The 57,328-nt window shown below is 48.1% G+C and carries 55 protein-coding genes; 25 read left to right on the forward strand and 30 right to left on the reverse strand.

All coding sequences use genetic code 11. The features are described 5' to 3' along the window. Positions 1-78 precede the first annotated feature (78 nt). A complete protein-coding gene (locus AC1RR2_RS13650) occupies positions 79-939 on the reverse strand; it encodes a GIN domain-containing protein (protein ID WP_493222812.1) in 861 nt (286 codons plus the stop codon). A gap of 378 nt (positions 940-1,317) precedes the next feature. Here AC1RR2_RS13650 and AC1RR2_RS13655 point away from each other — a divergent pair, with 378 nt between their 5' ends. From AC1RR2_RS13655 to AC1RR2_RS13695, 9 genes are all read left to right on the forward strand, one after another. Continuing rightward, positions 1,318-2,619, forward strand: coding sequence for a dicarboxylate/amino acid:cation symporter (locus AC1RR2_RS13655; protein WP_493222813.1), 1,302 nt, complete (start codon positions 1,318-1,320; stop codon positions 2,617-2,619). A gap of 129 nt (positions 2,620-2,748) precedes the next feature. After that, on the forward strand, positions 2,749-3,207 hold the full coding sequence (locus AC1RR2_RS13660) for a helix-turn-helix domain-containing protein (RefSeq protein ID WP_493222814.1): 459 nt from the start codon (positions 2,749-2,751) through the stop codon (positions 3,205-3,207). A 2-nt stretch (positions 3,208-3,209) separates the two neighbouring features. Beyond that, positions 3,210-3,527, forward strand: coding sequence for a HipA N-terminal domain-containing protein (locus AC1RR2_RS13665; RefSeq protein WP_493222815.1), 318 nt, complete (start codon positions 3,210-3,212; stop codon positions 3,525-3,527). Between the two features lie 308 nt (positions 3,528-3,835). After that, positions 3,836-4,720 (forward strand): type II toxin-antitoxin system HipA family toxin, encoded by an 885-nt coding sequence (locus AC1RR2_RS13670; protein WP_493222816.1) that lies wholly within the window; start codon positions 3,836-3,838, stop codon positions 4,718-4,720. A 417-nt stretch (positions 4,721-5,137) separates the two neighbouring features. After that, the gene (locus AC1RR2_RS13675; RefSeq protein WP_493222934.1) at positions 5,138-5,341 is read left to right on the forward strand and encodes a WCX domain-containing protein; all 204 of its coding nucleotides are present in this window, start codon (positions 5,138-5,140) and stop codon (positions 5,339-5,341) included. A 560-nt stretch (positions 5,342-5,901) separates the two neighbouring features. Beyond that, positions 5,902-6,591: a helix-turn-helix transcriptional regulator gene (locus tag AC1RR2_RS13680; RefSeq protein WP_493222817.1), complete on the forward strand. Its 690-nt coding sequence runs from the start codon at positions 5,902-5,904 to the stop codon at positions 6,589-6,591. Positions 6,592-6,954: 363 nt separating this feature from the next. Beyond that, on the forward strand, positions 6,955-7,374 hold the full coding sequence (locus AC1RR2_RS13685; RefSeq protein WP_493222818.1) for a VOC family protein: 420 nt from the start codon (positions 6,955-6,957) through the stop codon (positions 7,372-7,374). Further along, positions 7,371-7,859: an EVE domain-containing protein gene (locus AC1RR2_RS13690; RefSeq protein WP_493222819.1), complete on the forward strand. Its 489-nt coding sequence runs from the start codon at positions 7,371-7,373 to the stop codon at positions 7,857-7,859. Before AC1RR2_RS13685 ends, AC1RR2_RS13690 begins: the two co-directional genes overlap by 4 nt. A gap of 87 nt (positions 7,860-7,946) precedes the next feature. Beyond that, positions 7,947-10,292, forward strand: a complete 2,346-nt coding sequence (locus AC1RR2_RS13695) for a M28 family peptidase (protein WP_493222820.1) — start codon at positions 7,947-7,949, stop codon at positions 10,290-10,292. Between the two features lie 38 nt (positions 10,293-10,330). Here the strand turns inward: AC1RR2_RS13695 and AC1RR2_RS13700 are convergent, their stop codons facing one another. Next, entirely contained in the window at positions 10,331-10,801 is a 471-nt protein-coding gene (locus tag AC1RR2_RS13700; RefSeq protein ID WP_493222821.1) for a low molecular weight protein-tyrosine-phosphatase, read from the reverse strand. A gap of 128 nt (positions 10,802-10,929) precedes the next feature. On the opposite strand from AC1RR2_RS13700, the gene AC1RR2_RS13705 reads away from it, so the two are divergent. Further along, on the forward strand, positions 10,930-12,432 hold the full coding sequence (locus AC1RR2_RS13705) for a tetratricopeptide repeat protein (RefSeq protein WP_493222822.1): 1,503 nt from the start codon (positions 10,930-10,932) through the stop codon (positions 12,430-12,432). On the opposite strand, the gene AC1RR2_RS13710 is transcribed toward AC1RR2_RS13705, so the two are convergent. The 5 genes from AC1RR2_RS13710 to AC1RR2_RS13730 form a co-directional block, all read right to left on the reverse strand. Next, positions 12,429-12,692, reverse strand: coding sequence for a hypothetical protein (locus AC1RR2_RS13710; RefSeq protein ID WP_493222823.1), 264 nt, complete (start codon positions 12,690-12,692; stop codon positions 12,429-12,431). The genes AC1RR2_RS13705 and AC1RR2_RS13710 overlap by 4 nt on opposite strands. Positions 12,693-12,698: 6 nt before the next feature. Beyond that, positions 12,699-12,920 carry a DUF2798 domain-containing protein gene (locus tag AC1RR2_RS13715; protein ID WP_493222824.1) on the reverse strand — a complete coding sequence of 74 codons (222 nt, stop codon included), beginning with the start codon at positions 12,918-12,920 and terminating at the stop codon, positions 12,699-12,701. Positions 12,921-12,933: 13 nt separating this feature from the next. Further along, complete coding sequence (locus AC1RR2_RS13720) at positions 12,934-13,326, reverse strand: MAPEG family protein (protein ID WP_493222825.1); 393 nt, start codon at positions 13,324-13,326, stop codon at positions 12,934-12,936. A gap of 439 nt (positions 13,327-13,765) precedes the next feature. Further along, a complete protein-coding gene (locus AC1RR2_RS13725) occupies positions 13,766-14,077 on the reverse strand; it encodes a hypothetical protein (RefSeq protein ID WP_493222826.1) in 312 nt (103 codons plus the stop codon). A 161-nt stretch (positions 14,078-14,238) separates the two neighbouring features. After that, positions 14,239-14,928: an HAD family hydrolase gene (locus AC1RR2_RS13730; RefSeq protein WP_493222827.1), complete on the reverse strand. Its 690-nt coding sequence runs from the start codon at positions 14,926-14,928 to the stop codon at positions 14,239-14,241. Positions 14,929-15,113: 185 nt separating this feature from the next. On the opposite strand from AC1RR2_RS13730, the gene AC1RR2_RS13735 reads away from it, so the two are divergent. From AC1RR2_RS13735 to AC1RR2_RS13750, 4 genes are all read left to right on the forward strand, one after another. After that, positions 15,114-15,689, forward strand: coding sequence for a GNAT family N-acetyltransferase (locus AC1RR2_RS13735; protein ID WP_493222828.1), 576 nt, complete (start codon positions 15,114-15,116; stop codon positions 15,687-15,689). Between the two features lie 199 nt (positions 15,690-15,888). After that, positions 15,889-17,490, forward strand: coding sequence for a DUF1800 domain-containing protein (locus AC1RR2_RS13740; RefSeq protein ID WP_493222829.1), 1,602 nt, complete (start codon positions 15,889-15,891; stop codon positions 17,488-17,490). Between the two features lie 64 nt (positions 17,491-17,554). After that, positions 17,555-18,775: a DUF1501 domain-containing protein gene (locus AC1RR2_RS13745; RefSeq protein WP_493222830.1), complete on the forward strand. Its 1,221-nt coding sequence runs from the start codon at positions 17,555-17,557 to the stop codon at positions 18,773-18,775. 346 nt (positions 18,776-19,121) lie between these two features. Further along, positions 19,122-19,373 carry a DUF1161 domain-containing protein gene (locus tag AC1RR2_RS13750; RefSeq protein WP_493222831.1) on the forward strand — a complete coding sequence of 84 codons (252 nt, stop codon included), beginning with the start codon at positions 19,122-19,124 and terminating at the stop codon, positions 19,371-19,373. Between the two features lie 139 nt (positions 19,374-19,512). Here AC1RR2_RS13750 and AC1RR2_RS13755 read toward each other — a convergent pair whose 3' ends face one another. From AC1RR2_RS13755 to ftrA, 3 genes are all read right to left on the reverse strand, one after another. Beyond that, positions 19,513-21,258 carry an N-acyl-D-amino-acid deacylase family protein gene (locus AC1RR2_RS13755; RefSeq protein WP_493222832.1) on the reverse strand — a complete coding sequence of 582 codons (1,746 nt, stop codon included), beginning with the start codon at positions 21,256-21,258 and terminating at the stop codon, positions 19,513-19,515. 56 nt (positions 21,259-21,314) lie between these two features. Beyond that, positions 21,315-22,004 carry a glutathione S-transferase family protein gene (locus AC1RR2_RS13760; protein WP_493222833.1) on the reverse strand — a complete coding sequence of 230 codons (690 nt, stop codon included), beginning with the start codon at positions 22,002-22,004 and terminating at the stop codon, positions 21,315-21,317. An 82-nt stretch (positions 22,005-22,086) separates the two neighbouring features. After that, complete coding sequence (gene ftrA / locus AC1RR2_RS13765; RefSeq protein ID WP_493222834.1) at positions 22,087-23,040, reverse strand: transcriptional regulator FtrA; 954 nt, start codon at positions 23,038-23,040, stop codon at positions 22,087-22,089. Positions 23,041-23,207: 167 nt separating this feature from the next. Between ftrA and AC1RR2_RS13770 the strand changes: the two genes are divergently transcribed. Continuing rightward, positions 23,208-23,609, forward strand: coding sequence for a rhodanese-like domain-containing protein (locus tag AC1RR2_RS13770; RefSeq protein WP_493222835.1), 402 nt, complete (start codon positions 23,208-23,210; stop codon positions 23,607-23,609). A gap of 252 nt (positions 23,610-23,861) precedes the next feature. Here AC1RR2_RS13770 and AC1RR2_RS13775 read toward each other — a convergent pair whose 3' ends face one another. The 3 genes from AC1RR2_RS13775 to AC1RR2_RS13785 are packed head-to-tail and all read right to left on the reverse strand — an operon-like array spanning position 23,862 to position 26,665. Continuing rightward, positions 23,862-24,230 carry a hypothetical protein gene (locus tag AC1RR2_RS13775; RefSeq protein WP_493222836.1) on the reverse strand — a complete coding sequence of 123 codons (369 nt, stop codon included), beginning with the start codon at positions 24,228-24,230 and terminating at the stop codon, positions 23,862-23,864. A gap of 21 nt (positions 24,231-24,251) precedes the next feature. Then, positions 24,252-25,898, reverse strand: coding sequence for a putative ABC transporter permease subunit (locus AC1RR2_RS13780; RefSeq protein ID WP_493222837.1), 1,647 nt, complete (start codon positions 25,896-25,898; stop codon positions 24,252-24,254). Next, positions 25,895-26,665 carry an ABC transporter ATP-binding protein gene (locus AC1RR2_RS13785; protein WP_493222838.1) on the reverse strand — a complete coding sequence of 257 codons (771 nt, stop codon included), beginning with the start codon at positions 26,663-26,665 and terminating at the stop codon, positions 25,895-25,897. Before AC1RR2_RS13785 ends, AC1RR2_RS13780 begins: the two co-directional genes overlap by 4 nt. Positions 26,666-26,885: 220 nt before the next feature. On the opposite strand from AC1RR2_RS13785, the gene AC1RR2_RS13790 reads away from it, so the two are divergent. Continuing rightward, a complete protein-coding gene (locus tag AC1RR2_RS13790; RefSeq protein ID WP_493222839.1) occupies positions 26,886-29,282 on the forward strand; it encodes a beta-L-arabinofuranosidase domain-containing protein in 2,397 nt (798 codons plus the stop codon). A gap of 31 nt (positions 29,283-29,313) precedes the next feature. Here the strand turns inward: AC1RR2_RS13790 and AC1RR2_RS13795 are convergent, their stop codons facing one another. Both AC1RR2_RS13795 and AC1RR2_RS13800 read right to left on the reverse strand, forming a co-directional pair. Next, positions 29,314-30,183: a hypothetical protein gene (locus AC1RR2_RS13795; protein ID WP_493222840.1), complete on the reverse strand. Its 870-nt coding sequence runs from the start codon at positions 30,181-30,183 to the stop codon at positions 29,314-29,316. Positions 30,184-30,245: 62 nt separating this feature from the next. Further along, the gene (locus AC1RR2_RS13800) at positions 30,246-30,530 is read right to left on the reverse strand and encodes a hypothetical protein (protein WP_493222841.1); all 285 of its coding nucleotides are present in this window, start codon (positions 30,528-30,530) and stop codon (positions 30,246-30,248) included. Between the two features lie 191 nt (positions 30,531-30,721). Here AC1RR2_RS13800 and AC1RR2_RS13805 point away from each other — a divergent pair, with 191 nt between their 5' ends. Beyond that, positions 30,722-31,180 carry a winged helix-turn-helix transcriptional regulator gene (locus AC1RR2_RS13805; RefSeq protein ID WP_493222842.1) on the forward strand — a complete coding sequence of 153 codons (459 nt, stop codon included), beginning with the start codon at positions 30,722-30,724 and terminating at the stop codon, positions 31,178-31,180. A 72-nt stretch (positions 31,181-31,252) separates the two neighbouring features. Here AC1RR2_RS13805 and AC1RR2_RS13810 read toward each other — a convergent pair whose 3' ends face one another. The 4 genes from AC1RR2_RS13810 to ggt all read right to left on the reverse strand — a co-directional run bounded on the left by AC1RR2_RS13810 (position 31,253) and on the right by ggt (position 36,161). Continuing rightward, positions 31,253-31,924, reverse strand: coding sequence for a DNA alkylation repair protein (locus AC1RR2_RS13810; RefSeq protein ID WP_493222843.1), 672 nt, complete (start codon positions 31,922-31,924; stop codon positions 31,253-31,255). Positions 31,925-31,947: 23 nt separating this feature from the next. Continuing rightward, positions 31,948-32,835, reverse strand: coding sequence for a UCP032817 domain-containing protein (locus AC1RR2_RS13815; protein WP_493222844.1), 888 nt, complete (start codon positions 32,833-32,835; stop codon positions 31,948-31,950). Between the two features lie 133 nt (positions 32,836-32,968). Beyond that, a complete protein-coding gene (locus AC1RR2_RS13820; RefSeq protein ID WP_493222845.1) occupies positions 32,969-34,264 on the reverse strand; it encodes an NRAMP family divalent metal transporter in 1,296 nt (431 codons plus the stop codon). Between the two features lie 70 nt (positions 34,265-34,334). Then, positions 34,335-36,161, reverse strand: a complete 1,827-nt coding sequence (gene ggt / locus AC1RR2_RS13825; protein WP_493222846.1) for a gamma-glutamyltransferase — start codon at positions 36,159-36,161, stop codon at positions 34,335-34,337. Between the two features lie 272 nt (positions 36,162-36,433). Here ggt and AC1RR2_RS13830 point away from each other — a divergent pair, with 272 nt between their 5' ends. Together AC1RR2_RS13830 and AC1RR2_RS13835 are read left to right on the forward strand one after the other, a co-directional pair. Further along, positions 36,434-36,892, forward strand: coding sequence for a GNAT family N-acetyltransferase (locus AC1RR2_RS13830; protein WP_493222847.1), 459 nt, complete (start codon positions 36,434-36,436; stop codon positions 36,890-36,892). 48 nt (positions 36,893-36,940) lie between these two features. Further along, positions 36,941-37,360 carry a hypothetical protein gene (locus tag AC1RR2_RS13835; protein WP_493222848.1) on the forward strand — a complete coding sequence of 140 codons (420 nt, stop codon included), beginning with the start codon at positions 36,941-36,943 and terminating at the stop codon, positions 37,358-37,360. An 81-nt stretch (positions 37,361-37,441) separates the two neighbouring features. Here AC1RR2_RS13835 and scpC read toward each other — a convergent pair whose 3' ends face one another. Next, the gene (scpC, locus tag AC1RR2_RS13840) at positions 37,442-38,971 is read right to left on the reverse strand and encodes a succinyl-CoA:acetate CoA-transferase ScpC (protein ID WP_493222935.1); all 1,530 of its coding nucleotides are present in this window, start codon (positions 38,969-38,971) and stop codon (positions 37,442-37,444) included. Between the two features lie 241 nt (positions 38,972-39,212). On the opposite strand from scpC, the gene AC1RR2_RS13845 reads away from it, so the two are divergent. After that, positions 39,213-39,992 carry a M48 family metalloprotease gene (locus AC1RR2_RS13845; RefSeq protein WP_493222849.1) on the forward strand — a complete coding sequence of 260 codons (780 nt, stop codon included), beginning with the start codon at positions 39,213-39,215 and terminating at the stop codon, positions 39,990-39,992. A 219-nt stretch (positions 39,993-40,211) separates the two neighbouring features. Continuing rightward, the gene (locus AC1RR2_RS13850) at positions 40,212-41,399 is read left to right on the forward strand and encodes a GGDEF domain-containing protein (protein ID WP_493222850.1); all 1,188 of its coding nucleotides are present in this window, start codon (positions 40,212-40,214) and stop codon (positions 41,397-41,399) included. Here AC1RR2_RS13850 and AC1RR2_RS13855 read toward each other — a convergent pair. From AC1RR2_RS13855 to AC1RR2_RS13880, 6 genes are all read right to left on the reverse strand, one after another. After that, positions 41,380-41,553, reverse strand: coding sequence for a hypothetical protein (locus AC1RR2_RS13855; RefSeq protein WP_493222851.1), 174 nt, complete (start codon positions 41,551-41,553; stop codon positions 41,380-41,382). The two genes, AC1RR2_RS13850 and AC1RR2_RS13855, sit on opposite strands and share 20 nt — an antisense overlap. 128 nt (positions 41,554-41,681) lie before the next feature. Beyond that, positions 41,682-43,085 carry an aspartate kinase gene (locus AC1RR2_RS13860; RefSeq protein ID WP_493222852.1) on the reverse strand — a complete coding sequence of 468 codons (1,404 nt, stop codon included), beginning with the start codon at positions 43,083-43,085 and terminating at the stop codon, positions 41,682-41,684. 23 nt (positions 43,086-43,108) lie between these two features. After that, positions 43,109-43,537, reverse strand: coding sequence for a hypothetical protein (locus tag AC1RR2_RS13865; protein WP_493222853.1), 429 nt, complete (start codon positions 43,535-43,537; stop codon positions 43,109-43,111). Positions 43,538-43,919: 382 nt separating this feature from the next. Next, entirely contained in the window at positions 43,920-46,805 is a 2,886-nt protein-coding gene (locus tag AC1RR2_RS13870; RefSeq protein ID WP_493222854.1) for a M16 family metallopeptidase, read from the reverse strand. Between the two features lie 928 nt (positions 46,806-47,733). Further along, positions 47,734-47,979 carry a DUF3297 family protein gene (locus tag AC1RR2_RS13875; RefSeq protein ID WP_493222855.1) on the reverse strand — a complete coding sequence of 82 codons (246 nt, stop codon included), beginning with the start codon at positions 47,977-47,979 and terminating at the stop codon, positions 47,734-47,736. Positions 47,980-48,037: 58 nt separating this feature from the next. After that, positions 48,038-48,868, reverse strand: coding sequence for a tRNA-uridine aminocarboxypropyltransferase (locus tag AC1RR2_RS13880; RefSeq protein ID WP_493222856.1), 831 nt, complete (start codon positions 48,866-48,868; stop codon positions 48,038-48,040). A gap of 615 nt (positions 48,869-49,483) precedes the next feature. Here AC1RR2_RS13880 and AC1RR2_RS13885 point away from each other — a divergent pair. From AC1RR2_RS13885 to AC1RR2_RS13895, 3 genes are all read left to right on the forward strand, one after another. Then, positions 49,484-50,503 carry a glucokinase gene (locus AC1RR2_RS13885; protein ID WP_493222857.1) on the forward strand — a complete coding sequence of 340 codons (1,020 nt, stop codon included), beginning with the start codon at positions 49,484-49,486 and terminating at the stop codon, positions 50,501-50,503. Between the two features lie 83 nt (positions 50,504-50,586). Next, positions 50,587-51,594, forward strand: a complete 1,008-nt coding sequence (locus AC1RR2_RS13890) for a glycosylasparaginase (protein ID WP_493222858.1) — start codon at positions 50,587-50,589, stop codon at positions 51,592-51,594. A 27-nt stretch (positions 51,595-51,621) separates the two neighbouring features. Then, the gene (locus AC1RR2_RS13895; RefSeq protein ID WP_493222859.1) at positions 51,622-52,359 is read left to right on the forward strand and encodes a copper homeostasis protein CutC; all 738 of its coding nucleotides are present in this window, start codon (positions 51,622-51,624) and stop codon (positions 52,357-52,359) included. A gap of 296 nt (positions 52,360-52,655) precedes the next feature. On the opposite strand, the gene AC1RR2_RS13900 is transcribed toward AC1RR2_RS13895, so the two are convergent. The 3 genes from AC1RR2_RS13900 to AC1RR2_RS13910 form a co-directional block, all read right to left on the reverse strand. Beyond that, on the reverse strand, positions 52,656-53,279 hold the full coding sequence (locus AC1RR2_RS13900) for a glutathione S-transferase (RefSeq protein WP_493222860.1): 624 nt from the start codon (positions 53,277-53,279) through the stop codon (positions 52,656-52,658). 302 nt (positions 53,280-53,581) lie between these two features. Next, entirely contained in the window at positions 53,582-54,031 is a 450-nt protein-coding gene (locus tag AC1RR2_RS13905) for an ExbD/TolR family protein (RefSeq protein WP_493222861.1), read from the reverse strand. A gap of 255 nt (positions 54,032-54,286) precedes the next feature. Next, a complete protein-coding gene (locus tag AC1RR2_RS13910) occupies positions 54,287-55,198 on the reverse strand; it encodes a LysR family transcriptional regulator (RefSeq protein ID WP_493222936.1) in 912 nt (303 codons plus the stop codon). A gap of 178 nt (positions 55,199-55,376) precedes the next feature. On the opposite strand from AC1RR2_RS13910, the gene AC1RR2_RS13915 reads away from it, so the two are divergent. After that, positions 55,377-56,753: an MFS transporter gene (locus tag AC1RR2_RS13915; protein ID WP_493222862.1), complete on the forward strand. Its 1,377-nt coding sequence runs from the start codon at positions 55,377-55,379 to the stop codon at positions 56,751-56,753. Positions 56,754-56,892: 139 nt separating this feature from the next. Here AC1RR2_RS13915 and AC1RR2_RS13920 read toward each other — a convergent pair whose 3' ends face one another. Beyond that, complete coding sequence (locus AC1RR2_RS13920) at positions 56,893-57,273, reverse strand: DUF2188 domain-containing protein (RefSeq protein ID WP_493222863.1); 381 nt, start codon at positions 57,271-57,273, stop codon at positions 56,893-56,895. Between the last annotated feature and the right edge of the window lie 55 nt (positions 57,274-57,328).

Genomic DNA, 57,328 nt, shown 5'->3' on the forward strand with positions numbered 1-57,328 from the left:
CCAAACAAAATCGAGCTGGAACCCGCGCCGTTATGGTGTTTCTTAAGCTTTTATTGCAATTTAACCGGACACTAGTGCTTAGTTAACGAAGTTAACCCGCTTACCATTCACATTGCGTTGTGCAGGATTGCCATAAATAGTGACATGACCTGAGCCTGTGCTTTGCGCAATCACATTTTGTGACACGGCAGCAGTGACATCACCCGAGCCATAAGCACTCAAATCGGCGGTCAAACTTTTTACAGCCGACAATTCTGCAGAGCCAGAACCATGGGTTTGCGCAACCAGATTGCGTACATTGCCGCTAGCATTGACGGAACCAGAACCATGCACGCTTACATTTAATTCATTGCCACCGACTTGCCCAAGATTGAGCGAACCCGAACCTTGCACGCGTACTTTGGTGTCCTGGCTTTGCAAATTCGTCGCATTAATTCTGCCTGACCCGCCTGAGCTGATATCGAGTTGTGTGACGCGACCTTCTAATACCACGGTGCGTGAACCATTATTTTTCAAATTGAAGCTGCCGCCATTTAAACCATTGACCATCAAACGACCAGAACCATTGGAATTGATATCTTGTAATACCGGTACGGTGTACACCACGCGAATCGGATTGGCGCTGGAAAATCGATCATCCATCCAGATTTTTTGACTATCACCTGCTACCTGCGCCTGTACCAGACCCACCAGGTTGCTGTCGCCGATAATTTCTAAGGAGGCGGTGCCACCGACTCGTACTTCCACTTGTATCGGACCACTGATGTTCAAAGAAGTTAAGCCAGAGACCGGGCGCTTATCGGTAATCACTTCGCCATTGCCTTTTACGGCATTGCTGCTCCATGCGGATTCAAAACGGGCATCGTTGCCATCGGGCGCGATGATGATGGCACAACCAGAAAAAGCCAGAATAGAGCAGAGGGCAAAAATAGTACGCATGGTAGATCCTTTAAAAATTGGTTACAGAGAATTTGAAGCGGAGGAGCGCACTGTAACTAAGCCGCCTTGGCCCAGCGAGTCATAAGCGACGAATTGCAGGCTGAGTGGTCTGAGCTGCTAAAAAGTAGCACCGAGCGTCGATGCACTTGGTGTTGATTTTTTAATCAACACCTGCGGTTATCCACAATAGACGCTAGCAAACGGCTTCTTGATAATGCGTGCAAGGATAGTTTTTGAGTGTGTTGCTGATGGCGGTTTTAATTAGGCTAATGAGTCTAGATCAGTGATTCGGGCTCAGTGATTCAGGCTCAATGACTCAAGCTCAGGTCCTGCTATTCGTCAAGCCGGGCGAAGGCATACATAGATAAGGAGTGAGACATGAAACGCGTCACTGGACATTTATATTTTTGGGTATTGCTTGCCATTTTTTGTGGCGGGTTGTTTGGTTTTCTCGATGCTGCGAATGCCGTTAAATTAAAGCCGCTCGGCGATGGTTTTATCGCTCTGGTCAAGATGTTGATCAGCCCGGTGATTTTTTGCACCGTGGTACTGGGTATTGCCGGTGCGGGTGATATGAAAAAAGTGGGTCGGGTGGGTGGTAAAGCCCTGATCTATTTTGAAGTGGTTTCCACGCTGGCATTGGCTATCGGTCTCATCGTTGTGAATATTCTCAAACCCGGTGCTGGTTTCAATGTTGATCCCGCCACTCTCGATGGTAAAGCAGTCGCCACCTATGCCAAGGCGGCACATGATCAAAGCACGGTAGATTTCTTACTCCATATTATTCCTAAAACATTCACCGATGCCTTTACTGGCTCGGGCGATTTATTGCAAGTCTTGCTGGTAGCAATCTTGTTCGGCTACGCCATGATGCGCATGGGTAAAACTGGACAAGCGGTACACATGTTCATCGAAGAAGCATCGCATATTTTCTTCGGCATGATGAATGTGATTATGAAATTAGCGCCTATAGGTGCGGGTGCTGCAATGGCTTTTACCATTGGCAAATACGGTCTCGCTTCTTTAAAACCTTTGGCCGCTTTGATGGGCAGCTTTTATCTGACCTGCGCCTTATTCATCGTGATCATTTTGGGCACCATTGCAAAGTTAGTGGGTTTCAATATCTTCCGCTTTATCGCCTACATTAAAGAGGAATTGCTCACGGTGCTTGGTACCTCCTCTTCTGAATCAGCTTTAGTACCCCTAATGAGCAAGTTAGAAAAAATGGGTTGCTCTAAATCGGTGGTTGGTTTGGTCGTTCCATCTGGTTACTCCTTCAATCTGGACGGCACCAATATCTACATGACGATGGCTGCTATCTTCGTAGCCCAAGCTTTAAACATTGAACTCACTTTAACCCAAGAATTAACCATGTTAGGGGTAGCGATGTTGACGTCCAAAGGCGCATCAGGCGTCACCGGCGCGGGCTTCATCACCTTAGCCGCAACCCTGGCAGTGATCCCAACTATTCCAGTAGCTGGATTGGCATTGATCCTAGGCATAGACCGTTTCATGTCAGAAGCCCGCGCTTTAACCAATTTCATCGGTAATGGCGTAGCGACGGTCGTGGTTTCACATTGGGAAGGTGAATTGAAGCACGATGTCATGAATAAAGAACTGGGCAAATCGCCTAAAGCACCGGTAACAGTGGATGTGACAGCGATAAAATTGCCAGTTTGATTGGTGCGAACTTTTTTGGCGCGTAAATTGGGCAATATCGACCATATTGCCTAATTTATGTGGCAAATTTAGGTTTAATTACTTGAGATAGGATGAATATGACTCATATAATTGACAAAATTAATTATTTTGGCCAATATATGGGGCATCATGGTCAAAAAATCGCTCACACTCTATCCAAATCAAGCCGTACAGATGAAGGCTTTTGGCGAACGCATTCGTCTTGCCCGACTACGGCGTAAGCTCACGACGACCTTGTTTGCTGAGCGCATGGGGGTCTCAAGAGAAACTTTGCGTCGGGTTGAGAACGGCGATCCAACCGTCGCATTTGGTTCTTATTTGAGTGCGCTACAAACTTTAGGTTTAGCCCAAGATATCGATCAATTAGCCAGCGAAGATGTGCTGGGGCGCAAACTACAGGACGCAAATCTAGTGACAAAATCCAAACAAAGTCTCACTAGTTCGAAGCTCAAACGAAATCACAATACCAGTACGATAGCAAAAACGGTTCAGGCAAATACAGCGTCCTTAATCAATCAAGTGTTGGCGAAATATAAGAATAAACCGCCTTCAAACGATCAGGGATAAACATGGCACGTGCATCGACTCTTGTCCGAATCTGGCTAGATGATATTGGCTACATGCAGTCATTGCTGATAGGCGAATTGCGCATCACCGATCATACCGATGCACCAGCCTCTTTTAGTTATGACAGCACGTGGCTGCACCACAAAAACGCTTATGCCATCGATCCATACCTGCCACTAGTCAGCGGGCATCAGTATCCGGTTCGCGGCTCATTGGCGGGTATTTTTCGTGATTCTGCACCAGATCGATGGGGGCGCGTCTTTGGGCCTGTTGACCTATATTTTAGGCAAGCGAATGCGCGCAAATGGGCACAGGGCTAGGCGCAAGCTGCGCGGTAGTGCGAGCACTATAAGCAGATTGCAACAACGCCATGTGCCCATTTGAGCCATTCCCGGAGGGTTTCGATCAAAACGCACGATGGACAGCGTTGCATCTCTTGCTGGGGCGGCCAGCCGCAGCGGCGAGATGCGCCTTGCCATCCTGCGTTTTGATTGAAACGCTTACCTAAAATATAGGTCAACAGGCCCTAATAGAACGTCGAGAATCTTTAAATGCCATTAAAGAAAAAAGAATCAGCAAGACCTTATTTGATATCGATTTTTTACTCGCCGTACAAGATGTCTCTCGCATGGGTGGCTTAAGGTATCAGGATGATCAAGGCAACTTTATTTCAGACACAGAATTTGCTGTTCCACCCGTCAGTCAACTGCGTGAATTACAAGCGCTGGCAACACGGATACAAGAGCTTGGCATCGAATCTTTACCAGAATACGAGCAATGGTTGGCGATGCTGATGGCACCTGGCTCGTCGCTAGGCGGTGCTCGACCAAAAGCCAATTTTCAAGATGTAGATAGTAGTTTGTGGATTGCCAAATTTCCTGCGCAGGAAGATCGCTATGACATAGGAAAATGGGAATATCTGGCACACCGCCTGGCAAATAAAGCTGGCATTCAGGTCCCCAATGCCAGAGTCGAACAACTCGGTTCTCAGTATCATGCCTTCTGCGTGCAGCGTTTTGATAGAGTCAATCATCGTCGTCGTATGTACGCCTCTGCCATGACCATGACGGGCAAACAAGATGGTGAATCTGGCAGTTATTTAGATATCGCCCAAGTCATCACAGAGCATGGAGCACGCGGTTTTATCGAAGTCGATTTAGCTCAGTTATTTAAGCGATTATTGTTTAATGTCGCGATTGGAAACCGAGACGATCATTTGCGCAATCACGGCTTCTTAAGAGAAGACTCAGGCTGGCGACTCGCGCCCGCCTTTGATATGAATCCCAATCCAACGAAACGTGAGCATGCCTTACATCTAGGTATCGCGACAACACCCGACAATGCACTCGAAGCAGTTGTCTCGACTTATGAGTTCTATCGTTTAAGCGAACAGCAAGCAGCAAGCATTCTTGATGAAGTGCTCGATGCGGTGTCTACTTGGCGAGAGGAGGCGAGGGAATTGCATATTACTGAACTTGAGATTCGGCGTATGCAGTCGGTGTTTAAGATTTAAATACATAAATGAAAGGCATTCGACAAATCCACAAAATGCCAATCAAAAAGCACGCTTGATTCATCAAGATTCATTTCGCCAAACATTTTTTCGCAAATACGTAGAAGTGATTTTTTACACTGAGATTTGCTACTAGTAGCAAAAAAAGGCATGCATATTGACTGTCCGCATCTCTTATTTAATAGCAATAACCACGCTCAGATCTGGCATTTAACAGGCAGACACTTTTCTAATTGCATTCGAAATTTGATAGCAGTAGATCAAATCATTTTTAGCGGTCGCCAGACAATGGTTCCTTGAATCAGCGCTTTTTAGTGGATAGCAGTTGGTTGTTGAACTTACGTGTGCAGCATTGAGAATCGCAACTTGCAACAAAGATGTCATCAGTAGTCTTAAGTTTTTAAACGCCGAAAGCTGATTCCACTGCAAGCAATTGAAGAAGAAAAAGCCGATGGAAGTTTATTAGTTTCGTCCACTGTTGCACATTTAAACCAGATTTTTCCTATTATTCGATATTGGATTCCCCATATTCAGATTGTGTCGCCAGCAGGATTGCAGTCGCAAATGCTTGATGAATTGGCGTCATATCAAAGTCGGTTTGATCGCTCAGCCACAAGGTAGCTGATGCTATTTTTCTCCAGTACTAGAGAGTTGAATGGAACAACGCTAACACGCAACATCATCAACCAATCGAATTTCCACATGTTTGCCAATCGCCATTGCCGCTTTCACTAAACAATCAAATTGAATTATTAGATTATCGGGATCAAGCAATCGATCGACTTGCGTGCGGCCATCGTTACTTTGGTGATGCGCTTGGCGATCATGGCTTCTTTCAGTTGCCCGGAGATCGCCCTTGTGAGTGTTTTCGCTGTGACCTCATCGTAGAGCCCATCTGTTTTAAGAACATCATCAAAATTGGATCCGGTTCGCGGGTTAGATTTTTTTATGGTGTTGTTCCCTGTCTATATTGTGCTTTTCAGTTACCTTAATGTAGCTTGCAATGTACATTCGAGCAATCACATATTGCGATTAAAACCACCTAAATCTGGTGCATATCTAGAGCTACAAAACAACAAGCTCATCGAGTAAAAGAAATCATGTTTTGCGCTCCCTGCCATTTTTTGTCAGTAAATGCGCTACACTAAGTGCTGTCTTTTCAGTTATAAATCTACCAATCCATGTCACGCTCACAACGCTTACTTGATTTGATACAGATATTACGTAGTCATCGCTTTCCGGTGACGGGGCAACTTCTGGCTGAGGAGTTGGGCATCAGTCTGCGTAGTCTGTATAGAGATATCGCGACTTTGCAGGAGCAGGGGGCGAGTATTGTGGGTGAGCCTGGTTTGGGTTATGTGTTGAAACCGGGGTTTATGTTGCCGCCTTTGATGTTTTCTGAGGAAGAGATCGAGGCTTTGGTACTGGGGTCGCGTTGGGTCGCAGAGAGGGGTGATACGCATCTGGCGCAAGCAGCGCATAATGCATTGCAAAAAATTGCGGCGGTGTTGCCTGAGGATTTGCGTCTGTCCTTGGATACCAACACACTGTTGGTGGGGCCTGATGCGAAAGCGCCAGACATCGATACTGCCTTGCCTTTGTTGCGTAGCGCTATTCGTAACGAAAGAAAAATCTTACTCAATTATCGCGATGGTCAAGACAAGCTTAGCCAGCGCATGATTTGGCCGTTTGCGTTGGGTTTTTTTGAACATATTCGGGTCTTGATTGCCTGGTGCGAATTGCGTCAGGAAATCCGTCACTTTCGTACCGACCGTATTGTTTCATTTGAGGTTTATGACATACGTTACCCACGGCGGCGCCAGGCTTTGCTCAAAGAATGGCGTGCACAGGAGGGGATCGTAGCACCTTAATTTTCTAGCTTAGTTTGCTAACTGAGTTTGCTAACTTAGTTCGTCCAGATTGATTGCATGAAGCAAAAAAATTGAAAGAACATGAAAACACTAACAAAGCCTTACCGCAGAGGCGCAGAGAACGCTGAGAAAAACTTATTTTTCGCCTTTCCCCGAGCTCTCTGTGCCTTTGCGATAAACGATGTTGATTTTTACTCCATTCACATTGGTTTCATGCGATTGCTCAATTCGTTTATCAGCACAATTCACTGCTGACAAAAACTGACAGTAGCTGCTAATAAGATGGCACTTATGGGATTGCGATGCAAATCGCACAAACTGATCCTATATTTGAATTCTTTTATTTCTTAACTGGAGCACAGCATGTCAGCAAACTCAGCCACACCATTAACATCCTCCATTTCGCATCCCAATTTCGCCTTACTCTACGTCGACGACGCTTTGATCAGTGCGCGTTTTTATGCCGATATTTTAGAGATAGAGCCTGTAGAAGCTCAAGCCACTTTCGCACTGTTTGCTTTGCGTTCGGGTTTGATGCTGGGCTTGTGGGCGAAGAGTGGTGTATTACCAGCAGTGACTGCGACATCGGGCGCTAGTGAATTGGCTATTGCCCTGAAAAACGCACAAGAATTTGAACACCTCTATCAAGATTGGCAGGCACGTGGTGTGGTCATTGCGCAAGTCCCAACCGCTATGGATTTCGGTCTGACCTTTGTTGCGCTTGACCCAGATGGACATCGCTTGCGCGTCTTCGTACCGACCGAGGCACTCGCTGCAGCATGAAAAATTGGATCGCGGTTGCCTCCGCCGAGCACGTTGCGATAGGACGGGAGCGAGGTTTTATGCAAGTCTGTCATGGTAAAGCTGCGCCCTTGCGGCGTCTGCGAGCCGGTGATCAGGTCGTCTATTATTCGCCGACCCATCGTTTTGGCGGCAAAGATAAACTACAGCGCTTTACCGCCTGCGGTATCGTCCTTGAGAGAGCGCCCTATCAAGTCGAAATGTCTCCCGGCTTTCATCCTTTCCGTTGTGATGTGAATTGGCATCAAGCTCAGTACGCCAGCATCTTGCCTTTGTTATCTCGTTTGGAATTTTCTCGTGATAATAAAAACTGGGGCTATCAATTTCGCTTTGGTTTGTTTGAGATTAGTGCGGCGGACATGGCTTTGATTCAGGGCGCTATGATGCTTGAAGTGCCTGCTGAATTATCCCTAACGCAGCAACAAGGAGATCAACAAGCTCAGCAACAGCAACTGTGGTTTTCTTGATGCGCTCAGCGCTACTTCTTAGCACTTAGTTTCTCAAGCTTCTTATTTTGGGTCAGAATGCATGCAAACACTTTTTCGGGAGTCAGCATGCATTTTATTTTCAAAGCAGGTAGCCAACTGTCACGCACGGCATTATTACTGCTATTGAGTACCGTGTTGTTGATCGCGTATGCGTTATCGAGCGTGCAACCGCGCTTAGCTTTCAGTCCTGATGCCAGTACGAAAATTGCCGCTTCCTATTCTCTTACGGCTGCACAGACTCAATTAAAACAAATCACGCAAGAGCGTCATCCGGCAGGTAGTCCGGGGCATGCGCGCGTGCGTGATTATTTGATGGAGGAATTAAAGGCTATCGGACTAGAGCCGCAAATTCAGACTACTTTTGCGGTATTCGAAAAAGGTACGGCCAGTGGACAGGTGCAAAATATTGTAGTGCGTCTGCCTGGCAAATCTGCACAAGCGACCGCGACTGCAACTGCAGAGCAAGATAAAAAAGCCTTGCTACTGATGGCGCACTATGACGCGACGCCATATAGCTATGGTGCGGGTGATGATGGCGTTTCTGTGATTAATATACTGCAGGCTTTGCGTGTCTTGAAACAGCAGCCAGCTTTACAAAATGATGTGATCGCCGTTTTTAGCGATGCTGAAGAAGTGGGTTTGCTGGGGGCCAGTGGTTTTGCGGCGGATCATCCATGGATGAAAGACGTAGGCATGCTGCTCAATTTTGATAATCGTGGCAATGATGGTCCAGTCTTAATGTTCGAGCCTAGTGTTGGCAATGGCAAATTGATCGCGGGTTTAGCTCAGGCGGTAGGTCAACCGATCAGTAATTCTATGATGTATGAGGTGTATAAGGCGCTGCCGAACGACACGGACTTTACCGTATTCAGAAAAAAAGGCATACCCGGTCTGAACTTCGCTTTGATCCAAAACCTGTCTAGCTACCACACACGCTATGATCGTTCTGATTTGATCAATCCGGCTTCGCAACAACAGCAAGGCGAAATGGTTTTGCAACTAGTACGTCATTTTGGCAATCAAGATTTGAATCAACTTAAAGCAGACGATAGTGTCTATTTTAGTTTTTCTTTGGTCGGTTTGATTCATTATCCTGCCGCTTATGCTCTGCCACTTGCGGCGTTGATCAGTGCTTTGGTGATGTTCAGTTTTTGGATCGCGGCCAAACGTGAACCTGTGCGTATGTTACGTACCGCCGCTGCGGTCTTGCTGTTTTTACTCGTGATCGTTGCCCTCGGTTTCCTGTCGCAACGAGCATGGAATCTTTTGCTACAAGTCTTTCCTTCGTATTTGACTTTGATCGATCCCGATACCAGTCATTTCTATTTATCGGGTATTTTGTTATTGAGCACACTGATCTTTGTCGCGCTGTATCAATTCTTTTCACGTTGGTTGAGCGTCACTGAAATGCGTTTTGGCGCAGCCTTGGTATGGTTGATCTTGTTAGTTTTCACTAGCTTACGTTTTCCTGGTGCGAGCTTCTTGTTCGCATGGCCATTATTTTTTGTGGCCTTGTCTTGGCTGGTTTTGGATGTCAAAGCCATCGCTTACAACAGCGCCGCTTATGCGTGGACTTTGTTCGCAGGCTTTGCTTTTGCTTTGATTTTATTTGCCCCGCTCGTCTTGTTATTTAATATCGCACTCGGCTTTCATTCTCTGGGTGTGCCAGTCATCTTGTTCGCACTCTTGTTGGGCATCGCGCTACCTTTGTTGATGTGGCTATTTCAATATTTGCGCATGCCGGTGTTTTTATTAACAAGTGCTGGATTGATGGCGTATGCTGCCTACGCAACCGCCGCTTTTCATCAAAGCTATCCCGTCGCACCGCAATTAATTTATGCCGCAGTACCGCAGACATCGCAATACTATTGGCTGACACCACAGAAGCATTTAAATCGCGAGCTGTTAAGTCAATTTAGTGCGAAAGCGGAACAAAAATTAGCACCCGAAGTGTTCGGTCGCAGTTCGCCTAGATTGGAGTGGAAGTATTGGACCGATGTAGCACCAGCGACTGCATTGGCTGCACCGAAGATGACGATATTGTCGGATCAGATTGTCGGTGAATTACGTGAACTTGTAGTTCACATTCAAAGTCCCGAGCACGCTATTTCAACCCGCATGGGGGTTGAAGGCGTAACGGTATTGAAGGCGAGTTTGCAAGACAAGTTGATGGTAGAAAAGGCCACTGAAAAATGGAATTTCAGTATCAATGCAATGCCAGAAACTGGCGTAAATCTACGTTTCTCTATCGATAAAAATACCAAAATCACCGATGCTAAATTGCGAGCCACGGATGTATTTTACGAGCCGCCTGCCAGTGTCACTGGATTGAACTTGCCACCCGCTAAATCAGTTGATTTCCTCGCTATGGCGGTCAGTGTTTTAGATATTCCTGTGCTGCCAGCTAAGTAGTTGGGTGTTCGCCGCGCTTGTTAAAGCGCGGCGAACCACTATGCTTTCTGCACGAGCTTCAATAAGCCCTGTGAGGCATCCTCGATATAATCCAAAACAGTATCAAAACCGCTGGCACCGCCATAGTAAGGATCGGGTACCACCTCGGATGGACTGTGAGTGGCGTAAGACATCATCAATGACAGTTTATGTTGATGCTGTGCCGGACAGCGATCTTTGAGTGTGCGCAGATTGTCTTTGTCCATCGCGACGATAAAATCAAAATCATTAAAATCTTGCGGCGTCACTTGCCGCGCACGTTGAGGCGATAAATCATAGCCACGTTTGCGTGCATAGTCTTGCGAGCGTGCATCTGGTGGTTCGCCCACATGGTAGGCATGGGTGCCAGCTGAATCAATGTCTACATTTGTGGACAGACCGGCGGCTTCAGCTTGCGCGCGGAACACGCCTTCGGCGGTGGGAGAGCGACAGATATTGCCCATGCAGACGAAGAGGATGCGGGTTTTCATAGTGTGTTTGTTTGCGTTGGTCTGTGCGTAGTTAAAGGCGTGATGAGAAATTCTACTGCAATTTGGACCTACTTGGTTTAGCTGGACGGCTGTGTTTAAATGTTGCATTCCTTATTGCGCTTGCACTTATGTCAGACCAAATTCAAACCCTACTTCAACAAGCCTTAGCGCACCATCAGCAGGCTCGCCTGCAACAAGCGGAGGATGCCTATGCGCGTGTGTTGCAAATCGATCCACGTCAATTTGATGCCTTGCATTTAATAGGTTTGATCGCAAAGCAGCGCGGTGATCTGGAGTCAGCTTTAAATTTCTTTGGTAAGGCGATGCAAGTCGATCCGCGACAAGCCAAATTGCATTGCAATCTGGGCGCCACTTTGCAAGAGAAGGGTGAAGCGCTTCAAGCCTTGGCGTGTTATGAGATAGCGTTGCAGCTACAGCCTGACTACGCGATGGCATGGAATAATCGCGGTAATACTTTGCGTAGCTTACAGCGCTATCAAGAGGCTTTGGACAGCTTTGAGCAAGCGATGTGCTTACAAAGTAATTATCCCGAAGCCTATGTTAATCGCGGCATCTGTTTGCAAGAAGTGGGTGAGCATGCACAGGCCATTTTGGATTTTGAGGATGCGATACGATTACGTCCTAAGTACGGGCCAGCCTGGTTTGCTTTAGGCTTTAGCCATCAGCAATTGCAGGATTACGAACAAGCCCTGGCTAGCTATCATAATGCTGTAAGCATCATGCCCGGACATAGCCCGGCTTATTACAATCGCGCAATGGTGTTGATCAAAATAGAAAGTTATGCTGAAGCGCTGGATGATTTGCAGCAGGTAATTGAGATCCAGCCGAAATCGCCTTCTGCCTATCTACAACAAGGCCACGCTTTGCGTCATTTGCAACGGTTCTCAGAAGCGGTACAGGCGTATCAGATTGCGCTTGAACAAGGTGGCGATGCGCCGCAAATACACTATCACCTGGCGAGCTTGGGTGTCGGTACGATGCCCGCGATGGCACCATCAGCTTATGTCGCGGATTTGTTTGACCAGTATGCTGAGCGTTTCGATCAGCATTTGCAGCATCACTTAGATTATCAAGTGCCTCAGTTGCTGCATCAAGCATTGCAGAGCTTAACGCCTCAAACGGAGTTAGAGTTTGAGCGTGCTTTAGATTTGGGCTGCGGTACGGGTTTATGTGCGACTTTTTTGAAGTCCATCTCAGGCGCGGTAGACGGTGTTGATTTATCGGCCAAGATGCTGGAGAAAGCACGACAACGTGGCTTGTATGACCGCTTGCATAGTCAGGAGATCGTAGCATTTTTGACGCAATCGGTATCGTCCTATGACTTGATGATCGCTGCCGATGTGCTGGTTTATTTTGGTGATTTGCAAGCCGTATTTGAGGCTGCGCACGCCAAGTTAAATGGCGCGGGTATTTTCGCATTCTCGGTTGAGGCTTCACAAGAAGCGGAGTGGCAATTGCAGCGTTCGCAGCGCTATGCGCATTCAGAAAATTATCTGCGTGGCTTGGCCCAACAAGTCGGATTTGAATTACTGGCACTCAATGCGCATCATGGTCGACGTGAACAAGCGCAGTCTGTTTCAAGTTTGATTGTCGTGCTCAGGAAAAGTTAAGCTTTCCGCCAAAAATACGCGAGCCCACATAAAAGAAGCCCAAAAATAATGAGTAGACTAGTGCTGTTACCAATCAGATAGGGATAAAACATTAATCCAAATCCAGCCCATTGGAGTTTACTTTGCTTGTGTTTATTCGAGATATACACGCACACCATGCCGACGATGCCGAAGAGTATTGAGATAGCGATATAGGCGGGACTGGGCAGCATGCTGATCAGTTGAGCGAGCAAAACTTCAAGTTGTTCTTGTTCGCTCATCGTGATCTACTTTAGCAATTTGCTGACTAGCTTACGGGTCAATGGTGCGAATAAGAGCACCAAAGGAAATGCACAAGCCCAGGCGATTAAAAAGGCGTGCATCCAACGTGCCAGATAGCCATTCGCGATGCCTGTGTTGACCGCTGTCAAAATGCCGGACATTACCAAGGCCATTTGCAAGGACATCAGGAAACCGAAGGCCAGTTGCTGTTGTTTTTCTTTAGTCATTGTTGTGAATTGTTTAGATCAATGTAAAGAGTGCGATGCTGACGCCAACGCCGCCAAACCAGATCAATGAACGCAAAGTCGATTTGTCCATTAAGTAAGCTGCTACGTATAGGCAGCGTATGATAATGAAAGCGATAGCTAGTCCGTCAATCCGGCCTTGTTCAACCTGCGCCTGCTGAGCCAGAACTACACCTGCAATAAATAAGGGCAATGCCTCAAAGCCATTTTTTTGTGCGGCGACAGCACGTTGTTGCCAACCTGTTAGTTTGGATTCCCAATTGCGCGGGTGGTGATTGTCATAGCCGCCATTTTTGCGTGACACTTTTCCCATGCTAGCTTTGGCCAAGCCAACCGTCACGACTGGAAGTAAACAGGCCGCCAGTACACACCAGTTTGCAATACTCATTGTCAGGTTCTCATTGTGATTGCCCTTACTGCCTCAGTCCACGCAGCAGGGAAAATAGTTAGTAGAAAGTACAGCTGCTATTTGTAGCCAATACCAGATTAAGCCATCGGCATTCATTGTAACAATAAGCGACGTAAGCTTCACGGCTCCTGACATTGTGCCACTAAGTTAGGGTCTAAGCTGTAATACCGTTCAGTTAAGACGAATAGGAGAACTTCTCAGTGAAAAAATACGAGATTTTATTCGAATCGACTTTGTAGTTTTGGATAAAAATGAAAACCTCTCAAGGCCGAGACGCAGAGGCAGGCAGAGAAACCCAGTAAAATCTTGGCTTTTCTCTGCGCTCCTCGGCGACTCTGCGTCTCGGCGTTGCGGGGTTTTGAAGCATAATTAAAACTTCGTTCGCTTGACCAAAATATATGTCAACAGGCCCTAGGCTCTAAGCTGGCTTTTTACGACAGCCAGGAAGTTCGCCGCGCCAGGCTTTGACGGCAAAATACAGGCTAGCGACTATCCATATCCCACTCAAAATGGTGTCAAGAATCCGGTCCAGTTCCGTGCATTTACGTGAATACAGACAATCGATACTGACCACGATACTAGAACTGATGGCAATAATTACAAATAGACCGAGCGCGTAGAGCAGCATACAAAGCACCCGACGTCCTGCAGAAGGATAAATAAACACGGCACCCTCATCGTTGTTACTGAGCCATTGTGTTAGGGGTTTGAAGACTTGCAGAGGTGACATAAGAATGTGAGGATAGGCGCGATGAGTTGAAGTGATATTTAGGCATAATTATGCGCTACTTTGTGCACCAATGCGTCACAAAAAATGCAAAAACCAGCACCACCGTTTAGCGAAAAATCAATAAACTCTTAAGGCTAAAGTAAAGCTAGATGCCACTCTAACTATTTGTGCGGCACATCCAAAGCATGTCGAACCCGCGCACATAAGTCTAAAGGTGTCTGCGAAATCAAAGCGAGGGGAATTTCAAATTTCTTGCTCAGCCTTTGATAGTCTTCAAAGCCGTAAGACGCGATGAAGGGATGCATACCTGCGGCTAAAGCCGACGCATAGTCTTTGTGCTCATCGCCACAAGCAAAAGACAAGGCCGGATTGATGGAGAATTGCGCACTGGCGGCTTTAAAAAAGTCTGCTTTGCTGGCACGAATCGGTACATGAGCAAAATAGTCCAGATCGCCTATGTCTATGTCATGGCGGGCAAACAGTTTTGCCATCGTGATTTGTGGTTCGTTGCTGATGTTGCGTGTGACTAATCCGACTTTAATGTTGTTGTCTGCGATTAATTGTTTGATTAGCGCCGCAAATCCTTCATAAAACTGCGCTTCCTCGCGATAAATTTCTGTCAAGGTAGCGATCACTTGTTGGCGGCTTTTTTTGCCTAATTGCTTTTTAATATTGATAGGAAACTCTTTTAAGCCGCCTAGGTATTTAAAGAATTTGTGACGCTTTTGAAAACTTTCCAGGTCGCCGATCGCCATGTCATGGCGCGCAAAAGTTTCTTCAATTGCGCTAAATGCGTCAATGATGGTGCCATCGGCATCAAAAATAATCAGTCGATTTTTGTTCGGATACATGTCTGAGCCTTGGGCTGCGCTACTATGTGAAGGCTAGCTCTAAAAATTCAAAATTCTGGTTAGAGCTGCCCTGAATAAAGTACCAAGCATCTTAGCGTCGGTAATTGACCGTTTTATGACAAACGCGTGAATTCGGCTGTTGTCTTGGTCTGTGTTTCTTTTACGCTTCATTTCTTTGCTACTTTATGTCAAATCCCGATTCTGGTTTCCCACAACTAAGGACTGAGCGTTGCGTATTACGCCAGATTCAACAAACCGACAGACCTGCTTTGTTTGCCGGTTTGTCCCATCCGGATGTGATCGCGTATTACGGTATTTCTTACGCCAGCGAAGAGGCGACTCAGGAGCAATTGGACTGGTATCGCGCGCAAGAACTCAATCACAGCGGCCTCTGGTGGGCAATTTGTTTTCCTGGAGAACAGGCTACAAAGTTGATAGGCGCTTGCGGCATTTATGAGATGGATGACTACAACCGGAATGCGGATATCGGTTACTGGTTGTTGCCCGAGTATTGGGGCACAGGGATTATGCAGGAATGCTTGCAGCGCATACTCGCCTATGGATTCCATGAAAAACAATTGCATCGTATCGAAGCCGAAGTCGAGCACGGCAATCTGGCCAGTGTCCGGCTGTTGCAAAAATTAAATTTCCGCTGGGAGGGGAGGCGTCAGCAAGTAGCGTGGCGAGATGATCATTTTGTCGATTTGAACTACTACGCTTTATTAGCTCCTAACTTTCAACTTCCGGCGCATCTGAAATAAATGGGACTGTGCAAGACAGACGCAGATGCTTCAGCTTTATAAAGCGAAGCCGTGATCCGCTGGCGGCTGTTACAAGTTCTTACCAGACTGGCGTGGAAGTTACTAAATCCTGTGTGCATTTTCACAGCGGAAGCCTTAAGCTGTGCTTTCCCTTGGCGGATTCAATTTCGATTTGCACCTTTCATAGAGAGATAGCACCATGACTAAATCCGCGTCTATGTTTTTGCCCGTATTGAGCCTTGTCTTGCTAAGCAGTGTGCTTGGCTGTGCTAGTCGGCATGATACGCTTCAAACTGAATTGGTATCGGGACGCAGCGTACAGTTGGGTAAGCAGCTACAGCAGGCGCAGGTCGATCCCAGTCTCCTCCTAAATCGCCTGACTTGGGGCGAAAATGCCAGCAGCATGGCGGCCATGCAAAGCCTAGGTATGGACAAGTATTTGTATCAGCAATTACTGGCAAAAAATGCGCAGTTGCCAGAGCCTGTACAAAAACAAATTGACGCGATGACCATTTCGCAAAAACCGTTTGGCACTTTGATGCAGGAGTTAGATCAGCAGAGGCGCGCAGCTGCTGAGATGAAAGGCACCGATGACAGCCTGCGTAAAGCCTATCAACAAGAATTGACGCGCTTAGCACGTGAGGCTGCATCGCGCTCGGTGTTGCGTGCGACCTATTCTTCTAATCAATTATTAGAGCAAATGAATTGGTTTTGGATGAATCATTTCAATGTCTCGAATCGCAAAGAAAATCTGCGGGCCATGCTGGGCGATTTTGAAGAAAGCGCGATTCGTCCTCAGGCTTTGGGTAATTTCCGTGCACTGTTGCGTGCTACGGTGTTTCATCCAGCGATGTTGCGCTATTTGGATAACGAACATAATGCTGTGAATAAGATCAATGAGAACTATGCACGCGAACTGATGGAGCTGCATACCATGGGCGTCGGCAGTGGTTATACCCAAGCCGATGTACAGGAATTAGCGCGGGTTTTGACTGGTGTAGGGATCAATTTACGGCCAGCGCAGACGCCAGCTAAATTGGAACAACAGCCGAATTTTGTGCGCATAGGCTTGACAGAATTTAATCCACGCCGGCATGATTTTGGCGACAAAACTATTTTGGGTGTGACGATTAAAGGACGTGGAATTGCCGAAGTTGAACAAGTGATAGATTTACTCAGCAGACAGCCGGCGACGGCGAAGTTCATCAGTCGTAAGTTAGCAATGTATTTTGTTTCAGATGAGCCTTCGCAGGCCTTGATCGATAGCATGGCGGCGACTTTCTTGCGCAGTGACGGCGATATTCCATCTGTATTGCAAACCATGTTTTATGCGCCAGAATTTATAGCATCTTTAGGCAAAAAATTTAAAGATCCCGTGCACTATGTGATTGCTTCGGTACGTCTGGCTTATGACGGTAGCCCTATCGCAAATACCGGACCCATACTCAATTGGATCAATACGCTAGGTCAGCAAGCCAACGGTCATCAAACGCCAGACGGTTATCCCTTGCATGAAATGGCCTGGTCAAGTGCGGCACAAATGGCAGCGCGTTTCGATATCGCCCGCGCGATTGCTCGTGGCACACCGAACTTATTTAAGCCAGAAGCTGACGATGGCAAGAACGAAGCATGGAATGCGCAAGCGCGCGAATTAGCGCGTCCTGCCTTGGCGCAAAATGCTTACGTAAAAAACTTGAGTCAACGTTTTAGCTTCAGTTCTCAAGAGGCCTTGACGCAATCGACATCGCCCCAAGAGTGGAACGCGTTCTTTTTATCGACACCAGAAATGATGCGCCGATAATGTAAGCGCTGAACGATGACTGAATATCGAGAGCGATCAGGAAACAAAATGAAAGGAAGGCAGCATGAACCGTCGTGACTTATTGAAATCCTTCGCCGCTTTAACGGCAACTTCTGTTGGCTTGCCTTTTAGTACGCAATTAATGGCAGCGCCAGCGACGCAGAACCGTTTTTTATTGGTGTTTTTGCGCGGTGCTTATGATGCGACTAATTTGTTGGTGCCGACTGCGAGCCAGTTTTATTACGATTCCCGTCCAAACATCGCTATTGCTAAGCCTGGCACTAATCCGAATGCGGCTTTAGAACTCACTAGCGATTGGGGTTTGCATCCGGCCTTGCGCGAAACGATTTATCCCATGTTTAAAGCAGGTGAAGCCAGTTTTATTCCCTTTGCCGGTATCGACGATTTGTCGCGCAGTCATTTCGAAACCCAAGACAGTATAGAAATGGGACAAGCTCTGGGTGCTAGTCGCAATTTTCAGTCGGGTTTTTTGAATCGTTTGGCGATGCAATTAAATGCCGGTAGCTCCATGTCTTTCACCGAGCAACTACCGATTATTTTGCGTGGCGAGACTAAAGTCTCTAATGCGGCTCTATTAAAAGCCGGAAAAAATAGCTTGGACGACAGACAAAGCAAAATTATCGCGCAAATGTATGGCAATACAAATTTGGAAAAGCAAGTGAGCGATGGTTTTGAAGTGCGCGGCGAAGTCGTGCAGAACATGAAGGCCGAAGAACAATCCATGCAAAAAATGATGAACAACGACGGCAGTCGCGACGCCATTTCATCAAAAGGTTTTGAGCTAGAAGCCAAACGCATCGCCAAGATGATGCGCGACAAATATGCCTTAGGTTTTATTGATGTAGGTGGCTGGGACACGCATGTCAATCAAGGCGGTGCCAGCGGTGTATTGGCGAATAAGTTGGAAGAACTAGGACGAGGCCTGGCCGCGTACAAAACAGAAATGGGCAGCATGTGGAAAAACACCACGGTAGTCGTGATCAGTGAATTTGGCCGCACCTTCCGCGAAAACGGAAAAAAAGGCACCGATCACGGCCACGGCAGCGTGTATTGGGTCTTGGGCGGTGGCATGAAGGGCGGACGTATATTGGGCGAACAACAAGCGTTGGAGGCCGCCACGCTGTTTCAGAATCGCGACTATCCCGTATTAAACGAATATCGCGCAGTACTCGGCGGCTTGTTTGCTGGAATTTACGGTTTAAATCCACGACAAATGGATCAGGTATTCGCTGGCGTGCAGCCGCGTGATTTGGGATTGGTGTAACACAATTAGGACTTACGCAAAATTGCGCTGGCTAGGCGTGGAGCCGAAGACAGTGCAATTGCACGACGAGGCGAACACAACAACGCTAGCGTCTGTTTTGCGTAAGTCCTAACAAAAACAGGCATGTACAGTTCGTCTATAAATTAGATTAGCTTAAGTTGGATAGCTAGGTTTTTGCGCGAATGTTCGCAGGAAAATTCAGACAGATTTACAACATAAATCTGGTTTTTTGGGAATATTTCTTCTCGGAATTGTTTCCTGGTGCTAAGGTTTTGACACAGTGTCTGGGTGAGTGAGGACCTTGCGACGTCACCAGATTTCGAATGTAAAAACGGGAGCATGCTTAATGAAAAAAATTATTTTGATGACCAGTCTGTTGTTCATGGCTAGTACTGCATCTGCCGGTGTTTTATCTTGCGACGATTTAAAAGCCAAGATAGAAAAGAAAGTAGCGGGTAAGGGCGTAAAAGAATACAACATGGTGGTCGTCAGCAAAGACACGAAAATAGCCGGACGGGTATTAGGTAGCTGCGAAAAAGGGACGATGAAAATCGTGCATGAAAAAAGCAAACCTAAGGCCGTAGAAAAAACTTCTTAATTTAGGCCTAGCCACAACGGAGCTAGGTGCGCAAAATTGTAGGGCGGGTGCAACCCGCGCTGCTCAGGTGCTCGATGAACTGGCGGCGCGGGTTGCACCCGCCCTACGACATCCTTATGAGGCTGTTTAAAGAATAGCCTTAATCCAAACATGCGGCATACTCTTTACTTCCTGCGCTAGCCGCGCTTCCCTTAATAATTCTGCCAGTCGCAGCACCCGTCGCGACACCGTTTTGCAAGGCAAATTTTCCATTTATTAGTACATGCTGTACGCCGGTAGCGAGTTGATGTGGCTTCGCAAACGTCGCATGGTCTTGGATTTTTTCGGGATCAAAGACCACCACATCAGCATAATTCCCCACCTGCAAACTACCGCGATCTTTGATGGATAAGTTCGATGCGGGCAGGGCGCTGAGTTTACGTACGGCTTCTTGTATGGTGATGACTTTGTCTTTGCGTACATATTGCGCGAATACGCGGGCGAAATTGCCATAAGTGCGCGGGTGTGCGGATGATAGTAAGAATAGGCCATTAGGTGCGGCACCAGCAGCGTCGGAACCAAAACTGACCCAGGGTAATGCCACTTGTCTGCGTAGATTTTTTTCATCCATTAAGAAATACGCGACTTCTATTCTTGAACCATCTTCTATCACCAGATCAATCGCGGCATCCTCGGGACTGACGCCGCGCTCTTTCGCAACTTGGGCCAGACTTTTGCCGGTCAGTGGTTTCAATTTATCTGTTTTAAATCCTAGCAAGATCGTGCCGTCTGCACTCGCACCACCGTACAAATTTTCCCAATCTTTGGGATGCGGATTACGCATTTCCGCGATGACCTTGGCGCGAGTTGCCGGGTCTTGCAAGCGTTTAATCCACGCTGCTAAACCACCCGCTTGCACCCAGCTAGGCATGGCGGCATCCAAGCCAGTCGCGCCAGCGGTATAGGTGTACATGTTGGCGCTGATGCGCAGACCTTGTGCCCGTGCGGCTTCAATTTTTTGGATGATGGAATCTATCTTATGCCAATTGTCTTTGCCGGCAAATTTCAGATGGTAAATTTCGACTGGCGCTTTGCTGGCTTTGGCGATGCTAATCATTTCATCCACCGCCGCGTCGATACGATCACCTTCGCTACGCATGTGGGCAGTGAAGATACCGCCACAAGCGGCCGATTCTTTGGCTAAGGCCATCAGTTCTTCTGTCGTTGCAAAGGTATTGGGCACATAAATTAACGCGGTCGTCAGACCTAGTGCGCCTTCGCGCATAGCTTGGCGAACCAGCTTACGCATGCTCTGTAGCTGAGTTGGATTTGCTGCCAGGTTTTCACTGCCCAACACATAATTTCGCACGGTACCGGCACCAACAAGAGTGGCGACATTCGGTCCTAAGCCGCGTTGTTCTATTACTTTCAGATACTCGCCTAGGCTAGTCCAATTGACTTTGTACTTAATATCGCCCTGTGCTGCTTCCATTTCCTTTTGCATGGAGACAGGGATTGGCCCCATAGAGTCTTCGCCCAGCACTTCCAAGGTCACGCCTTGAACCAGATCACTCAAAGCACGGCCATCAACAAAGACCGACTCTTCCATATGCGACAGCATATTGATAAAGCCGGGTGCGATGGCTTTACCCTTAACGTCAATCACCGTCTTTGCCGTCATCTTGCGCTGTGCGCCGACATAAATAATCTTATCGCCGCTAATGGCTATCTGGCCGCGATAGGGGGCGCTACCAGAACCATCGTAAATCATACCGTTGCGTAACAATAGGTCGATTGTCGGCGTGGCTACGATTTGGGCTTGAGCGCTTGGTGTCAGAATTAAGCCAAACGAGCTTAACAAACAGGCTACGATGACTGTTTTAGATGAGCGTAAAAGTGAAGTCATCGTTGGTTTCAGATGGCACCTGTCTGGGCTTGGATGTTTTTGTGTTGAACCTTGCTTTACTTAAGATTCATACGCTTGTCGTCAATCACGTCACCCGCAGCCATCGCATCTTTTTCATGGCCGGGTTCACGCCATTTTTCTCTTAAAGCTTCGGTTTGCCATTGCTGCATGGTAGGTAAAGCGAGCATGCGTTTGACGTAGGCGCTGGCTTGGGTGTTCATAGGTAAGCCATAAGTTTGGATACGAAACACTACGGGCGCGAAGAAAGCATCCAGTGCAGTGAATTTTTCACCCGCCAGATAAGGGCCACCGAAGCGGTTGAGGCCTTCACTCCATAACTCATTTAGGCGATCGAGTTCGGTTTGCAGCGCTGGGGCGATTTCTTTCATGCGTATGCGTAGACCGACGTGCATAGGACAAGTGCTGCGTAAATTATTAAAACCAGAATGCATTTCAGCAGCAGCGCAGCGTGCCCAGGTCTTAGCTTGGGCATCGGCAGGCCAGACACCACGATGACGGTCAGCCAGATACTCAATGATGGCTAAGGAGTCCCACACTATGGACTCGCCATCATGCAAGCAAGGCACTTTGCCTGCTGGGGAAAATTTTCTAAAATTTTCCCAATTGCTGCCTGCGCCAAAAGTAACTAATTTCTCTTCAAACAATAATTCCATTTCGCGCATTAAGATCCAAGGGCGTAGCGACCAGGACGAATAGACTTTGTTAGCAATATAGAGTGTGTACATGGACTTGCCCTTAGCGTAATGAATTTTGAACAGAAGAAAAAATGAGAAGCGCTGGTTTCTATTATGACTGAAATTACCGATTTTAATTCCCGAAAAATTGCTTTCTGTAGGCAATCGGGCTGGTTGCCGTGACACGTTTAAATTGTCGCCGAAATGTTTCTTCTGAACCAAAACCGGTCAATTCCAAAATATGGCTCACGCTGGTGTCTGAAGATTCTAATAATTCTTTCGCTATTGCCACTCGTTCGCGGATGATCCACTCGTAAGGTGAGTAGCCAGTCAACGCCAAGAATTGCCTTTGCAGAGTGCGTTCGCTCATCGCAGCGCGTTGCGCTAAGTCAGCCAGTTGATGTTCTCGTGCTGGATGCTGGCGTATCCAATCCAATAGTTGCGATAAGCGGCCACGTTCATCTTGTGCCATGGGGCGTGGAATATATTGGGCCTGCCCACCTTCACGATGTGGCGGTATCACCAGACGTTGTGCAACCTGATTGGCTACTTTTACGCCGTAATCTTTTCTCACTAAGTACAACAACATATCGAGACCGGCAGCGGATCCTGCTGAGGTAATGATTTGGCCTGCATCGACGTACAAGGCATCGGTCTCCACCTGTATCGAAGGATAGCGTTTCGCTAATTTATCCGCATAGCGCCAATGTGTGGTGACGGATTTCCCGTCCAGTATTCCAGCCGCAGCCAGTACGAAGACACCAGAACAAATCGTGCAAAATCGAGCGCCGCGCGCATAAGCATTCTGAATTTTTTTGATGAGTTGTGGCGAGGGTAGTTCATCTACGTCGCGCCAGCCAGGGATGATGATGACATCCGCTTTGTCGAGCAGACGTAAGCTGTAGGGTGCCTCAATTGTGATGCCACCCGCGGCCCGCAATTTTCCCGGCTCAGCAGCACACACGGCGAAGCGATACCAAGCCACATCTAACTCTGGACGATCTAGAGAAAACAGTTCAACCGCACAGGCAAATTCAAACGTGCATAGGCGGTCATAAGCGAGAGCGACCACGAGAGGCGAGGGCATGAATACTCCTATTCACTTGTCATTCATCACAAATTGATTTTTTGCAGTTTGGCGGTAATTGACTGTGATATGTCATTCCTGCCACTATACCTCCTTTTCCTCTCAGCGCACAATGAGCTTGTTTTTGGAAGCAACTCTCTTACTCACTTTGACGAACAAGGAAATTTATGAATCGCAATTCTGTACTCCAAGTAGCCGCAGCAGATAGTGCAAGCGCGCTTGAACATTTCGCAGCAAGTTTGCGATTTGAAACCGATTGCTGGGATGTGCATAATGCTTTCGAGACCGGCGACCCGGGTTTTGTATTGCTGGATGTACGTTCGCCTGGCCAGTATGCACAGGGACATGTCCCGGGTGCGATCAATTTATTGCGGGGAAAAATCATCGCTTCTAAATTGGCGGCATATCCGGCAGATACCTTGTTCGTGACTTATTGCGCTGGCCCGCATTGCAATGGTGCGACCAAGGCAGCGATAGTGCTGGCTGAAATGGGCCGCCCGGTGAAAATCATGATAGGGGGTATTACGGGTTGGTTGGATGAAGGTTTTGTGCTGGAGTGCAGTCAATAATAGAGATGTACATCACAAATGCAATCCTTGAATGAATGTGGGAACCCGAATAAAACCTCGCCGCAGAGGCGCAGAGAGCGCAGAGAAAAATGTGGTTTTTTGCCTTTCTCAGCTTTCTCTGTGCCTCAGCGGCAAATAACTTTGTTTTGCGCTGTGTGCACCCTATTTCATCGCAGAGTTGAAAGGCGTTTTGCAGCAACGCTGCAAAACGTCCAGTGGAGGCCAAAGGCCGGAACGATTTCGAACGCCATGTTATGTGTTTTTGCCTATGTAAATTGCATTTGGTGGAGTTGGCATTTGATAAGCCCATTCAAATGCCTCAATCACTTGTTGTGCAAGCTGTCTGACTTTTGCCCAGTACTCATTTGAGTACAGCTGCTGAGTGTCAAGATAGAGTTCAGCAAAAGCCTCACCAGAGTGCGACAAAATATACTCGTCGAGTTGTTTAATGGCAGCTAACTGACTTTGTGTAAAGCTCGCCATATTCACTTTGTTGCGCCACTCTTCGAATTCAAGAACAAGCTCGTCTCCTTTCGCAGCAAAATCAGGGAAAAGCGCGTCCTGTATATGGGCCTCAGAGGCAAGTGCAAATACAGTATTTTGGAAGTCTGATAGGCTCATAGAAACACATAACCAATCAATTTAATACTTACTGTGATCCCGGAAACACCAAGCCAGTAACAAGCTAGTGATCGCTATCGTGAATGGAATCGCGCCCCACCAGCCGAAGACGGCTGTGACATAGACAAAGGCAGCCCAGGAAAAATGATTAGCTTGTTCCAATAAACCTGCCGCAATGTTGCCGTTAGCACGTCGATTGAATTGCGCACGCGGCTGAGGTTTGTTGAGCCACAGATTAATCAGGCTGACGCACAACATTGATGCGATGGCGCTAAATAAGGTCAGCAATGCTAAACCTGGTGCACTGAGCATCACCCATAGCAATACCGGTAAAATCAACAGCAAGACAGGTGAGATAGCGGCGATCAATTTGATAGCTTGGACATGTTTTTGATTGACCGGTGCACTATGGAGAAGATCTGCGGCGTCTTCCGCCATGACCATGATCCAGATCAGTGAGCCTGCCAAGGATGAACTTAAGATGATCATGCCCGCTGCCATACCAGGTAACATGGCTTTGCCATTAAAAATTAGAAATATAGCAGGGCATAGGTAGAGTAACTGTAGTAAAACATGTGAGATCAGTTGCGGATCTCTGCGGATTAAACGCCATTCCTTTAACAGAATAGTGCGGCTTAAGCCTTGTGCAAAGGTGTGTTTTTTTGCACTAGCCACCTGGTTTGGCATGCTTGTATTTGCGATCTTGCTACTCGCCAAAGCTTGTGACTTAGCCATACCAGCGCTCTGCTGTACGCCCCGCACAAAAAATTGATGGGTGAATTTGCTGGTTGCATAAAAAGCTGCGAATGCCAGCGCGGTAAATAGCGCCAGTTCGATCGGCGCCCCAAATAAGGCTTTGGCGGGGAGCCACAAGACACTATCCCCACCTAAGGCTGCACCATCCTCAAATAATGGACGGACGTTGGTGAGGATTTTTTGTTGAAAACTCTTCCCGCTATTACCGAATAATTGCGATATCAAAAACATCATTGCACCAGTCAGTGCGCCCAATATTTGCGCCACGACCAAGGTGCGTCGGATACCTAAAATTTTGACCAAACCTAGAGTGAGCAACATGGCAAAAGAAGCAGCAATTACTGCCATGCTCAAGATAGTGGGATAAATGCCCAGCCAACGCGCCTGTCCTAGTACCAGCCCAACATGGGCAAATGGCGCTAAGAAGAATAGAGCCGTGGCGCTGACACCAAAAACCACAGCTGCTAATTTCACTCTAAAGATGACTTTAGATGAGATCGGTGAGGACAGCAGTAAATCCAGATCACCACGCTGAAACAAGGCATTCACGCTGCGGTTGAGTGCCAGCGATAGCATCAAACTAAATACGGCAAACATCGCTAAACCTGTCACTATCAAGATGGCAGGTGCAGGTTGATCGGATAGAGTAGGCAATTTGCTCAGCATGACCCAGGCCAGGAAGTGCATGAAAAATAGGACGAATCCCATAATGAATTTCATACTCATAGGCATGCCGCGCTCATGTTTAGCATTCGGTTTTTGTCCGCTCATGTCGTAAAAGAACAGACGGATTTCATGCCACAGCAACCAACTCAGACTAGCTGGCTGCAGTCTCAATGCCCGTGTCAGCCAGCTGTTTGATTTCTTTGCCTGTGGTAGCGGTAGTTCTGAACTCAGCTTGGCGTGGTTCATGGTGCGACCTCGGTTAATTCTAAGAACAGATCCTCCAAACTCTTCGCACCTTGCAGACTTTGTTCACGCAACTGTTCCAAAGTGCCTTCAACGATCAATTTGCCATGTTGAATAATGCCTATGCGTTCGGCCAGGCGTTCGGCGACTTCCAGAATATGGGTCGTCAAAATCACGGTGCCGCCGCGTGCGACATGTTGTAGTAACAGGTCTTTAACCTGACGCGCTGCAGCCACATCGAGGCCAGTCAATGGCTCGTCTAGAATAATCAATTCTGGTTCGTGAATTAAGGCACCTGCCAAGGCTAGTTTTTGCTTCATACCACGGGAAAAACCTTCGATAAGTTCTTCACGATGTTTGCTCAAGTCCAGCCAATCCAAAAGCTCACCGGCTTGGTCTTGCGCCTGCGCCGCAGGCATGCCCCATAAACCAGCGACAAATTCTAAATACTCCAGCGGTTTTAATTTGTTATACAACATAGGATCGTCCGGCAGGTAGGCCAGCTTTTGCTTGGCGGCGGCCGGATTTTCTTGTAAATCTATGCCTAAGATTTTTATGCTGCCAGCATCGGGCAACAGCAAACCTGCGACCATTTTTAGGGTGGTGGATTTACCTGCGCCATTGGGACCTAATAGTGCGTAGAACTCGCCACGTCTAACCTTAAGATCGATTTGATCGACGGCGGGGCGACCAAAACTTTTGCTTAGTCCTGTCAGTTGTAGCGCATATTGCGGATCGTCGGATACGGGAAATAAGGAATCGTTGGGCATGGTGGGCTTTTTCAGTTCAAGGTAAACAATTGACAATGCTTAATCATATTGAGACTGGCGTTGAAAAGATAGTGTTTTCGATCAGCATTTCCTTGTGAGAATGAGTAGCGATAAAAATAGCTATGCCATTTTCGTCATACTGTCTAGCCCGGCTAGTCAAGACGGGTGCTTAGCCACTACTTTATATTCGATCTGATAGACATGATGGACGGAGAAATCGATGAGCAAGAATATTTTGTCAGAGCAGCGGCGACGCCATTTGCAAACTTATTGGCGCGTTGCTGCGTCTTTGAGTTTCTTACCTTTGAGCACTTCTGTTAACGCTACCTCAACAACTAAGTCTAGTTTGCCCACCAGCGCTAAAGCAGTGCCGCTGGATCAGGTGCGCTTACTACCATCTCCCTACCAGAATGCCTTGAAAGCGAATCAAGCTTATTTGCTGCGTCTGAGTGCGGATCGCTTTTTACATAATTATCATAAGTTCGCGGGTTTGCCAGTGAAGGGCGCGATTTATGGCGGTTGGGAGTCGGACACGATCGCTGGTGAGGGTTTGGGGCATTATTTGTCGGCATTGGCATTGATGTTTGCACAAACCGGTGAGCAGGAATTCAAACTAAGAATCGATTACATCATTGATGAACTACTGCATGTGCAGGCTGCGCATGGGGATGGCTATATCGCAGGTTTCATGCGTAAGCGCCCGGATGGCAAGATGGTGGACGGCAAAGAGATTTTTGCAGAAATGTTAGCCGGGGATATCCGCTCGGCTGGATTTGATTTGAATGGTTGTTGGGTGCCGTTTTATAACTGGCACAAAGTGTTTGCCGGCTTATTCGATGCGCAACAACTTGCCCACAATCCGCGTGCATTACAAGTTGCGTCGCAACTGGGAAATTATATAGAACGTTTCTTCGCCGGTATCGACGATGAAGGCTTACAAAAAATCCTGAATTGCGAGCATGGCGGTATTAATGAAAGCTTTGCTGAATTGTATGCGCGTACAGGCGAGCAGCGTTGGCTAAAACTCGCTTTGCGCCTGTATCACAATAAAGTCTTGCAGCCTTTGTCGCAACAAAAAGATGAGTTAGCGAACACGCACGCGAATACCCAGATTCCCAAGTTGATTGGTCTGGCGCGTCTCTACGAAGTGCATGGGCAAGCGCAACATGCGAGCGCCGCGCAGTATTTTTGGCAGCGTGTCACGCAGCATCATAGCTATGTGATAGGTGGTAACGGTGATCGAGAATATTTCTTTGAGCCTGACACCACGGCCAAACATTTAACTGAACAAACTTGCGAAGCCTGCGGTAGCTACAATATGCTCAAGCTCACGCGACATTTGTATAGCTGGGCACCGGATGCGGCGTATTTTGATTATTACGAACGCGCGCATTTGAATCATATTTTGGCCCATCAAAATCCGGCGACTGGCATGTTCACTTATATGACGCCTTTGATGGCCGGCGTAGCACGTGACTATTCCAGCGAAGAGAATGATTTTTGGTGTTGTGTCCTATCGGGGATGGAAAGTCACGCTAAGCATGGCGATTCTATTTATTGGCAAAACGAAGACACCTTATTCGTGAATTTGTTTATCCCATCACGTTTGGATTGGAAACAGCAGGCAGCACAATTTGAGATGCGGACTGAATATCCGTATCAAGGTGAAATACAACTGCGTCTCAAACAGATCAAAAAACCTAAGCGTCTGCGTCTGGCTTTGCGCATACCTGCCTGGGCGCATGAGTATCAAATTTTATTGAATGGCAAAGCCATTACTACTGCAACGGAAAAAGGCTATGCTATTGTAGATCGGCTTTGGCGTAGCGGCGACTTGATCTCTTTGACTTTACCGCTGGCATTGCGTTTGGAAGCTGCACCGGGCGCGCCTCAAGTAGCATCTCTAGTGCGCGGTCCTATGGTAATGGCCGCGGATTTGGGCGCCGCCGAAAAACCGTTCGACGGTGTGGCACCTGCCTTAGTCGGAGCGCAGATTTTGCCGTCTATATCAATGATTTCAGCGACTGCGGCGCATTATCAAACGCAGGGCATAGGCCGTCCGTTTGATCTGCCTTTGCGTCCCTTCTATTCACAGTACACACGTCGTTCTGCGGTCTACTTTAATATCTATAACGACGCTGAATGGGCTGCGGCCGAAGTCGGTTTCCGTAAAGAGCAGGCACGCCTTTTGGAATTAAGCCGGCGTGCGGTGGATGTCATGCATTTAGGGGAAATGCAAGCTGAGCGTGATCATCAGTTAGAGGCAGATATTTCTTATCCGGTCGTCTATCGTGGCAAGAATGGACGCGATGCCAGAACCGGTGGTTTCTTCAGTTTTTATATGAAGGTCAAGCCCGGTGCTTTGATTTTGCAAGCGACCTATTCGGGCGAAGAAAAAAATCGCGATTTCACTATCACTATCGACGGTGTAGAGATTGCTCATGTCGTTCTGAACGGCGATAAAGCAGGTGAGTTTATCGAGCAAGATTATGTCGTACCCGAAGCACTCACCAAGGATAAAGAAAAAGTCTTAGTGCGATTTAATCCAGCCAATGGGCGTACCGCGGGGCCGGTTTTTGGTTGTCGCTTGTACACGGCAGAGAAGGCATCACAATAGGTCGGTGAGTGGGTGCGCCCTTCACGAACTCTCATAATCCCAGCCTGAATGCGGTGTAAATATCACGCGACCAGGTGACATTACGCCGTCCGCTGACTAGCCGTGCAAAGTCTTTCAACATATGCCAGCGCGCATTGCCGTCCGGGTAGCAATTGACGTAGTGACGATTGTGTTTTTTGCCGGATCGCCATGGTGTAGAGATGAGTGTACTGGCGTGAGCCTGACCTATTTGCTTCAGGCTAGTCAGGTAATGATTAGTGTAGACCGGATCAAAATAAGCTGTGTCGGCCTGCACACCACCATATACAAAAGGGACATTCGCCGCCATCGCAATGATGTGTTTGATCGGCGTGCTTCTCAGGCTTTCTAACTCAGGTGAGCACTGCCCGTTATTCGATAAAACTAAAAGCGGCTGATCTTTCTGTCGCGCCAGATAGATGTGAATATTGCTGCCAAAGTGGGAAAACGGCTGATCGACAAATTCGCCAAACATGCTTTCTAAGGTGGCGATCAAAGGTGCAGTAGAAGCAAACGCAGAGCGACCCAGCAATAATTTACTGATGGCCTGTATGCCCGAAAACCAATGAGCATGGTGTTGGCGACGGAAAATCTGCTCAGTTTTTGGATGGCATAAATCGTCTATGCTGATACGGTTTTGTGCCGTGCTAAATGCCATAAAACCAAACAAGGCAAAAACCGATCCTGAGAACGCATGAATAGCATCAAAATTATGCAGACGTTCTATGCCTATCGCGTTTAAAACGATGTACTGACGCGTCAATCCCGGCCCTGTGCTATCGAGTAGTAAGCAAGTTTCTTCCGCGTCGTGTGCGGCGAAGTGTTGGTCGATCTCGGCATGAACTCTGTGCTTGAGCGCGATCTGGGTGGCGGGTAATTGCATGATGTTTCCTTTTGTAATGGCGCAGTGGGGGCATTGATAGCTTGATTGCTCTCTTGCTTAACTCAGTCTGACGCAGGCTTTGCCGTGGTCGTTTGTGAGCTTTGTTGCGCCAAGATAGTTTTTGTGTCCTGCGGCGGGATTTTGATCTTGCTCGCCGTATTCGTTGCTGAGGCGGCGCTTGCAGGATGTTGTGCGACTAGTTCATAAAAATCGGCGAGCGGGCCGCGTTTGATCTCGGCATCAGCAATTACAGCGGGCTTTTTGTCGTTGGTCGTGACAGTTTGGGCAGCAGCATTTTGTGTCAAATGGCTGAGTAAGATGAGTGTAAGCAGGCTAAGTGTTTTCATGATTAAGCTTTCAAGTAAATGGTTAGAGCCGATGATCTTGGGAGTAAGGTGGCTAAACTGCGATCAGTTACTTGCAAAATGAAAGTAACTGATCGCATGATACTCAATAGACTTTCAAAATGCAAGTGTGTAAAATGAAGTATCTTTTTCTAGCGCTAAAATTGGCTAAAACTACCCTAAAGTGAATAAAAATGACAAAATCATCACAAAGAGCCTGCCCCGTAGTGCGTACTGCCAGTTTGATTGGTGATGAATGGGTCTTATTGATCTTGCGCGAACTATTCAAGCGCTCACACAAATTTGACGAACTGCAAAAAGGCACGGGAGCCGCCACCAACATTCTGACTAACCGTCTAAAACGCATGATGGACGCCGGCATCGTAGTGAAATTGCCGTATCAGGAACGACCACCGCGTTTTAAATATCGCTTGACGGAAGCAGGGCTGGGTTTGCTACCTTTGGCTTTGGAAATGATGCGCTATGGTGAAGACTGGATGCCATGCCCGCTGCCTACACCCTTACTGCTGCGCCACTTAAGCTGTGGTCAGATCACTCGCCCGGGACAAATTTGTACGGCATGTGGAGAGCCCTTGGTAGTGACGAATTTGCGCATGGAGGACAATCCTGCTGCGGTGTCGGAAGGGGCTTGAGGAGCTTGATTTGGATGGAAATCAGAATTAGAGGATTATTTTCTAAGCGCGCTAAAAGGAAGTTTAAGAATTTTACAAATGCTTCAAGGCTTCCCGCACGCTTAAACTCGATAATTGCGTGCGATGAGTCTCCACAAAGTCGGCTACTGCGTCAGGCTGCCATCTGGCGTAATCGCGCAGCGCCCAGCCTATGGCTTTGCGTATAAAAAAATCGTCTTCATGCGCCAGTGTTTGCGCATATCCAAAGAGTCGCTCTTGATCGGTCTCCAAGCGCCAGCCTAGTTGATGAATCATGGCGATGCGGCGTACCCACATATTGGGATGCTTTACGGCTTTGTCCATATGAGTTTGAAATTTCTGTGCGCGGCTGGCGAACAACATATCGCTAGTCACCGAAGCTAGGCCGTCGACGCTATCCCACCAGGATTTCTCTTGGGCTAAGCTCAGCATCAAGCTAAGTTGGGACAGACCCAATTTCTTTTTGTGTGTCGTCAGCAAATCTATGGCAGCGTGTTGATATTCTCGCTGAGGTAGCAACCATAAAGCGCGGACCAATTGCTCTAAATCTGAAAGATCAAAATTGACTTTACCCAATTCCATGATCAGTGTGCGACGTAAGGGTGTTTTGATTCCTAGAAAATCAAACTGATCGCGTAGATAACTACGCATTGCCCTGGCGTTTTCTGGATTAGCCTGCGCCAAAAAAGCAGCTTGAATTTGATGGTAATAAGATTCGACTTGCATGATTGCTTCCGTCTAATTCAGGCTTAAGAACTACTACAACTGCTGCCGCAACTACTACCACAGGTGCTTCCACTGGAGCTGCTATCAGCGCTGCTACCCGAGTCAGAGCAACTGTCCGATGAACCCGCATCCACTTTACTACAGCCCGTATAGTTGGAAGATGAACTACCCGTGCTACCCAAGTCAGCAGTCGAGCCAGTATCATTGTTTTGCGCAGCGATCAGTCCTGCTTGCTTGCGTTGATAATGTTCAAGCATGGGCGCTGTGATCAAACCGAATGCTAGCAATTCCATAGGCAGGAATGCGGCAGGAAATAGCATCGCACCAGTGCCTTGACCCAGCAAACTCATGTGCTGAAAACCCAATTTATCACCGGCCATGTCATAGCTATAACCGCGAGGCATATTCAATCGTTTATCCAAAGCAAACAGTGCAGGCGCGGTATGACTCAAGGCATCCTTGCCTTCGATGCGACGTAGTTGAACCAGCGAAGTCGCCAGCGCCTCTGCCATCGCGCCTTTCGTCTCGCCCTCCATTTGTGCTGCCGCCACATGAGGAATCGTGCGTCCAAAATGTTTTTGGCAAAAGCGATCGACATCCACGTCCGAAAAGCTAGCCTGAGGCAAATCCAGCCAGGCATGCCAAACCGAATCTGCGGCTTTCGAAGGGAGTGCGCAAACTGCCTTGCCTCGCTGACTAGTTTGCTTAACGCAATCAAAAAACATCATCAGACCTTCTGCCGCGCGGATATAAAAAATGGCATCGTCAGGGATGCCAGTAAATTCGTCTTTGGCGTGCGCCCGCCAATGAGGCAGCAGACCTGCCGGCAGCTCACTCAAAACTTTGCGATAAGGTGATTGCCGGATGAAGCGCTGGTAACGCAATTGTTCCAGCCAACTCTTTAGCGACATGAATGTCTCCTTATCCTCTATATGATAGAAACTAGGTAAGTGCTAGCCGGTGAGGGGCGTCGTGCTAGTTGTGCAGCGGTCTCGATTATAGTGCAATCAAAAAAGCCATGTGAAACTCAGCATATGCAACAGCTCACGCAAAACTCAAAGCAAACACACAAGCCAATATCAGTAGCAGGCTAATGAGGGCGGCCAATCTGGACTTGGTACCGATAACCGAGGCCCCCATAATCTCCGTGTTTTGCGCAATCAATAGCAAAGCGATCACATGTAAGGGCAACAGCACAGCATTAACCACCTGACTAGAGTAAATCAGAGGAATCAGCGGCAAGCCGGGTATCGACACCACGCTGACTGCCGCTACTGTAAGCAAGATGAACGCAGCATAAAAAAACTGAAAATGTTTAGAATCCAAATCGAGCGACGCTGGCTCGCCCATGCCCTCAGCAATCGAATATGCAGTCGCCACGGGGACGATAGCGGCCGCCAGCAAAGACGCACCAAGCAGTCCCACGCCAAATAAAATGGTGGAAAACGAGCCTGCTAATGGCTTTAACGCGAGAGCCGCGTCGCTGGCATTGGCGATGTGTATGCCTGATTTGTTTAAGGTCGCAGCGCAGGCTACTGCGATGGCAATGCCGATAATGCCGGTGAGTAGCGAGCCGATCACGACATCGACTTGCTCCCAGCGCAAATTGCTGATCGAGATTTTTTTGTCCACCGCATAGGATTGGATAAAAGCCAGCCCCCAAGGTGCCAGCGTAGTCCCTAGCGTGGCGGCAATCGCGATCCAGCCGGCCTGATCATCCGGTAAATGTGGGGCCAGAGAATAGTGCGCGACAGCCGCCCAATCGGGTGCGGCCAAAATGCCATCAACGATGTACAAGGCCAGTGTCGCGGAAATGAACAACAGAATTTTTTCTATACGATGAAATGAACCCAGTACAACGACCAGGCAAATCAGTATTCCAGCTAACGGCGCACTGATCCAAGACGGGACACCGATTAAACCCAGCGCCGCTGCAATGCCCGCGTATTCTGCACAGATAGTGCCAAAGTTGGCGAACAGCAGACCTATCACTGCCGCGTAACCCCAGGTGCGCCCCCAATGCTGGCGTATCACTGCGACAAAACCCTGTCCGGTGGCGGCACCTATGCGCACCGCCATCATGTGAAACTGCACTAGCAAGATAGTAGAAAAAGGGATGATCCACAGCAGGCGATAACCGTAGTCAGTGCCCAGTATCGAATAGGTGGTAATCCCCGCCGGATCATCATCGGATAAGCCAGCTAATAGACCTGGACCCAAGACCGCCATAAATGCGGCTAACCAACCCAAGCCTTTGACGCGAAATTGCGAAAACCGTGCCGCGATCCCTCGTTTATGATGCGCTATCGCATGAGGATGTTTGCGCACAATTTTTTTCATGAATTTCCTGAGGCGGTTATAGTAGCAAGCTTGTCGCAGATACTACACCCTTCGTTCCTCAGGGCTGATTCTAATGCGCCTTCTTTTGCGCTAAAGCGCTCCCTATGCCATGTCGCGCCGGTTCACTGATGGCTGTAACTGTGCCATCTGGATTAAAACGGATCGCATTGGCTGCACCAATTTCAGCGTCACTTTTATCGACGCTCCATCCGTGACCAAAGCGCGCCAAACCTGTGGCCTGTGCGCCGCCTATGAAATTGGGTTCGACTTGTGTCACTGCGCTATTGCGTTCCGACATACGGGGTGCCGCCAGCGCATCGGCCAGATTCATGCCGAGATCAATATGATTGACCAGGGTTTGCAAGACCGTCGTAATAATGGTTGAACCACCTGGGCTGCCAACGGTGAAAGCGGGTTTGCCATTCTTCAACGCGATGACAGGTGCGATGCTGCTGCGCGGGCGTTTACCGGCTTCCGGACTATTCGGATGCGGTGCGCTGAAATCAAAATCCGTCAACTCGTTGTTCAGCAAAAAACCATAGCCCGGCACCACCATGCCATTCCCACCCCAGTCTTCTATCGTATAGGTATAGGCGACGATATTGCCATCCTTGTCGCTGACGGTTAAATGGGTGGTGTGGGTACTTTCTTCCTTGTTTCCTTTGATTGCGGGATGCGCCGAATTGGCAGATAAGCGTGGGCGCAAGGGGTAACTAGGATCATTTTGAAATGGGAAAGGATCACCAGGCAGTGCATCGCTGCTACGACTAGCGGCCTGATTGAGGCGCAGTTGTTGCGCTCTTTGTTTGCTGTATTCTTTACTCAGTAAGCCATCGACTGGTACATCCACATATTCGGGATCACCGATGTAGGCATTGCGATCAGCAAACGCCAGACGCGAGGCTTCCAAGTACAAATGTTCTACTTGCTGGCGCGACATTTTCTTTGTGTCAAAATTTTCTAATAAATTCAAGGCCAGCGCGACCGTGATACCGCCACTGCTCGGCAAACCTAAAGCATACAAATCGTAGCCACGATAAGTGCTATGTATCGGTTGACGCAGGCGCACTTCATAGTTGAGCAAATCTGCTTGGGTCATAAGGCCAGGCCGGACTTGGGCGCCATTCACAGTCGGCGGCTGATTGACTGTCTTGAGTAAAGCATCTGCGATAGGGCCGCGATAAAAAACATTGGCACCACCTTGCGCAATCGCCTTATAGGTTTTAGCTAAATCGGGATTCTTAAAATGAAATCCCACTGGCAGGGCTTTACCGTTCTGCATGTACAAAGCATTGCTAGAACTGTACAAAGCAAACTTGTGACTAGCACCTGAATTCAAATGATGAAAGATAGGTGTGATCGCAAATCCTCGTTCTGCAGTGCGGATTGCCGGTGCCAGCACCTGCTTAAACTGCATGGTGCCATAACGTTTTAAAGCTTCATCCCAACCGCGCACCGTACCTGGCACACCGACCGCTCTGCCACTACTGATGGCATCGTCCGACTCCAAGGGTTTACCGTCTTCAATAAACAAATTGGACGTCACAGACGCAGGGGCCGTCTCTCTATGATCGAGTGTAATAAAACGCTTTTCCTTGGCCAGATAAATCATCATAAAACCACCACCGCCTATGCCACAGCTAAATGGATCTGTCACACCCAAAGTCGCCGCCGCAGCCACCGCTGCATCAATCGCATTGCCACCCTGATTGAGTATCTTCATGGCGGCTTGTGAGGCTTCTTCGTTAATTGTCGCAACCGCGCCGCCAGTACCAGTGGCTATCGGTGTTTTTGTTGTCTGAGGCGGGCGATTAGGATTGCCGGCAAACGCGTCAGTGCTTTGTGCGCTGAAAGCACAAAGCAAAATGAGAACTAAGGATTTTTTGGTGAGACTCATTTCATTTCCTGAATAAAAACAATCCCTACAAGATAGCTCAAGCAGCTTCCTTGCGTCGGTTTACACTGGAAAAATTGTGGGAAATTAGCTTAGTTGAGCTTAGTTAAGAATGGATTGTTGCATTTTTGTGGCGGGGCGATCGGCGATCGCGAAACGCAAAAACTTCGAAAGTTTTCAAAGGCAAAGTAGAGATTGGTAAAATGCGAATTAATTATTGCACTTTGTGCCTACCTTAACCATATCAAGCTGCCGCCTTAACTAGTAAACACCACATGAATATAACAAGCAGAAGCATGACCGCAAGCGACATAGCCGATGTCGCGCAGCTATTTGATTTGTACCGCCAGTTCTACGAGCAAACAGCCAATCCACAACTTGCTTATGACTTCATTCACGATCGATTTACGCAAGGAGAATCGGTCGTGTTAGTTGCTGAGAGCACCGAAGTGGGTATGCTGGGTTTTTGCCAACTGTATCCCACGTTTTGCTCGGTCGAAGCTGCGCCTATTTATTCTTTGTACGATCTTTTTGTTATACCCGAGGCGCGCAAATCTGGCGCGGGTCGTCAGCTATTGTTGGCCGCCGAAGCCCGAGCCGCTGCTGATGGGAAAGTCAGAATGGATTTGACGACGGCAAAGACTAATTTGCCCGCGCAGTCCTTGTACGAAGCCTTGGGTTGGGTGCGAGATGAGGTTTTTTATGCTTACAATCGAATTCTTCCCAAAAAGTAATTTCACGTGAATTTACAGAATTGAATACGTATTTGATGGAGTAGCTCGATGTTTAAATTTGCTGTTTTTTCGTCTATATTACTAATGTCGTTCCCAAGTGCCGCCTGTAGTTGTGAGAAAAATCTAAAAGCACAGGTAAGTGAAGCTGACAAAATAATCGTAGCAAAAGTCATTTCTGCAAGATATCAATCTGATACAAACGAAAATTCATTTCCTCATGTACAAGCAAATATGGCGGTGATCAGATTGCTTAAAGGTAAGGCTGCAGAAAATGTCGTCGTCGAGACTTCACCACCAGGTGAGGGCTGCGGTGTTCCAATGACGATTGGGCAAACTTATATTATTTTTTTGCACAAAAACACCCAATACGTTGGGATGTGCGGCGGCTCGCATGAACTTCTTGGTTTCGAGGAGAGGACTATGCCAGACGAAATTTTGTCTCTCGTTAGGAAGCTACCTAAGAAGTAAATAATGCATATGAACTTTTTCGTAGAGCACGAAAAAACTTGTTTAAAAATTAGCGAGTTATTTGATGATTTGTTTGCCTATTTACTCAGAGCTTTCCAACATGCTCCCAGTCTCACGATAGCGCGTATGCCAGGCAAAGGCCTTTTCTAATAAATGGGGTGTCTGTCCGCCACGGATTTGAGCCTCTTTGACGTAGTCTAGTAACATGCTGCGATAGGGCTCAGCGACGCAGTTTTGTATGATGCATGGGGCACGTTCACGTGGTGCCATGCCGCGTAAGTCGGCCAGACCGACTTCGGTGACGATGATATCGACATCGTGTTCGGTATGATCGACATGCGACACCATAGGGACGATGCTGGAAATTTTGCCGCCTTTGGCGACAGATTTTGTCGTAAAAATAGACAGATAGGCGTTGCGCGCAAAATCACCTGAGCCGCCGATTCCATTCATCATGTGTGTGCCACCGATGTGGGTGGAATTGACGTTACCGTAAATATCGACTTCCAGCGCCGTGTTGATGCCTATGATGCCCAAACGTCGTATCACTTCGGGATGATTGCTAACTTCTTGCGGACGTAGTAGCAGTTTATCTTTATAGCGTTCGATATGATTAAATACCTCGTCATGCTTTTTGCTGGAAAGCGTGATCGATGAGCCAGAAGCAAAATCGAGTATGCCCGCATCAAATAGATCGAAGGTGGAATCTTGTAAAACTTCTGAGTACATCGTCAGATGTCGGAAAGGGCTGGCTTTGAAACCGGCCAAAACGGCATTGGCGACCGTGCCTATGCCGGCTTGCAGTGGCAACAAAGCATTTGTTAAGCGACCGGCTGCGACTTCATGTTCAAAGAATTTAATTAAGTGTCCGGCGATGGCGTCCGTCTCTGCATCTGGCGGCGCGACGGTGGAAGCGCTATCGAGCTTGTCCGTGACCACGATCGCGACAATCTTGGCGGGATCAATTTGAATCGCTGTGGTACCGACCCTATCGTGGGCGGACATCACCGGAATAGGGTCACGATGTGGGCGTTTGCCTGGAATAAAAATATCGTGCATGCCTTCTAAACTCAGAGGCTGACTCAGATTGATTTCGATAATGACCTTTTCAGCCAGAATGGCAAAGCTGGCACTGTTGCCGACTGAGGTGGAGGGAATGATGGCGCCGGTTTCGGTGATCGCAATTGCTTCGATGATGGCGACATCAATCGGCGCGATCTGACCGGCACGCAGATGTTCAACTGTTTCGGATAAATGCTGGTCTATGAACATGACTTCGCCACGATTAATGGCGGCGCGTAATACCGGATCGGATTGAAAAGGCATGCGACGTGCTATGACGTGCGCTTCAGTCAGTAGTTTGTCGACATCGCCGCCCATAGACGCGCCCGTCATCAGGGTGATTTGAAGCGGTGTATCCGGTGTAAGTAGCGCGCGTTGCGCCAGAGCCAGCGGCACCATTTTCGCATCACCCGAACGGGTAAAACCGCTCATGCCGACCGTCATACCATCTTGTATCCAGTTAGCGGCATCGCTGGCGGAGCAGAGGCGTTTTCTCAGTTCCTCCATGCGGATGCGCTCATGCAGTGCATCGGATTTGTTCGCTTGCATAGAGAGTTGCCTCGATTCCTGACCTGTGGAGAGGGACGGCATAGCGACTTCCTTGAAAATAAATGGCTGTGGGGAATGTAGCGGTATTGTACTGGTGTCAGCGCAAGCACAAAGCCAATATGCAAGCTAATAAATTTGCTATTTGTACAGGTCTTGATTTTTATCGTATCGCATTTCGCGTATTTTCACACTATGATGGGGAAATACCAACCGACTCTACCAACTTCATTCTATCAATCTCATGTCTTGTGTTCGACAAATTTTTTTAAGCATTTGTCTCAGTATCATCTTGGGTCAGGCTGCTGCTCACGATCCGATCAGCAATCAGGCGAACTCAGAATTACGTCCACCTTTAAGCTCGGCTCTGGTGATGGCCGGTGCCGAGAAAATGTATCGCCAACGCTTAATCGAAATTGAGCAGGCAGGGTATCTGGATAGGGATGCTGTGTTTTTGGCGCAGCTCAGGAAAATAGCGCAAACCTTAATTCTACGTGCGGCCCAAGACTATCCCGAAACCCGCCATTGGCAATGGGAGATCCATAGTAGTAGCGAAGCAGAAGACAGTGCCTACAGTATGGCGGGCGGTAAAATTTTGGTGAATCAGTTGCAGATAGAGCGCCTAAATTTGAATGATACGGAATTGGCGATGCTGCTCGGCCATGAGATTGCGCACAGCGTGCTGGAACATAATCGACTTGAATATGAACAGGCCTTGGTTTTGTTTCCAACCTGGCGCCAGCGTAGCTTCGAAGAACTGGAAGAGGCAGTCGATAATAATGAAAGTTTCTTGAACGCTTTGGCATCGCTATGTAAGCAACAGGAAGAAGAGGCGGATGCCGCGGGCTTACGATTGGCGCAGCGCGCCGGATTTCCATTGCCAGCCTTGGTGAATTTTTATAAGAAGCTCAGTCGTGCCAGCCATACTCCCAATTTTGACAGTAAGAGTCACCCAGCCCCGGCCAGACGCTGGATGGCAATGCGTGAATTGGCGCTGGTCTTAAGTAGAGAGCATGGCACTTAGATCAGCGCACTTTGTTTGTTGAGTGGGGATAGACATTTTTCCTGAGGTGTCCTAGCTTACTTCTGATCCATTTTTTACTTAGACGACAAAGCGGTCTATCTCGACGTTTCCACTATTCTAAAAATTTATTTCCCGTTAGAATGTTTTTAACACGAGATCCGGGTAGGGTTTTGTGTAAGCTATCTTTGGCAGACGTCACCACTTATTGAGAATACCAGCATGACGATAGATCCACGCACCATCATGGTGGTTTGGGCCGCACTAAATATCTTATTCGCTGGCATGCTGGCCTTAGTCGGTATGCATGCGGGCAATGTGCGCGGCATGCGCCAGTGGGCTTTGGGTGATTTGTTGATAGGCCTCAGTCTGGCGATTACCAGCCAGATTGTGATACCGCCGCCTTTGTTCGTCGTGGTGTTTGCTACCTTAACTTTAGGTTGCGGTCTGGGTTTGCTTTACAACGGTATAGAAGCTTTCAAAGGTGGACGCTGCCGCTACTGGATACCCGCTAGCCTGGCACTGATCATGTTGGCGAATAATACGATTTTTGGTATTTGGTTTTTTGAACCTAAGATTCGTATAGCTACTAATTTTTTGCTATTTGCCTTGGTGCATATTGTGTGTGCCCGAGCGCTCTTCGTACAGATTGCGCAACCTTTGCGCACTGCTTATTGGCTAGCAGCTGGATCGGTTTCTGTGATCGCTTTGTTGGCATTGCTACGTTTCATTACTATTTTATTTTCACCTGAGGCTTCGGTGCGTATGTTTACCGCTACCGGTGTCAACCCTAGCGTCTTTTTCTTCGCCAGCCTGGCGCAAATGTCGATGTCATTCGCTTTTATGCTCTTGATTAATTACACGCTGGCGAATGAACTGAAAGAATTGGCGGCAACCGATGCCTTGACCGGAATTTTGAATCGTCGCACGATAGAGGTGGAAACCATGCGACAGTTAGCCCAAGTCAGGCGCAGCGGTGACAATGTCGCGATCATGATGATCGATGTCGACTATTTCAAACAAATCAATGATCGTTACGGACATCCTGCCGGCGATGAAGTCTTGCGTCGTTTGGCGCATTTGATGCGTTCCATCGTACGTGGCAATGATTATGTCGCGCGTTATGGTGGGGAAGAATTCTGTATTTTGCTACCAGTCACCAGCGAGTTGCAAGCCGCCGCTTTGGCTGAGCGTTTGCGTCGCTTGTATTCTGAGCTCAGCATAGATTGGAATGGCACCCCATTGCAAAGTACGATCAGCATAGGCGTGGCAGATTCTCGTCAGGCTGGCACAGATTTGGAGGCTTTGATTAAAGCGGTAGACACGGCGCTGTATCAAGCCAAACACCAAGGCCGCAATCGCGTAGTACGTTTTTCGGAAGGCGTAGATGTTAGCCTTGCTGCGGTGTAATCTCTGATCCCTCTGGCACTTCTGGTACGCTAGCTAAACCCCTCGACAAGGGGGGTAATTTCTTATTGATCAAGGGCAAATTGCTGACTTCCGTTCCATCGGGACGCACAGCTTGCTGTGCTGATAACCAATCGCCATTATCTTTTTGTTCCATGATCTCTCACCACCTGATTTGAATAGATTTCTAATAAAGCAGAAATCTTAAAGGCAGACTCAGTCTATGGGGAAACTGAGTCGAGTATCCTTGTTGTAGCTCAAACAAAAATCACAAGCGACGAGAAATCAACGTCCAAAAAACTCCGCATGCACTAATTGCAGAGCCAGTTTCTTATCGTCTTGATGCACCAGCATATACGCCGCAACTTCACTAGCACCAGCGGCTGCCAGGTTGACACGTACGCCGCCTGCCAAGGCTGCGGATAAAGCACGGCTAGCGATCGCACTGCCCACGTCGGAGGCGTGTAAGACGCCATCGCCTACGACTGCCACAATCGCAACCTGATCGTCTTTGGATACTTCAACCACGCCTGCCAGATGGTGTTCTGCTACGGCAGCATAGGCAGCTTCCAAATGATCGCGCGCCAGTAAAATATTAATCGCCGTTTGTGCGGTCAGCACGCTCTTGATATTGATGTCATGCTGATCCAGCGTATTCGTCACTTGCGCCAAGATGCCCGGTTTAAAGCCGACACCAGGACCGTGTAGTTTGAGTATCGCCACGTCTTCCGTCGCACTGACGCTTTTCACCACATCGCGCGTGACGGTGCGTTCGGCATTGATGATGGTGTAAGGCTGTAAGCCTCGTTCTGGTTTGGTGATATTTAAAATGCGAATCGAAATATCTTGATCGAACAAAGGCTCTACCGTGCGTGGATGCAAAATCTTGGCACCGAAGTAGGACAGCTCCGCTGCTTCGAGATAATTTAACTGGGCAATCGAACGCGGTGCACTGACTGAGCCGGGGTCGGCGCTTAAAAACCCGTCAACATCTTTCCACACATCGAGTGATTCTGCGCCTATGCAGCGGGCGATAGAGGCGGCTGAATAATCCGAACCACCACGTCCAAATAGCGTTGTTTTGCCATCGCGGTCAACACCGTAAAATCCAGGCACCACGATGATCTCATCGCCGCTTAAAGCTTGTGCTACGGAGTTGGTACTCGCAGCAAAATCACAGGCCGAATTACCAAATACGCCGTCGGTGACTAAACCGATATCTTCCGGCAATGCTTCACGTGCCTTGATGCCGCGGCTCAGTAACACTTCGGTTAATAATAAGCTGGACAGACGTTCGCCATAACTCAAGATCGCATCGTTCACAAAGGTAGGCACATCGCCTATACAATGAATACCCGTTAAGTAACGCTCCAACTGATCGAGTCGCACACCCAAGGCTTTTTCCGTGCGAGCTCTGTGTTCGGCATCTTTAATATTCGCTTCTAGTATTTCTTTTTTTAAGGCACGCAGGGTTTGCGTGTAGTCGCGGCTGTCCGCTAACGCGGCTTTGGTACCAGCACCTTCTTTTGCACTTTGCACACAAGCGATCAGCGCATTGGTGATGCCATAAAACGCCGACACCACCAAGACCAGCGGGCGGTTGTAGGTTTGCACGACATTGATGACGCGATCAATATCTTGCGGCTGGCGTAAGTTAGAACCACCAAATTTGACGACAATTTTCTTCATAACATGTTTCCTGTAGCCTTCAATTATTGTAATGTCGCAGCCAAAACCACCCTAGCTCGGGCGTAATTTGCCATGCGCATGGCTTGTTCTGGACTAGCCGCCATATTCCCGACGACTTGTGCGTGTTCTTCTACATCGGCTTGCTTTACCCGCGCCGCCAAAGGCATTTGTATCACGCGTTGTATGTAATCGTCGTAAGTTTCGTCAGGCCGTCCGGTGAGGATTTCGACTGCTTGTACAATGTCGCTGGCAAATCCTATTTCCAATAACTGCTGTGCATGCATACCGCCATCCTCGATCACGTCGTGCAACATCGCGACCTGACGTTCGTCGTCGGCCTGCAAGCGCAGCATGACCCGCATACAGTGCAATACTTCGGGATCACCATCTTCGCCAATACGACCAGCATGGGCACGTGCCGCTGTTTCTATGGCTATTGCGAGTGTGGACATGTTCATTCTTTCTGTAGTGGTGGCGATTTGTTTGCTAATGTTGTAGCCCAATATTGTAATCTGAATGGAATGCTTAGGAATAGGCGGTCGCATCAATTGATGCAGGACATTCGTGAAGGTATTGTGAATCGTCCTAAATACAAAAGAGCTAAGCGCAAAGGCGCAGTGAGCGCAGAGAAAGGCAAAAGCCAAATTTTCTCTGCGTTCTCTGCGCCTCTGCGGCGAGGTTCTATTGCGATACTTGACGATGTCATTGCTATGCAATTATTGCCTCGATAAAAGCAAAACGTCCATCAAACTGCTTGTTTGATGGACGTTCGCTTTTTTACTTACTACTTATTGTTTCAAGCCCGAGTTTGCCAAATCCGCATTTAGCGAGTGACTATTTATTCAACAAAACCGGCTCACCAAAACCCAATTCCTTCATGCGTGGTAACTGCGTTTTTGCATCGCCAACGACCAGCCAGAACATCTTGTTTGGATCGAGATACTTCTGTGACAAAGACTTGATTTGTTCGACTGTCATCGCCTTCACGATTTGCTCGCGATCTTTGACATAGTTAGGTGTCCAGCCATATTTGCTGATGTTTTCCAACATACCGAGTTTGGCATTCGAGGTTTCGAAAGCGCGCGCATTACTCTTGATCAGGAAGCTCTTAGTGGTTTCCAAGTCGGCATCAGAATAAGTCATGGCGTAGTCTTGCAAGATTTGTTTGACTAATTGCGCTGATTCCAAAGTCACATTGGTACGCACGCCGCTACTAATACTGAAATCGCCCGTGCTCTTGCTGCCTGAGAAACCAGAGCGTATGCCGTAGGTATAGCCTTTGCCTTCGCGCAGTTGCTGAGTTAAACGTGAGGCAAAGCCACCACCGCCCAAAATGTAATTCATTACTGTGGCAGCGTAGTAGTCTTTATCGGTTGCAGCTAATGCCGGATAGCCGATTTGTAATACCGATTGTTTGGCATCCGGCACATCGACGAAATAGACCTTCGCAGTGCTTGCGCCTGAACTAACAGCAGCAGGCGCTGGCATCTCCACTTTTTTGGCTTTCCATTTTTTGCTCAAATCCTTGAGCGAAGCGCTAACACCGGTTTTTTCTAAAGCACCGACTACATGCATTCTAGCCACAGAGGGTGACAAATTTTTAGCGTAGTAGGCTTTCAAATCGTCCAGCGTAATGGCGTTAATGCTGTCCGCGCTACCCAGAATATTGCGTGAGCGGATATTGTTTTCACCGTACAGCAATTTACTATAGGCGTTGGCGGCGATCGCATTTGGATTCGCTTCTTGTTGGCGAATTTGGCTGATGACGCTTTGTTTGAGTAAGCCGAATTCTTTTTCATCCCAACGTGGCTCTAACAAGATTTCTTCTAACAAGGCGATAGTCGCCTGGTAATTACGTGCCAGCGTATTGACCGTGATGCGTATATCTTCGGTGCGCGCTGAGACGTTGATAGACGCGCCTAATTGTTGAATCGCTTCTTCCAATTCTTGCGGTGTTTTCTTGGCAGTACCTTGCGTCATCATGCGTGCCATCAGATTGGCAACACCGACTTTGTTGATGTCTTCTAATAGCAGACCTCCATCGATGATGATGTCAAACTGCATGAGCGGCACTTCATCATTTTGTATGCCATAAACCCGCATGCCGTTGGCTAATTGATTGTTCCATACTTTAGGAATTTTTACCTCGGCAGCAGCGCCGTAAGCCGGCTCTTTGTCGCGAGCGATTTTTGATGGTGTCTTGGTATAAGTAGCATTGATGTTAGGATCTACCGCGGCCTCTGCACCTTGCACAATTTTTTCTTCCGCAACTTCAGCTTTTGTCGAGCCGCTCAAAGCCAGATTCAGCTTGCCTTTAGGGACAAAACTGGTCGCCACATAATTTTTACCCTTCACATATTTTTCGTACACGCGCATGACATCAGCTGGCGTGACGGCCAATATGTTCTTGATGTCTTGTTCCACGTAGCCAGGATTACCCGTCAGGTAATTGTATTCGGCGAGTTGGGAAGATTTGCCCAGAACGCTGGATAAGGAATTGTAGAACTGGGTTTCTTGTCCGGCCTTAATACGATTTAAATCTTTTTCTGAGATGCCGGTCTTTTCAAACAAGGCGAATGCTTCGTTTACTGCGCTTGCCACTTCATCTAAAGACTTACCATCGAAGGCCCGCACGCTGAGCATGAATTGGCCTGCCACTTCGGAGGTACGGTTGCCTATGCCCACGTTGGAAGTGAGTTTCTTATCTTCTACCAGCACTTTGTAAAATGGCGCTTTTTTACCGCGTGACAGATATTCACTGAGCACGTCGAGCGCATAAGAATCGGCATGTAATTGTTCTACCGCAGGCCACACCATGGTCAGTGCCGGTACGCGGGCGAAATTATCTTCGTGATACAGCTTCACCGTTTCTTTGACAAAGCCTGCGCGTTTGGCGAGCGGTTTGACTTCTTCACCACGTTTGATTTCACCGAAGTATTTCTCTACCCATTGTTTCGCTTGTGCTGTATCAAAATCGCCGGCAATCACTAGCGTCACGTTGTTAGGTACATACCAGCGACGGAAGAATTCTTTGACGTCATCCACCGTCGCATTTTGCAAGTCTTCGAGCGAGCCTATCACTTGCCAATTGTAAGGATGGTCGGTCGGATATAAGGCTTTGTCTATCACGTAGGAGGTATGTCCATACGGATTGTTATCGACGCTTTGGCGTTTCTCATTCTTAACGACTTGTTTTTCTTTCGCCAGCACTTGATCGGTCACGGTATTGATAAACCAGCCTAATTTGTCCGCCTCGGCCCAGATCATTTTTTCCAGTGCATCTTTAGGTACCGTTTGCAGATAGTTAGTACGATCCTGCGAAGTGGAACCATTCGCACCCGAGCCGCCTATGCGCGCCGTCATTTTATCCAGACCACCTTTGCCGAGATTTTCGGATTCTAAGAACAAGAGATGTTCAAACAAATGAGCAAAGCCAGTGCGACCGGCTTTTTCACGGGCAGAACCGACATGAGCTGTTAAATTGACCGCAACCACAGGATCAGATCTGTCCACATGGAAAATCACTTCTAGCCCATTCGCCAAAGTAAATTTTTGATAGTCGACTTTCAGTGCGGCTTTCGCTTTGCCCTTGGATGGCGCGGTTTGTGGTGATTTTGCAGCTGGTTTGGGTGCGTCTTGTGCCAGCGTTGTGCTGAGGGGCAATAAACAGCTAGCTGCCAGAACCAGTGTGGATGAAACAGCTCTTGAAGCGACTTTCATAGGTTTTCCTTTTTTCGTTTTTTGATTATTGTTGCGTGAAATGATGGTAGATCTAATTTGTCTTTGCTGTGGTCGCTGCATCAGCAACGGCCGCAGAATAGTCGCTGAAGTATTCCCTAAGCAAGCTTATTTCACAAGTAAATTTATGAAGACTAATATCAAGAGAATTGACGCAGTAAAGAAAGAGTCGTTTTTTGACCCAAAATCGATGTGACTACGACTTGCTGTGTGCAAGCTCGGCTTGGGCTGTTAAGGTGTGTCGAATTGAGCGGGTACTGTCTAGTCGTGATGTAGCGGCCGCTTTTTTGAGAAAATATTGAAACTCATTAACGTCATGCTGGATCAAGTCCGGCATGACGATTGTCTATCTGATTTACATCCTTGATATAGCTTCTGAATAGTCACGATTCCTATTCATCGCTCTTCTAGCTAACGCGTAGCAAAAATAACGCTGAGCTACCCGGAACTGCGCGCAACGTACTTTAATCGAATTGCGAATGGTTACAAATTCTGGCTATAGAAATACCTAAATGCGCAGTTTTCTTGTCGAGCGTTCTGTTAAACATCTGCGCTCCCTTTGGTATTCTTTCTTCGAGAAATCCGATTTCGCAGTCTTCCTAGTGTCGGTGTTTGTTTTCGGCTCCCGTGCTGAACAGTTGGATCAATTGACTTTACTCGCAAACCTTTAATGCCTGAACAAATGATTAGAACCCCGATAACGAGCCAAATCCATGCGTTTATATATGCAGCATACGGGCCAAAAAAGTATTTCAATGTGGCATAAAAAGATCGCGTCTTCCAGCGTCCGAATGCAGGTAAATCGTTGCTCAACACCTGAGCAATACCAAAACTTAAAAAAAGGAACCCCAATACGATAAGACCAGATGCAAAAATTTTCTGCTTAATCATATTGATGTTTAACACTAATCTATTTATAAAACGGTTCCACAGTACCTTTAACTTTGATCATCATAGGCATACCTTTGCGATCTAAGGTTTTGCCGGCGGGCACGGTAATCCAGCCTTCGCTGATGCAGTATTCTTCTACGCTCAAACGCTCTTTGCCGTTGAGCAAGATGCCGACATCGTGATTAAAGATTTCGGCGACATAGTATTTGCTGCGAGGATCGACAGAGAGGCGATCTGGGAATGCTGGTTTTGTGGTGTCGCTCATGATGGGTTCCTAAAAAATTGATAAAGCGCTAGCCAAAACAGGTCAAGCGTCAAAGTCGCTAGTTTATCGGTTTTTGTGGAGAAATTGTTTGTTCAAGCGTAGCAGTTTGCCTGTTGAGCGCGCTTAGTTCGCGTAATCGCTGATGCACTTCATCCTCGGTATCGAGTTTGATTTGCTGCTTGGCGCGCAAATAATGATCGGTAAACACGTCCAGATAGGCCGCTAATGTCTGCGCGGCTAGCGTGTCGCCCGCCAGTGCCAAACAGATCGCGGCGACTTCCGACGTGCATAAATGATCGTCTCGGCGCGAGCGGCGTAAGCGATAGCGTGAAACTTGATCGGGTGCCAGGCTCAAGACAGGAAATTGATTGAGGTAGGGGCTTTTATTAAAAATTTTGCGCGCTTCCGGCCAAGTGGCGTCTAACAAAATAAACAAGGGCCGTTTGGCGACGGTGACTTTGCTTACTGTATCCGGCGCTGAGTCGGAGCTTTGATCCGGTATTAATTCCATGACCACGCGCTCAGGCGCAACGAATTCACCAGGAAACACCACATACGGTTGCCATTGTGGATCGGCTAACAATTCTAGTAACGCAGGCTCCACCGTCGTACGCGCCCAGCCAAACGCCGTGGTATCGGGAATGACATCGGCAATCAGCCAACCGGTATTGCTGGGTTTGAGCGTTTCATGTTCTGCCATCAATAAGCAAATGCCAGCGCGGCTGGTCACGATGGTACGGAAATCACAAAAACAATGGCTCAGAATCAAGCGGCATCCAGCGCAACGTTCGCCATGCGGTCCGCCTCGCGCCAGGAAGGGGCGAGTGCTTCTTACTAAACGAGCAGAGCGCAAACGGGAAACAGCATGAGGAGGCAAAGTGGTGGTCATGTGAAATGCTATTGATATTAATGATTTGATGCTGCTCGCTGTGCGCGAAGCACCAAAGAAAACCGGGAGTCCAGTATTGTAGTGCATAAGCAAGCATCCGCTCCGCCTTGGCCTTGGTTTCTGTTAGGTACATCGACGTGACGGTGCGCACAAGAAACTACCTGCCAAATTTAAAAAATCCTCAAAACCCCTCAACGCCGAGGCGCTAAGAAAAACGAAAGTAGAGAAAAATAGTAGCAATTCCACTTTACCTCTCAACTAAGAACTGAGAGATTAGAGAAAAATCGAGTAAATTTTGGCATTTCTCGGCGCTTCTCTGCGTCTCAGCGTCTCGGCGTTGAGGGGTTTTGACCTTTTTCGATTGCGTCAATAAGTATTTAGATGGGACAGTCCTGCGGTGGGTACAGCGCGCGCAACTAAATGTCGTTTTCGATAGGAGCAATTTGTTTAGTTTGAAAAAGCTAAACACTTGCAAAGTGCGTTAAGTTCCAGTCGATTTCTGGTTAAAGGAAATTAAAATCCGCTACACTCGATAAAATCAGCACATCAAAACTAGCGCATCAAACTCACTAAGTTAAACCCAGTGAGTGCGGTGCGCATAAAGGAGACAGCGCTTTGGCCGCAATCCATCAACAGACCACGCAACAAAATCAGCACGCCCAACAAGTTGTGGTCGCTGACATTGGCGGTACCTATGCACGTCTGGCGATCGCCTCATTTCAGTCCGAGCCTGGACGCTCGCCCATTATCGAATTAAACGCGTTCGAAAAAATCCTCTGCAGCGATTTTGCCAGTCTGACGGATTTGTTTCTACATTATCAATCACTACATTCCAACTCGATTCCTCTGGATAGGGTCATCGCGATCGCCGCACCTATAGTCGCGAATGATGTAGTGGCGCAGGCCAATTTGCCTTGGACGGTACGACATCGTGATCTGCAACAAGCGTTCCCAACGGTGCAAACTACCTTGCTAAATGACTTCGTCGCTTTGGCTCATGCGGTACCGACGATCGACGAGAGTGGGGCGACCTTATTGTGTGGGACAGTGACTGACTTGATGGCGGGGCCGGTATTAGTCATAGGACCAGGCACTGGTTTTGGTGCTGCTATCTGGTTACCCGGTTCACCTTCGCAAGTCCTAGCCAGCGAAGCCGGGCATGCGGCATTAGCACCCACGAATGAGATAGAAAATGCGATTTTGCAGCGACTGCAGCAACGTTGGTCGCATGTTGATAATGAAAGAATTTTGTCGGGTCCTGGTCTGGTCAATTGTTACCAGGCTTTGTGCGAACTCTCAGCTCAAGAGCCGCATTTGCAAACACCGGCTGAGATTACGCTAGCCGCTATGCAAGTACAAGACCCTATTGCCCAGCAAAGTCTGTCTGTCTTTTGTGCTTGGCTGGGCAGCGTGGCGGCAGATTTGAGTATAGTGATGGGTGCTAAACGCGTGTTGTTGGCGGGTGGAATTCCAGCACAGATACTGCCATTTTTGCAGCGTAGCGATTTCGCCGCACGTTTCCAAGATAAGGGTGTCATGGCTCCGGTAGTAGCCGCGATTCCGGTACAGGTGATTGATCACGGCCAGCTCGCGCTGCTCGGAGCTGCACAATGGTATTTAGAAAAACAGTCTTAGTTTACCGTTCTTATTCAGCTCAAAATGAGCTCAAAATGAGTCCAAAACCAATTTAAAAATCAAACCATAAGAAGTGAGTCAATATGATTTCTCGTCGTGATTGGATGAAAAGCGCGCTGGCCTCAGGCACCGCTTTAGTGCTGCCAAGTGCAGCCTTTGCGTTAAACAATGCTTCATTACAAAAAACTGGGGCAAAAGTGGTCTCGACTTGGGATTTTGGCGTGGGAGCCAATCATGCTGCATGGAATGTGCTAAGACAATCCGGCTCAGCACTGGATGCGGTAGAACGTGGCGCGAACTGGGCAGAAAGCGAATTGTGCAATTCCACCGTCGGACATTGTGGCAATCCTGATCGTGATGGTTATCTGACCTTGGATGCCAGCATTATGGACGGCGATGGACGCTGTGGTTCGGTCGCTGCTTTAGAAGATATCCTGCATCCGATTTCGGTAGCACGGCGCGTGATGGAAAAAACCCCGCATGTAATGTTGGTCGGCGCGGGTGCGCAACAGTTTGCGATAGAGCAGGGCTTTGAAAAGAAATTCTTACTGACCGATACCGCGAAACAAGCCTGGCAAGAATGGAAAAAGACCTCGTCCTATCAACCCAAGATGAATGTTGAACGACACTCTGGCGCATTACCGGGAGATAAGAGCAATCATGATACCTTGGGCATGTTGGCGATAGACCAAAGCGGTAAATTAGCCGGTGCTTGCACCACTAGCGGCATGGCGTGGAAACTCCGAGGCAGGGTGGGCGATAGTCCCGTGATAGGTGCCGGCCTTTACGTTGACAATGAGGTTGGCGCCGCGACTGCTTCTGGCGTGGGTGAAGAAATGATACGCAATGCGGCCAGTTTTTTAGTGGTAGAGATGATGCGTCAGGGTAAATCGCCACAAGAGGCGTGCTTAGCCGCTTTAGAGCGTATCGTGAAGAAACGCGAAGAAGCCAGTAAAAATTTACAGGTATGTTTACTTGCGCTCAATAAGCACGGCGAAGTCGGCGCTTTTGCTTTGCATAAGGGCTTTGTGTACGCGGTCTGTGACCACGATAAAGACGCACGTTTGTTAGATGCGCGTTCGGTGTTTTAAGCCAGATGTTCAGAGAGCAGAACTACCATGAGTCAAAAAGTCATTGTTGAAATCGCCGCTAATTCTTATCAGTCCGCTGTGCTAGCACAGCGCGGTGGTGCCGACCGCGTTGAACTGTGTGAGTTTCTTGAAGGTGGCGGTGTGACGCCCTCGTATGGAACGATAGGCTTAACACGTGATAAATTGCAGATTCCTATCCATGTCTTAATTCGCCCACGCACCGGTGATTTTTGCTACAACCTAGATGAGTGCGAAATCATGCTGCGTGATATCGAAAATTGTCGCCGACTAGGCTGTGACGGTGTGGTGATCGGTGCGCTGGATTTTTTAGGAAAAATTGATCGCTTTACAGCAAAACAATTGATTACGGCCGCCGGCGATATGCGTGTTATTTTTCATCGCGCTTTCGACTGCTGTACTACACCGAATGAGGCTTTTGATACCTTGAAAAGCTTGGGCGTCCACGGTGTATTGACCTCGGGCAGGGCCACTTCTGCAGTGCAAGGCAAAGTACTTATTTCCCACTATGTCAATCAAGCGCCGATCGCATTTGAAGTCATCGCAGGTGCCGGTGTCAACGCTAATAATGTCGCCCAGCTTATTACGGACAGCGCTGTTCATGCTGTACACGCATCGGCTAAAGAGCTGCATACTTCCGCCGCAAGCATGCATTCGATCGCCGGACTGAACGGCGATTATTGGCAAAGTAGTCTAGATCTGGTGCGTGAATTGGTCAACGCGGTGAATACAGTCAAGATGCCTTAAGTCTGTCTTCGCTGCTTATGCGCCAGATTGATGGATAAAAAAATACTCGCAAGCTGTGCGAGTATTTTTTCTAGCTCCATTTGCTTTAACCGAGATTCCATTAGGCGCGCCGAAGGCGCTATTTGAGTGCCGAGGGCGCATTTTCGGTCATTTTTGTTGCTCTTCGTTGCCAATAGCTCGCTATTGGCGCCTCATTCGCACCAAAACTGCCTCGAAAAATGCATCCCTCGTCATCTCAAATCCTAATGGAAAATCTCGGTTTAAGCGACTATTGAAACGGTGCGGCTATTTATTGCTCACTTCGCAGAAAACTTCGCATAGTAGGCGACGACTTCTGGCAATTCAGCGATGCGTTTCATATGCGCATTCAATGCGGGGGCGACTTTTTCTACTAAGTCTGTCGGTACGTGATCGAGACGACCCGAATTCAAAGTACGCACGTCGATAAATACTTTTAAATCCGCAACGGTCAGACGATTGTCTGCGAAATACTGACCACCGTGCGCCAACAATTGTTTTTCCAACCAGGCCAGATATACCGGCATAGAACCGTTGACCAGCGCCAGGCGTGCTGCTTTTTGCTCTTCGCCCGTCATGCGGAAAGTGGGGCCGAGTTTGACGCCCGCTTCTTCCACCACATACATGACTTCGTCACATAAAAGCGCCTGATAGGCATCATTCGGATACAGACCTGCGAGCTTGCCTGCATAGCGCAATATAGAGTCGCATTGGGTAATTTGCACACCATCGACTTCTAATACTGGCACCTGAGCAAACGGTGTATTTTTGCGCACCTCAGCAAATTCAGGATAGCTAAAACGATGATCGTCAAACGCGAGACCGCCTAAAGCTAAGGCTAGACGAACTGGTTCGCCGCGGCCGCCATGGAAATCGAAATAAGTAAGTTTGAGTTGAGGCATGATGTTTTCCTGTGAGTGTGAGCGCCTTAGTTCAGCGCGAAAAAATAAGGAGAAATCGGACAGCGGCGGCCATCATATCATGCCTATTTTTTCTCTTCAGGAGCCGAGGCCCCTGCACAAGCTGCGGTGCTCGCTGTGCTGCTCAATTCAAACTTCGACCGCTCGCTACGCTCGTGCCGAGGTCTCGATGTTGATGAGGTCATTGATTAGTATAAAAAAACCGTGCGGTCTTCTAGTAGTAATACTGATGCAACACGCTATCGAGGCACTTACTTCGTCTTATGCCACTAAAAGTTCAAACTTTATTTAGGCATAAATTGTTCGCTACCGATAATACCTAAAGATTTGATGCCACGAGTTTGTGCCGATGCTAATACCCCTGCGACATTCTTATACGCAGCCAGTCTATGTGCGAACAATTGCACTTCAGCTTGTGTCGCCATTTTCGCTAAGGCATCAAATTTACTATCGAGCTGCGAACGATCTAATACCTCGCCGTTCCAACTCAGCGTGCCATCAAAATCCACATCGACACGCACAACTTGAGGCTTGGCACAATCGCCAGTGCAGGCGCTGGGCATATTTAGCGTCACCGCATTATTTGCGATAGGTAAGGTCATGATGAACATGATGATTAGCACCAGCAGGACATCAATCATTGGCGTCATATTCATATCCAGCATCGGTTCTGATTGTGTCGCTACCGGCGTAGCAGAATGGGTGGGAGCGAGTTGGCGTTTGCTAAGTTCCATGACAATATCCTTTCGATTGCTTTATTGAGAAATCAGACAAAGTGCAAATACTGAGGACTACAGCGATAGTGCTAGAGCTAACTAATGATGAATGAGGGTGGATAAGTGGGTGATAGAAGGGAAGAATTTCGCAAAGAAAAATTGAAAAACGAAAGTAAACCTCCTTGCTCTCAATATGGACGATCAGCGTGCAGAATTCAAGGACGAATTTGCTTTATACAAAAATTGAGCGGCTAAGCAAGAAGGGCATTAGTCTTAAGGCAGCTTGCAAGTCGCCAACACCAATTCACGCAACCAACGGTGTGCTGGATCAGCTTGCATGCGTGGATGCCAAATTAAGGCGACGCTGATCTCAGGCATAGAAAATGGTAAGGCGAAGCTATGCATCCCATCGCGCAAATTACCTGTATGACGTTCAGGTACGCTTGCAATCAGGTCGCTTGCGCGTGCCAGCGCCAGCGCCGTAGAAAAACCAGCGACGATGGTGCAGATGTCTCTCTCTATGCCTAGGTCTTGTAGGGAGGAATCAACTGGACCGGAGACAATGCCTTTACGCGAAATACCGATGTGCTGGCTGGCTAAATATCGCCTGAGTGTGATTTTTCTTGCCACCCTGTTAGTCTGAACCAGCAAAGGGTGATCCAAGCGCATCACACCGATAAATCGATCTTTGAATAGTGCCTGCGTCCGTAATTCAGGACTCATCTTTGAGGTGATGACGCCCGTTTCCAAATCAACTTTGCCTTCGCGTAGTAATTGACTGTCTTTATCTGGTTTGGGCAGGAAACATAAGCGCACACCAGGTGCTTGTGCCTGCACGCGCTGAATTAATCTCGCACCAAAATTCTCAACAAAACCTTCACTACAGCGCAAAGTAAAGGAGCGTTGTAAGTGTGCCAGATCTGGCGCGCGGGCAGGGCGCAATACGACTTCTGCGGCTTGCACCAATTGACTGACTTGTTCACGCAATTCCAGCGCTCTTGGCGTCGCCACCAAACCGCGACCAGCGCGTACCAATAAAGGATCGCCCGTCGTTTTACGCAAACGCGCCAATGCCCTGCTCATCGCAGAAGGACTCAAATGCAAACGCCGTGCAGCTTTCGCCACACTGCCTTCGCTTAGTACCGCATCGAGTGTGATCAGTAAATTGAAATCGGGTGTCGTCATGCAGTGATTGTAACGCTGATTATTCGAACTATAGCGTGGCATGCACGAATAAAGTGCAAATGCTGCGTCTTCCGCCAAGTAAATGTCCGGCGTAAGCTAGGTGTATTCAGTTGGTGGAGAAGCGACCTCTGCTGTAGCCCATCCTTGATCCAACAAAAACACCAAGACCTACTAAAAAATGAATTCTGAAAGCATCAAAAACTACGCCATATTAGCGACGCTAAGTTTCAGTATCTTGCTGTCATCTCTTAGCACCAGTATCGCCAATGTCGGCTTACCCAACCTGGCGCAACATTTTCACGCCAGTATGCAAGCGGTGCAATGGGTGGTGCTCGCGTATCTGTTGGCGATCACCACATTGATCGTCAGCGCAGGGCGTTTGGGTGATCTAATCGGGCGACGCCGTTTGCTTTTATCTGGGTTGATAATCTTTACCATCGCTTCCGCTCTGTGTGCTATCGCTTCCAATTTATGGTTCTTAATCGTAGCGCGTGCTCTGCAAGGTATCGGCGCTGCAACCATGATGGCGCTTGCCATGGCGATGGTCAGCGAAGCACTACCTAAACAAAAAACCGGCAGTGCGATGGGATTGCTAGGCAGTATGTCAGCTGTCGGCACGGCGCTTGGACCAACGCTAGGTGGACTCTTGATTAGCGGCTTTGGTTGGCAAGCGATTTTCGTTATCAATATTCCATTCAGTTTGTTGATATGGCTGCTTGCCTATCGCTGCTTACCCGCAGACCAGCAGACGGAAAGGCAAGCAGGTGTGGCATTTGACTACCTAGGTAGTCTATTGCTGGTGTTTGGCCTTGGAACTTACGCATTGGCGATGAGCTCGTGGCGCGGCAGCTTTCATTGGCCAAATGCGGTTTTGCTACTTGTGGCATGCATAGGACTTGTTCTGTTTGTGGGTGTGCAAAGTCGTAGCTCGGCACCGCTAATTCCTCTGAGTCTGTTCAGTCAGCCTGAGCTCAGCGTCGGTTTTGCCATGAGCGCCCTAGTCACTACCGTGGTCATGGCGACGCTGGTCGTTGGGCCATTTTATCTTGAGGGAAATTTTAATTTGGATACGGCACATATAGGTTTAGTGATGTCATCAGGTCCCATAGTCGCGGCGCTCACAGGTCTGCCTGCTGGACGTTTGGTTGATCGTTTTGGTGCAATAAAAATGTGCGGCGTCGGGTTAGTCGTCATGCTCTTTGGTAGTGCGACTTTAGGCATCCTGGCGGGCCGTTTTGGCCTTATTGCTTATATCGTGCCACTAGTGCTGATGACTGCGGGTTACGCATTATTTCAAGCGGCTAACAATGCGGCTGTGATGAATAGTAGCGCAACTGCACAGCGCGGCTTGATTGCTGGCATGCTCAACCTAGCCCGCAATCTCGGCCTGATCACCGGTGCTTCATTGATGGGCAGCCTTTTTGCTGCTGGTAGCCTGAGCCATACTTCGACACCTGACACCATAGGCGGCTTGCGAGTCACATTCGCAGTGGCGACTGGATTGATACTGGTGGCCTTACTGCTTGCATGGTTCGTAAGAATGCGGCGTACTTAGTCAAACGGGAAACTCTCGGTCATTGAATTCGTCAGTTTGCGACTAAAGGAAGCATTGCTGAGGTTACCCATCAAGACGGCGATTTAATATTGAATCATTTGTTGAGCAATTGATCTGACTATATTGATTGACTTTGATTCTATTTTTCCTTTTTCGCTGGTTCTATACTTTGGCTATTTTGGTGGTCTACATTGGCATCGACCATTTCAGGCGCGACCTCAATACGTGTGATGCCGGAGTTCACCGAAATCGGATCGCTGGAAGGAAAACTCATTTCCAATGCATCGTCGAGCAAGGTCTCTTTCGCGTTTTCTTTGGCAGTTTTTTCATTCGGCTCTACGGCTAATTCTATGCGCGAGCCAGGCTTGGATTTAGAGATGTCGGTGGCATAATCGAAAGCCTTGTCTCTCGTCTTAAAGCTTGCGAGCGGTGTCTGAGTACCCGTTTCGTTCACCTCCCACTGCGTCTCACTGACTTGTCGTATTTGAATAAGGACACCACTTTTCGGGTCAATTTCCATGCTTGTCTCCTGTCATTATTGAATATGATGAAAAGGCAGCATGCACCGAAATGTC

It is taken from the genome of Undibacterium sp. GW821-FHT11H02, from assembly GCF_058808015.1.

Bases quoted from the DNA above. Each gene is read 5' to 3' on its own strand.
- AC1RR2_RS13830 (WP_493222847.1), top strand. From the start codon at position 36,434: ATGAATATAACAAGCAGAAGCATGACCGCAAGCGACATAGCCGATGTC.
- AC1RR2_RS13810 (WP_493222843.1), bottom strand. From the start codon at position 31,924: ATGCAAGTCGAATCTTATTACCATCAAATTCAAGCTGCTTTTTTGGCG.
- AC1RR2_RS13920 (WP_493222863.1), bottom strand. From the start codon at position 57,273: ATGGAAATTGACCCGAAAAGTGGTGTCCTTATTCAAATACGACAAGTC.
- AC1RR2_RS13795 (WP_493222840.1), bottom strand. From the start codon at position 30,183: ATGCAATTACCCGCCACCCAGATCGCGCTCAAGCACAGAGTTCATGCC.
- AC1RR2_RS13725 (WP_493222826.1), bottom strand. From the start codon at position 14,077: ATGTCACCTCTGCAAGTCTTCAAACCCCTAACACAATGGCTCAGTAAC.
- AC1RR2_RS13710 (WP_493222823.1), bottom strand. From the start codon at position 12,692: ATGAGCGAACAAGAACAACTTGAAGTTTTGCTCGCTCAACTGATCAGC.
- scpC (WP_493222935.1), bottom strand. From the start codon at position 38,971: ATGCAAGCGAACAAATCCGATGCACTGCATGAGCGCATCCGCATGGAG.
- AC1RR2_RS13690 (WP_493222819.1), top strand. From the start codon at position 7,371: ATGAAAAATTGGATCGCGGTTGCCTCCGCCGAGCACGTTGCGATAGGA.
- AC1RR2_RS13850 (WP_493222850.1), top strand. From the start codon at position 40,212: ATGACGATAGATCCACGCACCATCATGGTGGTTTGGGCCGCACTAAAT.
- AC1RR2_RS13705 (WP_493222822.1), top strand. From the start codon at position 10,930: ATGTCAGACCAAATTCAAACCCTACTTCAACAAGCCTTAGCGCACCAT.
- AC1RR2_RS13875 (WP_493222855.1), bottom strand. From the start codon at position 47,979: ATGAGCGACACCACAAAACCAGCATTCCCAGATCGCCTCTCTGTCGAT.
- AC1RR2_RS13890 (WP_493222858.1), top strand. From the start codon at position 50,587: ATGATTTCTCGTCGTGATTGGATGAAAAGCGCGCTGGCCTCAGGCACC.
- AC1RR2_RS13665 (WP_493222815.1), top strand. From the start codon at position 3,210: ATGGCACGTGCATCGACTCTTGTCCGAATCTGGCTAGATGATATTGGC.
- AC1RR2_RS13835 (WP_493222848.1), top strand. From the start codon at position 36,941: ATGTTTAAATTTGCTGTTTTTTCGTCTATATTACTAATGTCGTTCCCA.
- AC1RR2_RS13720 (WP_493222825.1), bottom strand. From the start codon at position 13,326: ATGAGTATTGCAAACTGGTGTGTACTGGCGGCCTGTTTACTTCCAGTC.
- AC1RR2_RS13760 (WP_493222833.1), bottom strand. From the start codon at position 22,004: ATGTACACACTCTATATTGCTAACAAAGTCTATTCGTCCTGGTCGCTA.
- AC1RR2_RS13715 (WP_493222824.1), bottom strand. From the start codon at position 12,920: ATGACTAAAGAAAAACAACAGCAACTGGCCTTCGGTTTCCTGATGTCC.
- AC1RR2_RS13865 (WP_493222853.1), bottom strand. From the start codon at position 43,537: ATGTCCACACTCGCAATAGCCATAGAAACAGCGGCACGTGCCCATGCT.
- AC1RR2_RS13655 (WP_493222813.1), top strand. From the start codon at position 1,318: ATGAAACGCGTCACTGGACATTTATATTTTTGGGTATTGCTTGCCATT.
- AC1RR2_RS13730 (WP_493222827.1), bottom strand. From the start codon at position 14,928: ATGTATCCGAACAAAAATCGACTGATTATTTTTGATGCCGATGGCACC.
- AC1RR2_RS13900 (WP_493222860.1), bottom strand. From the start codon at position 53,279: ATGCCTCAACTCAAACTTACTTATTTCGATTTCCATGGCGGCCGCGGC.
- AC1RR2_RS13785 (WP_493222838.1), bottom strand. From the start codon at position 26,665: ATGCCCAACGATTCCTTATTTCCCGTATCCGACGATCCGCAATATGCG.
- AC1RR2_RS13870 (WP_493222854.1), bottom strand. From the start codon at position 46,805: ATGAAAGTCGCTTCAAGAGCTGTTTCATCCACACTGGTTCTGGCAGCT.
- AC1RR2_RS13880 (WP_493222856.1), bottom strand. From the start codon at position 48,868: ATGACCACCACTTTGCCTCCTCATGCTGTTTCCCGTTTGCGCTCTGCT.
- AC1RR2_RS13695 (WP_493222820.1), top strand. From the start codon at position 7,947: ATGCATTTTATTTTCAAAGCAGGTAGCCAACTGTCACGCACGGCATTA.
- AC1RR2_RS13775 (WP_493222836.1), bottom strand. From the start codon at position 24,230: ATGAGCCTATCAGACTTCCAAAATACTGTATTTGCACTTGCCTCTGAG.
- AC1RR2_RS13700 (WP_493222821.1), bottom strand. From the start codon at position 10,801: ATGAAAACCCGCATCCTCTTCGTCTGCATGGGCAATATCTGTCGCTCT.
- AC1RR2_RS13905 (WP_493222861.1), bottom strand. From the start codon at position 54,031: ATGGAACTTAGCAAACGCCAACTCGCTCCCACCCATTCTGCTACGCCG.
- AC1RR2_RS13805 (WP_493222842.1), top strand. From the start codon at position 30,722: ATGACAAAATCATCACAAAGAGCCTGCCCCGTAGTGCGTACTGCCAGT.
- AC1RR2_RS13740 (WP_493222829.1), top strand. From the start codon at position 15,889: ATGACTAAATCCGCGTCTATGTTTTTGCCCGTATTGAGCCTTGTCTTG.
- AC1RR2_RS13860 (WP_493222852.1), bottom strand. From the start codon at position 43,085: ATGAAGAAAATTGTCGTCAAATTTGGTGGTTCTAACTTACGCCAGCCG.
- AC1RR2_RS13815 (WP_493222844.1), bottom strand. From the start codon at position 32,835: ATGTCGCTAAAGAGTTGGCTGGAACAATTGCGTTACCAGCGCTTCATC.
- AC1RR2_RS13790 (WP_493222839.1), top strand. From the start codon at position 26,886: ATGAGCAAGAATATTTTGTCAGAGCAGCGGCGACGCCATTTGCAAACT.
- AC1RR2_RS13780 (WP_493222837.1), bottom strand. From the start codon at position 25,898: ATGAACCACGCCAAGCTGAGTTCAGAACTACCGCTACCACAGGCAAAG.
- AC1RR2_RS13770 (WP_493222835.1), top strand. From the start codon at position 23,208: ATGAATCGCAATTCTGTACTCCAAGTAGCCGCAGCAGATAGTGCAAGC.
- AC1RR2_RS13800 (WP_493222841.1), bottom strand. From the start codon at position 30,530: ATGAAAACACTTAGCCTGCTTACACTCATCTTACTCAGCCATTTGACA.
- AC1RR2_RS13855 (WP_493222851.1), bottom strand. From the start codon at position 41,553: ATGGAACAAAAAGATAATGGCGATTGGTTATCAGCACAGCAAGCTGTG.
- AC1RR2_RS13745 (WP_493222830.1), top strand. From the start codon at position 17,555: ATGAACCGTCGTGACTTATTGAAATCCTTCGCCGCTTTAACGGCAACT.
- AC1RR2_RS13650 (WP_493222812.1), bottom strand. From the start codon at position 939: ATGCGTACTATTTTTGCCCTCTGCTCTATTCTGGCTTTTTCTGGTTGT.
- AC1RR2_RS13685 (WP_493222818.1), top strand. From the start codon at position 6,955: ATGTCAGCAAACTCAGCCACACCATTAACATCCTCCATTTCGCATCCC.
- AC1RR2_RS13680 (WP_493222817.1), top strand. From the start codon at position 5,902: ATGTCACGCTCACAACGCTTACTTGATTTGATACAGATATTACGTAGT.
- AC1RR2_RS13910 (WP_493222936.1), bottom strand. From the start codon at position 55,198: ATGACGACACCCGATTTCAATTTACTGATCACACTCGATGCGGTACTA.
- AC1RR2_RS13735 (WP_493222828.1), top strand. From the start codon at position 15,114: ATGTCAAATCCCGATTCTGGTTTCCCACAACTAAGGACTGAGCGTTGC.
- AC1RR2_RS13915 (WP_493222862.1), top strand. From the start codon at position 55,377: ATGAATTCTGAAAGCATCAAAAACTACGCCATATTAGCGACGCTAAGT.
- ggt (WP_493222846.1), bottom strand. From the start codon at position 36,161: ATGAGTCTCACCAAAAAATCCTTAGTTCTCATTTTGCTTTGTGCTTTC.
- AC1RR2_RS13845 (WP_493222849.1), top strand. From the start codon at position 39,213: ATGTCTTGTGTTCGACAAATTTTTTTAAGCATTTGTCTCAGTATCATC.
- AC1RR2_RS13670 (WP_493222816.1), top strand. From the start codon at position 3,836: ATGGGTGGCTTAAGGTATCAGGATGATCAAGGCAACTTTATTTCAGAC.
- AC1RR2_RS13820 (WP_493222845.1), bottom strand. From the start codon at position 34,264: ATGAAAAAAATTGTGCGCAAACATCCTCATGCGATAGCGCATCATAAA.
- AC1RR2_RS13895 (WP_493222859.1), top strand. From the start codon at position 51,622: ATGAGTCAAAAAGTCATTGTTGAAATCGCCGCTAATTCTTATCAGTCC.
- ftrA (WP_493222834.1), bottom strand. From the start codon at position 23,040: ATGCCCTCGCCTCTCGTGGTCGCTCTCGCTTATGACCGCCTATGCACG.
- AC1RR2_RS13755 (WP_493222832.1), bottom strand. From the start codon at position 21,258: ATGACTTCACTTTTACGCTCATCTAAAACAGTCATCGTAGCCTGTTTG.
- AC1RR2_RS13750 (WP_493222831.1), top strand. From the start codon at position 19,122: ATGAAAAAAATTATTTTGATGACCAGTCTGTTGTTCATGGCTAGTACT.